We start from the raw sequence: 55,654 nt of genomic DNA, 5'->3' as shown, positions 1-55,654 counted from the left end.
ATAAAATCGTATTTTCATATATTTTTAGACTCCTTGAAAAATGATTAGTTTTTTAAGGGATATTAAACATTATTTGCCCAATTAAATATAGTTTCAGTCCTTCCTCCATTAAGGCATATTCATTAAAGGCTCTATTTGATGTTTAACGGATTTAGATACTTTAATTGGGAAATTAAACGCTGTTTTTCCCTCACATTTAACATTGGATTTGCATGGATGAAAATGGGATCAGATGCCTTATTTATAAATAAAATAATTTGTAAAGGAATAAAGTATTTATCTTGCTCTCTTTTTGATTTAAAAGAGTATTATAGATTATTTATCTAAAAAATTGATTTTTAGAATCTAGGGCAAAGTATTGGAAGATTCTATATATGTTTTGATTCTATTTAAATTCATGAAACCTGATAATAGTATAAATGAATATGATACTAAATATGAAGAGATTTTGAAGGAATTAGGAAAAACAATGCTTCATAATATATTAGTTTCTAATGATCTTGTTGATTTATATTTAAAAAATCCTAGTCAGGCAATTGTTAAAATTGAAGAGTTAATTGATATTGATAAGTATTCTGATTCTTTTTATAATGAATATGTATGGATTGTTGATGATTTTATTGATATAAAAGAACGTGTTACAAAAAAATTGAATCTTTTGGATGAGGATCAGTTTGATAAAGATGAGCTATTAATGATTTTGTTTTATGCAGTTTCATCTTTTGAAAGTATGGTTAATTTGTTTTTGTTTTGTGAACTAGATTTAAAAGGTTTTTCTAAAACAGAGATTAAAGATATTTTAAGGATAGATATGGATGATAAATTGGGTTGGTTACTAAAGTTGATCTGTGGGTTTAAATATACTGAAAATAAAAATTGGACATTACTAAGCAGATTTGTTAAAACTAGAAATTTTTTTATTCACTTTAAACCTGTTACGTGGGCACAAGAGGATATGCGCATTAGTTTGCTAGATAAGGAGTCAATCAGTGAATTTATCGATGTTGCTTATGAGTGTTACTTATTTTTAATAGATCATCATTCAGAAAAATACAAAGAAAATATTAAAAAATTCGAACAACTTAAAGAGTTTGAATTGAATTTTAAAAAAGTGTAATATTTTGGTCGTGCACTATTAGTTAGCTGATGTTATTTCCAAAACACTTTTAGTGGCGCATCATACCTTTTTTACAGTTAAGTAAGGTTAATAGCATGCTTGATGTACGAAACATGAAGCATTTCTAGCACTGGAAAACTAATCATGAAAACATCAACCGCATAATGATGTACGACCAATATTTTAGATATTTTATTTTTTTCCGAAAACATATTTTTGTATAACCTATACATTTTGTTCACATATCTGTGAATAGTAACGAAGAAATTTAGAACAGCAGTATAGATAGTCACGCCTGTAATTGTTGCAACAAAAAACTTCATTGTCCTCATTAGGCAGTTGCATTATTTAGCCTCGTGACTAGAGAAGAAGGAAAGCACAACAATGATACATATGTTTTAACTTACGTGTATAACCAATTTTATCTTGAATCATGTCAAACATTAGGATTTAATTTCATTTGTTTTAAAATATCGACTGTGTATTTACCATATGCAATTAAATCATTGTATGTATAGATTTTTATTGCAGAATTCATCTTTTCCTTTTTTCTAAGAGCTTCTCGTTGACTTGAACTTAAATCATATCCAATGATAAGTATACAACTTGGATTTTCAAATTTCAACCCTTTGTTTCGATCTAAATAATCTTTATTTTCTTTTACATAAAGCAGATATCTCTCTACTTGATTCCAAGAGTCATTAAATTCAGAAGTATAACCTCCATCTTGACGGAATAAATTTAGAAACGGTTGTTTTATTTCGATAATATCTCTATAGTCATCATGAGTACGAATACCATTAAAATCAGGTATATTCTCATTGTCAAATATTGGATGGGGTTGTATTGTTTTATATTGTAAACCAAGTATCCACGGATATTTCTCAATCCATTCTTGATACTTTGATTCACTTTTTTCATGATCCTTTAACATTTTTTCAAGTTCATAGATTGGCATCTCTAAACTGGATAGATTTTTAATACGTTTCTTTTCTAATTCTCTAGAGAGAGTATTTGCCTCATCGATAGAGATAAATTTGAGATCATCTTTTTCAAAAATTTCTCCAACTCTACTATCACGATTAGAAAGTGCATATCTTACCTCGCCATTGATATATAATCCAATATAGCCTGCAAAAAGTTCTTCTCCTTCCAAAAACATAACACCGTCATCATACCATTGTGTGTGATTTGGGGACACAAATATTTTTTTTCCGTTTTCACCATAACCTCTAAAGCTATAATTTTGTGTAATTGCATGCCTAATATATGCTAAAAGTTGAGATCTATTTTTATTTGTAAGCAGAAAATCCTGTATGTTTGAATGCTTATGTACATTATCAGGATTAAGTATTGACAACAAAAGAGAATCTACTCTTTCAAATACTCCATCATCAAATTCTTTGTCGGGAAGTTCTTTAAATACTTCCTCTAGCTCACATATTAAACGAATGCCTATATCCTTTTTTGATTCAACCATAGTGCTTTCCTCAAAAGACTAATAATTAAAATTATTTAATATAATCTATCATGCATAGGTTTTGTTGTAAAAGCTATGTATTCCCTAGGAGTTTTAAAGGGAATTTAGGTGAAATTTGGTTAATCCAAGGACAAAATGCAGAGTTTTTCCTGGATTCCTTTCTCATTGCGCTTTTGTGTTTCCATTAACAGTAAAAACGCCTATCGTTCTAAGCCGCTTTGAGACATTTTTAAAATAAGATGTAAAAGGACATATTCTAAAAGTCAAACAGTGAGCCTGAGAATACGACCATGTTTTGACCTGTGAGTTCAGCAAGTTGAAAGTGTATCAGGCTAACTAAGAAAAATAATAGTAACTATTCAGGACTCAGTACCAAAATCTAGTGATGAATGTAAAGTTTAAAACCACTAGATTTTGGAATAGAGTTTATTATATCCCAAAACTACAATTACGCCCTTTAATTTCTAATTTTGAATAGTCAATCGAGCTTCCGATCATTAACTTAGTTCTGAGACTCTTATCGATATGCAAATAAGATCACTTCTGGGATAATCTCGAAAAAAGAAACATAAAAATATTCATGGAGGGTAGTACTTTAAATAGAATATTCGTAGATTACAAAAATACTCTCTCAACCTAATTTGCTTCCTCAAAAATGTGGTTATACTACATACTACTCATTAAATAAGTTGCGTTTACTCTTTAATTGTACTCAACAATTCCTCCTGACTAACAGTTTTATCAGGTCTTACGGCTTTCCCATCATCAGTCAATGTGAACTTACCTTGCATACACCCTGTAACTCTGAGATGTTTTGGCTCAATGTCCTTAGTACGGTTGGTAACATCCTCCGTCAAAAAAAGTAAAACCTTTTCGTCAGTTTTGAAACTCGGTTCATGATTAGCTTCTAAAGTATCGTTTCCAACTGTTCCGCCATCCACTCTCACTGTAACCTCTTTGGATGACAATGGGTTTTTGAGGTATTCATCTACACTTATGGTGATATCTGTATAGATAAGATTCTCCAGGCTAAATGAATCAATATCATCGGGTCTTTTTCCGTCGATAGAATTCCATTTGCTTGGATTTATTTCCTTCACTGTACCTATTACAATCGTATAAGAGTGATTGTTTAATTCTTCAGGACTTAGTGGTGCAAGTGATGCACTGATTTCGCTGTATAAAGGCATGTCATTATTTGCAAGTTTGATATTATCTTGTGAGGGATTTGCAAGTTTAATACCATCTTGCGAGCCTGACAACGCTAGAGCACTTAACATTATCAAAGAAACTGCTCCAACGAAAACGATCATATATTTTATGCTTTTATTCATTGTCATCATCTTTTAAGGATAAACATATTGGGTGCTTGCTATATCGTCTGAGTGGAAATTTTTTACTTATGTCGTTGTTTTATCATGCTTCATATTTCACTCCTGTGAATTTTATCCGAAGGCAGAATAACCAAGCTTAAATATACACAAAGCTGACGTAATCATACCTTATAGGCGTGTTTTATGGAGCTTGGGTAATGTTGGAAAGTTCCATACTGTCTATATTATTTTATACGAAAATGCTATAAAACTTTATGCAAGACTCTCAAACTATGCGACTCTCACATTAATTTTAATCCTACAATTATTTCGTGACCTGCAATTGTTCAAAAATTTGCATAGAGAGCATACATGAGTTATCGCCTCACATTCAACCATGCCTAAAAACATTGTAAAATTCTAAAATAATTTAAGCCAATGTTTTAACTGGACAATAAAAAATTACAGAAATATTTGTTGTTATTTAGAAAAAGTTATTAAAAGCAGTGAAACTATAGAACAGGGAAAATACATCAAAAATTAATTAAAAGGTTTCCAGCACTACTTTCAAGAGTATAATTAGAACGACGATCAAAAACAAAGTCCACAAAAGCGGCAGTATACGCAGCAAAAAATACAGTATTATCGCTATGAGAATTAACTGAACTAAAGATATCCTTCTTCCAGCACGCAGGAAGCGACGATTTAATCTTCTAGACATTACACTAGCCCCTTCGAAACTGATATTCCTTTTTTTAGATCTTGTTTTACATCTTTTGTCCAGAAAACATTATAAAAATAAAATTGAAACTTAAACCTAACTGTTTCAGGTAAACAGGTCTGCTGGGAATCGAACCCAGGTTCGGAGCTCCGGAGGCTCCAGTGATATCCTCTACACTACAGACCTTTTAGTGAAAAAACTATGACCGATTTGCTGACAGATAAAACTGTAATCAGCTAACTGGCTGGTTATAGTGCTAAATAGCTTATAAACTTAATCCTTAACGAAACTGGAATATCCTTTAACCGGAATATCCTCAAATTACATAGGAACGGATTAAAAGAAAACTTAACCTGGAATTTCCAGGACAGGTTTACTCTTGCCACTTCTGGCCGTACTTTTCATCAAATACTATCTCGGAAAGAGCCCTGCGTGTTGAGGTTCTTTCCTTTGGAACCGGTTCCCCGATTGCGAGAGCGGCCATTAGCTCAAGATCTGGAGGGCATCCCAGAATGGAATTGACCTCTTCTTTTTTATTCAGGATTTCTCCAAGCCATACTCCGCCAAGGCCCAGTTCGCAGCAAGTAAGGAGCATATTCTGGATTGCAGCTCCTATTGCCTCAATATCTTTTGTCCTGTTGTAAGAAGTTTCATTATCTAGATAAGTAGCAATAAGTAGAGGCGCTCCTGCCACAATACCGGAATAATGCGTACATTTCGAGAGTTTCTGGATGGTCTCCCTATCCCGGATAACAATGAAACGCCAGGGCTGGTTGTTCAACCCGGAAGGAGCCCAGTGCCCTGCGTTCAGGATAGTGTTGATATCTTCCTTGCTGACAGGTTTGTCCGTAAACTCCCGGACGCTTCGTCTGTTAAGGATAGTGTCAATGACTTTGGTTTCCCCTGTAACTGGCATTAATTCTCCTCCGGATTGATTTTCTATTTCTAGCTTAATGAACTTTCTCTATGCAGGCTGTCAATTATAGAATATTACAGAATAGATCAGTCACGATCAGTCGTCATCGATCTTCTTGTTGAGCCAGGGGATGTTTGCACGGATCTGCTTTCCGACAACCTCAAGCTGGTGTTCCTTTTCCTGGCGTTCCATGGCTTTGAGTACAGGATGGTTAACCATACCTTCGAGCACGAATTCCTTGGCAAATTCGCCGTTCTGGATTCTTGCTAGAGCTTCGTACATGGCTTCACGGGACTCCTCGTTAATGATCCTGGGGCCAACGGTCATACCTCCGTATTCTGCGGTGTTAGAAACCGAATGCCACATTCTCTCAAGCCCGCCTTCATAGATAAGGTCAACAATGAGTTTAACTTCGTGGCAGGTCTCGAAATAGGCCATCTCAGGCTGGTATCCTGCCTCAACAAGCACCTCAAAGGCGGTCTTGATAAGGGACGAGATTCCTCCGCACAGGTCAACCTGTTCTCCGAAAAGGTCGGTTTCAGTTTCTTCACGGAAGGTGGTTTCATAGACACCTGCCCTGGTTGCACCGATTCCTTTGGCGTAAGAAAGAGCAATGTCCCTGGCATTTCCTGTTGCGTCCTGGTAGACTGCAATCAAAGCTGGCACTCCGATGCCTTCGGTATAGGTTCTTCTTACAATGTGACCAGGGCCCTTGGGAGCAGCCATGAAAACATCAACATTCTTTGGGGGGACAATCTGGCTATAGTGAATATTAAAACCATGTGCGAAAGCAAGTGCGTTGCCGGCTTCCAGATTTGGCTCAATTTCAGAGTAATAGACCGAGGCCTGTTTTTCGTCCGGAAGAAGGACCATGATAACATCTGCAGCTTTTGCAGCTTCTGCCACGGTCATAACTTTCAGGCCGTCACCTTCGGCTTTTGCCCAGCTTGAACTGCCGTTTCTAAGCCCAACAACAACATTAAGCCCGGACTCATGGAGGTTGCGGGCGTGAGCGTGACCCTGGCTTCCGTAGCCCATTATTGCGATAGTTTTGTCCTTAAGTGCGTCAAAAGTAGTCTCGTTATCATAAATTATAGTTGCCATGTTTGATTCTCCTGATGAATTCTTCAGTTTTTGAGCAAAGCCCCTTATCTTTTTCGGGAAGCACATTATTATGAAATCCGTTCACTTCCCTGAGAATTAAGTTGCTTTATATCGATTCTCAGAAAGTTGCTTTCTTCGGATAGGGGCAGCTTTTGAAGTTTCAGCAGATGCTTGAAACTCAGGCCTACTTTTTAATGAAGCTTCGAGGGTTTTAAAACGCTTTCGGCTACCCCAATCTGTAAAAATAATTAAGCAGCTACTTTTCTTTACCTGTCCCTTATTATTTAAACCTTCTTTGGTCCTCTCACCAGGGCAATCTTACCTGTCCGGACCATTTCCTTAATTCCGAACTGCCTGAGGAGTTTTTCAATTGCCTGAATTTTGGCTTCATCCCCGGTTACTTCGATAGTCATGGATTTGGGAGCTACATCCACTATCCTTGCCCTGAAAATATCTGCAATTTGGATGATCTCGGTTCTTGCGTTCACATCAGCTGTAACTTTTATGAGTGCGAGCTCTCTCTCTACAGCTTCATCTCCTCCAATGTCCGAAACTTTGATTACATCAACTAGCTTGTTAAGCTGCTTTGTAACCTGTTCGAGCACATGGTCATCTCCATCAACTACTATAGTCATTCTGGAGGTTTTGGGATCTTCAGTGACTCCTACAGCCAGGCTGTCGATATTATATCCGCGCCTTGAGAAGAGCGAAGCCACCCTTGAGAGAACTCCAGACTTATTTTCCACAAGGACTGCAAGCGTATGTTTCATTATTGCTCCTCCAGGTCGAGAACTCTATCAGCTGTTGCCTTACGCAGATCGGGCATAGCGCAGGAAGTGTCTGCATGCTCTTCCATATCAAGGATTTCATTGATTGCAGCACCTGCCGGCACCATAGGATAAACATTTGCCTCACATTCAACAATTACTTCAACGACAGCAGGTCTACCTGAATTGACAGCCTCCTCGATTGCAGGCCTTACTTCGGACGGCCTTTCCGCACGCAGTCCAAGAGCTCCGTAGGCTTCGGCAAGTTTCACGAAATCTACACTGCCCTTAATAAATGTATGGGAATATCTTCTGTCATAGAACAGTTCCTGCCACTGTCTGACCATACCTAGATAACCGTTATTCAGGATCACGGAAACAACTGGAATATCATTCTGGACTGCAGTTGCAAGTTCCTGAGAGTTCATCTGGAAAGAGCCATCGCCTGCAATGTTAACAACCGTTTTATCCGGCCTGCCGACTTTTGCTCCTATGGCTGCAGGGAAACCGTAGCCCATCGTGCCAAGCCCGCCTGATGTGATGAATGTGCGGGGTTTTTTATACTTGAAGAATTGAGCTGCCCACATCTGGTGCTGCCCTACTTCAGTAACTATAATTGCATCCTTGCAGGCTTCAGAGATTTGTTCGACGACAAACTGAGGCATTATAACATCAGGTGACATCTGTTTATAGGTAAGTGGATATTCCTTCTTCCACTGTTTTATCTTTTCAATCCATGCTCCTGAATTGCAGCGCTTGATATATTTATTCAGGGATTTGAGCACCTGTTTTGCGTCCCCGACGATTGGAATCTGAACCTTTACGTTCTTGGAAATCTCTGCAGGGTCGACATCGATATGAATAACCCTGGCGTTGGGAGCAAAGGATTCGAGTTTTCCGGTCACACGATCATCGAACCTTGCACCTACGGCAATAATAAGATCGGATTCCTGAATGGCATAATTTGCATATTTGCTCCCATGCATACCAAGCATCCCAACATATAGAGGATGTTCTGTCGGAATTGCACCTATTCCCAGAAGGGTAGTCGTAACCGGAGCATTAATTGTCTCGGCCAGTTCTACAAGCTCGGCGCTGGCATTAGAACTTATCACGCCGCCGCCTGCGTAAATAATAGGCATGCAGGACTTTGAGATTTCTTCAGCGGCTCGTTTGATTTGCTGGATATTGCCTTTGTAAGTTGGCTTATACCCTCTAAGCTCTACTTTGTCAGGATAGTAAAAGTCGATCTCCGCGTTCTGTACATCCTTTGGAAGGTCAATTAATACCGGGCCAGGCCTTCCGGTAGAGGCGATATGGAAGGCTTCTTTTACGATTCTCGGGAGTTCGTTTACATCCTGTACGAGGTAGTTGTGCTTGGTAATGGGCTGGGTAATTCCCTTAATATCGGCTTCCTGGAAAGCATCGTTACCTATCAGGAACGTCGGAACCTGCCCCGTTAAGGCTACAATAGGTACTGAGTCCATGTATGCGGTAGCAATACCTGTTACCAGGTTGGTTGCTCCGGGACCTGAGGTGGAAACGCAGACCCCGGTCTTTCCAGTAGCACGGGCGTACCCGTCCGCAGCATGAGCTGCTGCCTGTTCGTGGCGCACAAGTATATGGCGCAGATTCGAATCATAAAGTTCGTTATAGAAGGGAATGATCTGCCCTCCTGGATATCCGAAGATGGTGTCAACCCCTTCTTCTTCCAGGCACTTTATCAGAGCCCTTGCGCCATTAACTTTTTCTGTTGACCCGGTTGTCATTATTTAACTCCTTTTTATTTATTGAAATGGGATTTAACTGGATACTCATCTGAATATAAGTACATCTCCAGTATGGGTGTGTTTATCAGAAATATTTTATCTCTCACACTCACAATTTTTCGTTGTTAATTTGCAGATATTTCATAATCGATCATGTTATTTATGGATAAGGTTTTCTCCCGACCCCAGAAACATAAACAGTATGTGATTCCGAAAATCTTTCCAGCAGGAAAAAGGAGAGAGGGCAGAGAAGCCCTCCTGAGAAATTTTTATATTTATTCTCTCTGGAATCATTCGTCTCGGATAAGACGGTTCATGCCGTTCATTACAGCTTCTACGGAAGCCATAATAATGTCCGTCCTTGCTCCGCTTGCGGTGACTACCTTTCCATCTTTGGAAAGTTTTACCCTTACTTCAACAAGGGCATCGGTTCCGCCGGTGATCGAGTCTACATGATATTCTTCAAGGATAATATCTTCCGCACAGGAACTTACAGCTCTACGGATTGCATTGATTACAGCATCTACAGGCCCGTTTCCGATTCCTGCCTGTACTATATCTTTGTCTTTTACATTGAGTTTTATCGATGCCGTTGGAGTCACCCGGTTTCCGGATACGATAGTAAACTCTTCCAGTTTTACCAAGGGCTCTTTATATATATCAAGTACATTTTCCGCAATAGTCTGTAGGTCAGCATCAGTTACATGCTTTCCCTGGTCACCCATCTGCTTGACCCGGTTGAATATTTCCTCGGTCTGGACATCATCAGCCTCAAGCCCCATTTCCTTTAATGCAAGAGTAATAGAGCTACGTCCTGCATGTTTTCCAAGCACGATCTGGCGTTGCCTTCCGATGTATTCGGGACTCATAGGCTCGTAGGTTGCCTTATCGGCCAGAAGACCATGAACGTGAATACCTGCTTCATGAGTGAACGCATTTCCACCTACAAGGGCCTTATTGGGTGATACAGGAATGCCTGTAAGCCGGCTTACAAGCCTTGAAGTCCGGTAGATCATTTCATGTTTGATGCCAGTATCGTATTTATAGAGCCATTCCAGGCTCATTACTACTTCTTCAAGGGATGCGTTTCCAGCCCTTTCTCCTAACCCATTTATAGTTACATGGGCCTGCTTTGCCCCTGCTGCAAGGGCAGCAACCGTGTTTGCAGTTGCAAGACCGAAATCGTTGTGGCAGTGAATACTAATAGGGGCTTTTAGGGAAGAAGACAGGTCACGGAAAATCTCGGTTGTCTTTTCAGGTACCAGAAGGCCTACTGTATCGCAGAAACATAACCTGTCAGCGCCTGCAGCTATTCCGTCGGCGTAGATAGCCTTTAGGAACTCAGGGTCTGCACGTGAAGCATCTTCTCCGCTAAGTTCTACAATCAGACCGTGATCCTTGGCATACTCTGTTACTTCGGCTGCGATCTGCCGTACTGTATCTCGATCTTTTTTGATTTTTGTCCTTATATGAAGATCCGAAACAGGTGCTACTAGGTGGATAGAATCAACGTCACATTTCAGAGCATGGTCAACGTCGGACTTTACAATCCTGCAGTAGCTGCAGATTTCGGCATCAAGCCCTGCATTTGCAATAGTTTTGATAGATTCCCTTTCACCTTCGGAAGTGATTGCAGAGCCTGCCTCAATTACCGATACTCCCATCTCATCAAGAGCTCTTGCAATTAAGAGCTTTTTGTCCTTTGTCAGGGCAACGCCAGGTGTTTGTTCACCGTCTCTCAAAGTAGTGTCCAGAAAGTGGATGTTTTCGAATAATATAATCCCTCAGTTATTATTTTATTCTGATATGTTTCCTTTGGCAATACAGGATATAACATCTGTTTTTTATACTTATTGCTTAATATACTTATTATTTTATAATATTATGTCCTATTTTGCAAAGCTCCATTTATTATACAAATTACATATATCTTTTCTTGGTAACCCAAGTATTTCAGGAAGACCTCCGTGTTTACTCGTGGCTCTCTGAAACTTTGCTTCAATAAGTAGACCATAGTATTTTTACTTTCCAGTTAACAATATATTTGATTTTTAAAAGCTTGCGACTTGAAAAGAGATATCATAGGGCACGTAAGAGTCAATGATGCTCCATACGAAATAACTGTAGATCTAAAAAAAGTTCCTAAGACCTATGACTTATCGGTCCTCTGTTATATTCCCTTCAGAGATTACTTGGCGGTTATCAGGCAGGGTTTAACCGGAAAACCGCTTCTCTTCTGGAAACAATGTGCCAATAGAAATATTGAAAAGTATACAGTTCCCAGCCAGCAAAATAAATTATAAAATATTAGGACAGAAGTTGTTTCGTTTGATTTTTGTACTTCAAGTTGTTTGTTTTGATTTTTTGTGCTTGTATAAGATAAATAAGCAGCTTTAATTTTATAGCTGCATATTACCCCCAAGTTACTGATATTTTGTAAAAATTTGTACTAAAAAAGTTGTACTATCTACCTTTAAAGTTCCAACCTTCTTGTATCTTACCTTGTGTCTTTTCAGCACTAACTTCAGCTTCTTAAAGGATTTCTACTAAGTCTTATTTTAAAGCTGTTTCTAAATCAACAAGCTGAATCTAAGATACTCTTGGCATAGATGACCGGATGTAGCGGCATATCATATCAGATACAGCCGCATAACGCACGAGTATTTATTTTCCAAATACTTTTTTGACCTGACCTTTCTTTTCTTGTATCTTGCCTTCTGTCTTTTCAGCACTACCTTCGGCTTCCAGATCACGATCTCCTGTTATTTCTCCTACAGTTTCTTTGACCTCTCCTTTTGCTTTGTGGTACTTACCTTTAACTTCGTCGTCTGTACTTGATTTCATTTTGTTCCCCCAATTCAATATTTCTTATTCAATTCAATGTTTTTATTAATCTATTGAATGTCTCAGCTCAGGTATCTTTCAGTAGATACAAGCAGAAAAATCCTGAGAATTCTCGACGCTACTTGCCGTGATCCCCAGTTTAATATTCTATATATTATAATAATAAGTTTCCTCTTATATACTTTGCATAATAACATTTTTGAAAAAGAGTATCTGGCCTTATAGGATTTATGGTAAAGTTAAATTGATATGCATTGATTATCTCTTCTACATCTAAAATACTATTTGTTTAATTTTAATACCAAAGCTTTCACTGACTGCTTTGCAACTTTCTATTATTAAAAATGAAAAATTTCCTTAAAAGTAGTGAATAGCGCGTATAAATTAATCTCAAAACTCAAAACTGTGTCCCTTAGTCTCAATTACAGACAATCAATGGAGCACATAATCCTTAGGATGCTTTTGAAATCCTTATTGTTATCAGAACAGTATCGTCTGGATGAATTCTTGATTAAAACAGTTGATTCTCAGTTTTATAGTCAAAATATATAGCCCGAGGTTGGGAATAAGCAACCTCGTTCTCAAAATATTGATTGTAGGGTAACATTATTAATCGACCAGTATGCTTAAGGGTTATGTTCCCTTCTGAAATTATTAGTAAATTGACAACTCAAGCTTTAAACCTTAGCTAATTGACAACTCAAGCTTTAAACCTTAGCTTTTACTCTTAGGGCTCATCCTCTCGGCAGTCTTCCGAACTTCTTCTGCCAGTTTATCTGTACTTTCCCTGATATTCTTTATAAGGTCATTTAGAGCCTTTTCACCAGTTTCGCCTTTTTGTCCAGCAGTCTCTTTGGCCTTTTCTACAGTCTCCTTTCCTTCACCCTTTAGTTGCTCTACAGACTCTTTAGTTTTCTCACCAGCCTGCTCTCTAAGTTTTTCGACCTCTTCTATAAGTTTCTCTGTAGCCTCCGTCAGCCCCTCTACAACTTCTTTGAGATTCTCTGTAAGCTCCGTTATTACAGTTCCGAGGTCTTGTATGGCTCCCTGTAGTGTCTGCCCTAGATCTTCTGTGGTCCCTTCTACAGTCTTCCCTACACCTTCTGTGACGCCTCCCACAGTTTTTCCGATACCACCTGTAAGGCCACCTACAGTCTTCCCAAGACCTTCTGTTGCCTTTCCAACACCCTGAGTGGCCTGACCCTCAGCCTCCTCAATCTTACCTTCAGCTTTTTGAGTTTTACTTTCCTCTTGACTCTGAGCGCTCATGATATACCTCCTTCCCAAAAATTTCTTTTTAATCTTGTAGAATGATCGCAGCTATTACCCCTCTCAATGAATATCCAAATTTTTCCACATTTTGGCATTGATAGCCGTAATTATTCCACTTGATATTTTATTATCTTAGTGCCATTATATTAGTAATATTATAATATAAACTAATTCTTCCTAAAATTCTGCTTTAATAGGATTTTTGAGAAGGAGGGTTTAGTTATTCAAAGAATTAAAGCTCCAGAGATATCAAGGATCTTTGATATATTCACGGCATCTATTATTCTTTTACTGATTTCCTCAAGGTTTACATATTAACTCGAAATTTTACCACCCTAGTTTTCGGATTTGCTTAGTAGTAAACTCTTAGGCGTAGTTGTCCTAATTTTTTGAGCTCTCTGAAACCGGATTTTAGATAAAATAAGTAGAAGAGCTTTTTTATCTACCTCAATGAGGAAATAAGCTTAAACAAAGGAATAGAAGTAAACAAAGGAAGTAAAAGAAGTTTAATGTGGAAATTGATCTAACATCATTTAATTTATTACAAAAAATTAAATGTAGTTTCAATAACATTCGATATGGTCCGGAAGAACTCGGTATATACGTTTTATTCTAAAATCATCTACTCCACAAATTATGCCTTAGTTTATAAAAGCTCCATTATCGCTTTCTCTTATAATTTAGATCTTCTTTTAAGGTCATTAGTAAGTATTCCATTGAGGAAACAAATTCATCTAGCATTGAATAAATCATCTCGCTTCCTTGGTTCGTTGGAATATATACCTTTGATCTCATATCACCTTTGGTAGTGCTTGCTTCGAGAATGTTTTTTTCTTTAAGAGTGTATAATACCTGATAAACGGAGCTTTGATTAATAAATACTTGATATTGCCTGAAAATCTCTTTTACAATATCTTGCCCACACATTGGTTGTGTCTTTAAAATAGAAAGCACTATTACTTCAAGGTGTTTTTTGACTAGATTTTCAATATCTGATTCTTTTTGGATTTCAAAATCTGAGTCTCTAACAAGAGATCCTTGTCTTGAATGCAACTATATGTCCCCTCGGAATTTGGTAAACTATTAAACTATTATTTAATGGCCAGCATTCAATCTTTTTTTAGGAATTCAGGTGATTTAAATAAATTATCGAGTACTCTGAAAGATTAGCATATTTCTCAAAGCTTGGAAATAATTTGAGAACTTTTGGTTATAGTCTTGCAGTTACCAGCTCTCTTACTGTGTATTACTGTGTATTTTATTCATATTTTGTTTTATGTTAGTTCTTGAGAATAATATAATTTTCAAATTATATATCTTTATACGAAGTAATATTTGTTTTAATTATATTTCCATTTTTGCAGAAATCAATATCTTATATAGATAAATAAAAATTCAAAATCAATATCAATAGTCTGCTTTTGGGTAACAGGGCGATTGCATTTATCTGATCGTATAGTACAATTTTAGGATAATATTATAAAACATATTTTGTAACAAAAAAACGAATATCCTAAGTTACTTCAACTTCTGCGAACCTAAAAGATAAGGAAAAAACTAAGTTATACAGGTCGGAAGTTTATTTTTTTGAAAATATTTTCGTAACTACATACTCTCAGAGCAAAAAATTCCAGGTTATAAACTTCGATATGTATAGCTTAAACTGAAGTTAAACAAATAGTGAAAGAGGGGGTGGAAGTTTGGTAAATAATAGTCCTGATAGTTCCGGTCTCGTAGAAGTACTGGATCTGATACTCGATAAAGGCGTAGTCATAGACTTATGGGCTAGGGTTTCACTTGTCGGGATTGAGATACTTACAATTGAAGCCAGAGTGGTTATAGCATCTGTAGATACGTTCCTACACTATGCAGAAGAGATCACAAGGATTGAAAAAGCTGCGGAAGCAATCGAGGAAGCACAAAAAGTTAGTGCATAAGAAGCAAGATCTGACTTTCTTTCTTCCCCGATGTAGTGTCACAGATATAGGTTCCAAAGAGGATTTAATATATTATTTAGGAGTTTGGTCTCAGAATTAGCATAAAACTCAAACTATGTTTGAGTTTTATGTATTTTTTGACATTACTAGCTGAGAATTCATGCTTGTTTGGAAGGGGTTGTATGGAGGAAAAGAATACAATCGAAGAAGTAGGGGATAAAGCGCTTCATCATATAGAACATCTCATTAAGAAAAAAGCTGAGGGGGTTGTGGGTATATCCAAGGAAGGAGAAAACTGGATTGTCCAGTTAGAAGTCCTGGAGAGAAGATCAGTCCCTGATACACAGGACATATTGGGGATGTATCAAATGAAGCTTGATATGGACCTTAATGTTGCGGAATACAGAAGAGTGGGATTGCGACGTAGAGGAGTCATGATAACACAAGATGAGTGTTATATTAACTAGTATGAGCGAACTCAACGATACATCAAAATTGTCTCTTAATAATTAACAAAAACTATCTGTAAGCAGCTTTAAAGGCCTCAATATTAACTACTTCAAAATAGAACGATTTGTCAAAAATACCTTGACTTATCGTGCTTGCCCTGTACTAAGTAAGGCTATGTGCAGAAGCGAAATGCTTAGTATTATCCATAGGATTCAAAGTCTTGTTAAGTCCCGGAACTATATCTACTACTTTGGAGACTAAAAGATGTAGCTCTCCTGGAAATATCAATGATTTATTAACAAAAGATTTGCAAAGCTGTATTTAAAGAAAACAAGTGTCCATAATATCTTTATTAACACCTCATAGTAGCTTACACACCTGATAGCACAATTCTATATGAGTTTCTGAAATCTCACCTTGGGGGGAATAAAAGGTGAATACAGACAATGAGAATGGGAGATATGTATACTGCATAATAAAGGCTCAAGAGGAGCAAGAAAGTTTCGGAAACATAGGCTTTCAGGGAAAAGAAGTATACACTGTCAAATATAAGGAGTTCTCTCCTGTTGTAAGTGATGTGCCTTTTAAGAAATATGATATCGATAACGAAGAGGATATAAGAATCCATACTTCGGTAGTTAATGAGGTAATGAAGAAGTATAGCGTTATTCCTGTAGCATATGGCATGGTTTTTAAAAATAAAAAACTGGTTGATGTCTCCATGCGTTTTGGTTATAAGGCCATGAAAAAAGCCATGAAAATTGTGGATAATAAGGTCGAACTCGGAGTAAAGATAATTTTGCCACAGGATTTTGATGGGAACTTACAAAAGGTAGAACAGTGCAAATCCGAGTTTTCAAAAAGTCTTAAGCAAATTGCTTTTGACTCCAAAAATCTCAATCTTTTCAGCAAGCGTCTTATAATGAATGGCTCGTTTCTCGTGGAAAAAGATAAGATTCAAGTTTTTTCCGATGAAGTTGAAAGGCTCAGAACCAAATATGATTCTTTTAAGGTTCGTTATAGTGGTCCCTGGTCACCTTACAATTTCGTAGATATACATATAATGTCTCAACAGAGAGGAGGTTTTAGATAATGCTCCTCATTGACGATCTCATTCTTCGGTCAATTGGGATTACAATTCCAGGGCTTGACTTGATTTACACACTAGAAATCATAAGAGATTTTGCATTTAAGGAACTTTACAATCCTGAAAAAGTCAAAAACGGGCTAAAAGAAAACCAAATGTTATACGAATTTGGCGAAATCTCAAGAGCTGAATTTGAAGAAACAAGATCAAAGCTCATGGAGCAACTCAAATTCGCAGAGCGTTTCGAGGAGATGAACCTCAGTGTCAGAAGTGACATCTTTGCCTAAAAAAAGAAAAAGCACGAAAACTCAGAATTTAGAATCTATGGATCTGGAATCAAGAAAATCATGCGGAAATATAATGAATTTTTTCAAAACACTTGAAGAAATGGAAACAAAAAAAATATCTGAGAAATCGGGAAGAAATAATTGCAAGGGACCGGTTGGCTCGAAAATAGATTACTCTTATCATATCAAAATAAATGATCCTGCAAGACAAGAAGAAAATCTCAAAAAACCTGAATTTCAGAAATTAAGGTCTAAAAAGAAACTCAGAGACTGATAATATAGAATATGTAGGTCCTTTACCCAGGTTTCAAAAAATTAAGTTCTACAAGATGTGCAAAATAAAATTAGAGAAAAAAGAAAGCTCTAAAAACTTGATTTGGGAATAATTTGTTACATCTTTCAAAAAGACTCATAGAGAGACTCCCAATCCGCATTACAAAGGAAAAAGTTCTAAGATCAACTGAAAAAATGTCGATATATCATATCTCTGGACTTATAAGATCAAGGAGTGGAATGCGAATTAGTAAAGAGGTGAAATATGACAAACTCAAATTCGGTTGTTAAGGAGTCGGGAGGGCTTGCTGATGTAATAGACAGAATTCTCGATAAAGGGCTTGTGCTGAATGCCGATATTTCTGTATCCGTTGCTGGTACAGAACTTCTTGGTGTAAAAATTACAGCTACTATTGCATCCTTTGAGACTGCGGCGAAATACGGGCTTGAATTTCCTTCTGGAACTAATTTAAATGCTCCAGCCTGGGAGAAAGTATCTGAAACATACGCAAACTGCCCAGAATGCGGAAACCGAAGAGAAGAAAGACTTCTGATACATGAAGGATGTCCTGTTTGTGGATGGGAAAGCCCGCTTAAGAAGAAAAGCGTTCCTGCGTTGAGTCAAAATGATTCGGATAAATCTGACAATATATTGTATAGGAATTTGTAATGTTTATATGGTTTTGTAATAAGGGAGAGTGGAATGGAAAAAAATAACGCAGAAAAAGAATCTGAAGCCAGATCCTTAAAAGAAAAAGAGGAGTTGGAATCCAAAATCAAGGCTATGGAAGAAAGGATAAAGGAACTTGAGAAAAGCCTTGGTGAAAAAAAGGAACCTGTCGGATATGGTGGAGAAAGTATTGTTGGAGAACTTGTAAGTTCTCTTATCCCGGGCTTTGGAAAAATAGTAAAAACTCTTGAAAAGACCTCTCCAGAGTTTAGACAGAGAATTGCAGACACCGATTCGGAAATTAAACATAGGCTCGAAACTGGCTGGAGTGGTAAAAAGCCTACTGTAAGCTATGGCCTGTCAATAAGGCCTCTTGACACCAGACCCGGAAAAGTCTCGACAAGAGGAACGCCTAATACGAAAATAAAAGAAGTAAAAATTGAGTCTTCAGAAATTGAACCTGTTTTTGACGTCTTCGAAGAAGAGGGAAATGTTTCCGTAATTGCTGAAATTCCGGGGGCCAATGAAGAAGATGTCCAAATAGAACTTGAAGGTAGCAAACTGCAGATTTCTGCGGGATTGTACAGTAAAACCGTAGTTTTACCTACAGAAGCAGAAGCAATCATGGAAAAAAGTTTTAAGAACGAGGTACTGCAGCTAAAAATAAAAAACAAAAAAAGCTGATTCAGATTAATGAAAGGAGAAAGTGTCGTTGCCGATTGAAATTGATGAAAAAAATCTGAAAAAAGGCTTATTGGGCCTTGTTGTAGCTCTTGTTGAGATAATAACGGAGTTACTTGAAAAGCAGGCTCTTCTTAGGATCGAAAATGAGAGCCTTAGCGACGAAGAGATCGAGAGGCTTGGAGAGGCACTTGCAGATCTGAGTGAGGCACTTGAAACCATAAAGGTGGACAACAATATAGAAGATACTGTCGAATCCGTGCGTTGCGGACTTGATGAAGTCGTAGATGATGTAGTGGATAAGTTAATGAACCCTGCAAGATGGGCTAAAGAGGTAGAGAAACATGACCGAAACCGACCAGGCGAGATATCTTTACTTGATAGCTAACACGGAAGAAGAAAGAAGTTTGGGAGATATTGGTCTCGGCGATAGTCCTGTGTATACGATTGTTTTTCAAGATATTGCAGCTGTTGTACATGCTTCGAAACCCGAACCTGAGCCTGCAAAGAGTGAAGAGCAGGCTAAACAATGGATTTTGAATCATAATTATGTGATCGATAGAGCCACTGAGAATTTTAACACAGTACTGCCTTTTTCTTTCGGATGTCTTGCCAGAGGGGATGATGAAACCATAAAAAGATGGCTTCAAAAAAACTACGTATTATATAAAAGAGAACTTGAGAGATTAAAAAATTCTGCAGAATATTCGATACAGATCTTTTACGACCCTAAAATTCTGGAAAAACAGATTATAGAGACGATACCTGAACTTAAAGAGATAGATCAGAAAATAGAAACCATGCCAAAGGGAAAGGCCTACATTTTCAAAAAGAAATTCGAACTGGGTTTGAAGCAAGCAGTAAGCGATCATCTGGCAAGCATGGAGAGGGAATTTGGAATATTAATAAAAGAAAATGCAATACAAATAACAATTGAGGAAAAAATCCCCTATGTGCCTGAAAAATATGCAGGTAAAAAAGTTATGGTTGCGTTTTCTTGCCTTGTTGCCCAGGATAACGTTGACAGACTTGGGCAAAGCCTTGAGAAGATAAACAAAAGAGAAGAATTTGCAGTAAGATTTACAGGGCCGTGGGCACCTTTCAATTTTGTTGATCTCAAGGGGAATATTGAGGATGAAACCTGAACGTGAAAAAGACAGTCTTGGGGAACTGCTGAACCGAATGGTCACAAAAGGTGTACTTGTTAATGCCGATGTTATAATTTCACTTGCAGGAATTCCCCTGCTCGGAGTAAAACTGGAAGCTGCAATTGCATCCATTGAGACCATGCTTGAATATGGACTTTTTGAAGAGCTTGATAAAAAAACTAGAGCCTGGCAACTCGAACATCGGAAAACAAGCCCTCTACTTCAAGAAGACGAAGAGATTGAATTAGAATTCTACGGCTCTTTTTTTCAGGAACTTCATCCGATTTGGAAATACTGTTTCATGTATGTAACCAACCACAGGATTTTTGGATGGAATAAGGCTTTTAACAAAATTCTTTTTGAAATTCCGCTTGCCAAAATTCAAATGACTGCTATTTGCAAAGGAATCTATCAGGATGAAGAACGAGATGAACTTTGCCTGAGCCTGGAAAACGAAGAAAAACTGTATCTTCATTCAAGTGATCTTATTGGGCTACAGGATCAGATCTGCAAGCTCATCCCTGAACCTGTCAGAGGAAGCTAATTAGCTCTAAATTAAAGAATAGGTCATTACGGCTGTTGTATTATATAGCATATAGCCGAAACTGCCTATTCTCTGACAGTGCCTTGCAGAGGTACAACTTTATTGACGCAACTCTGCTAGCGCTAAGCAAAAATTCAGAAGAGAACTGGTTTCGCGTCAATCCTTAAGGATTGAACCATTCTGAATTTTCTATTGGTTTTATGCGAGCTTTTGTTCTTGACACGACATCTTATCTTTAAAAATATTTTCCAATATTCTCTATTGCTTTTACAATGAGGGAAACGCACGATTCAATATCTGCTGTGTCTAGGACTTCAACAGGGGAATGAATATATCGGGTGGCTATGCTGACTGTGCCTGTAGGGATACCTTCTCTTGTGAGGTGTATTGAGGTTGCATCGGTTGTGCCTCCTGATCCAACGCCAAGCTGGTAGGGAATATCATTTTGAGCGGCAGTTTCTTTAAGCCACTTAAGAATCTGCGGATGAGCTATAAGGCCTCTTCCGGAAGCATCGGCTACGGTGATTACAGGTCCTTTCCCGAGTTCCAGGGCAGAATCAGTTTTATTAATGCCTGGATGGTCTCCAGGAATAGTTGTGTCAAGGGCAAGCGCAACATTTGGACAAATTCCAAAAGCACAGGTTCTTGCTCCCTTCAGTCCTACCTCTTCCTGCACAGTACCTACGGCATAGATATTTGCTTCAATTTTATGTTTTGAAAGCCGTTTCATAACCTCAATAAGGATAACTATGCCTGCACGGTTGTCAAAGGCCTTGGAAGTTACCTTTCCGTTTGCCAGGGGCACAAACTCCCGGTCTATAGAGGCTGTCGTACCTATTTCAATTCCCAGGTTCTCGGCATCTTCTCTGTCTTTTGCTCCGATATCAATGAACATATCGTCGAGCTTCACGGGTTTTTTCCTATCTTCTTCCTTCATTACATGAGGAGGCTTGGATCCGATAACTCCGGGAATTGAACCCTTTTTGCCATGGAGTACAACTCTCTGATTAAGAAGTGTCTGGTCAAACCATCCTCCGATCCCGACAAACCTGAGGAAGCCATTGTCATCAATATACCTGACCATAAGCCCAATTTCGTCCATATGGGCAGCTAGCATTATGGAAGGACCTTCTCCTTTTTTGAGTGCTATAAGGTTTCCCATGCAGTCTCTGCGCATGGTATCAACATAGGGTTCAAGCTCCTTTTCTAGGAGTTCTCGGATATTATCTTCAAAGCCTGAGATTCCATGAGCATTGGTGAATTTTTCAAGCAGAGATTTTATCTCTCTGAGGTTTCCGCTTTTTTCCATTTTCGAGTATCTCCTACATATCAGTTTAGAGTTAAAATTTATCTCATTAAGATTAATTATAATTTAATAAGGTTAATTATAATTATCCATTTATTATTTCACATTATTAAATGCTTTTTTACAATCTCTTTTTGATAAATGACTTTTTATGATTATTCCTGCAGGCTATTTCTTAAATTCTTATCAGGGTTAATTAAGTCATTTTCACTTCTAGTTAATTATTGTACTGTTATCTATTAAGATTACTATTATTTAAGTTTCTGGCAGGAGGGTTCCAGATTAATTTTTAAGATGACATGGGGAGATTTTTCGGAAGCTATAAGAACAGAAACATTAAAATCCCTTCAGGTTTATTGAGGACTCAGGTGAAAATCAATATGACTGCAGAATTACCCCCTCAAGTTCAGAACCAGATAGCACAGCTTCAGCAGATACAGCAGCAGATACAGGCTCTGGCTATGCAAAAATCACAGGTTGAAGCTATGCAAAAAGAGTCCAAAATGGCTCTTGATGAGCTAGAAAGACTCACTGATGATGTAGTAGTCTATCGCAATGTAGGGGAGCTGGTAATTAAAACGAGCAAGGGAGAATCCATTACAAAACTGAAAGATAGGGAAGAAACTCTCTCACTCAGGCTTCAGTCAATTTCCAGGCAGGAAGAAAGACTCACATCTCGCTTTAAACAGCTTCAGGAGCAGATTCAGCAGGCTTTGGGCACCAGAGCACAATAATTTTATTTTTCATTCCCGCATAGGAATATAAAATAAAATATGTCTTTGCCAAAATACATATAAAAGTCATGCCGAAATCCTGAGTTTCTTGAATCCAGGGAGATCGATGCCTATAAGAACGATAGGCAGAGTGGACAATGGAAGTTGATGAAGCGGAGTTTTTCAATCGGCTCCTCGACTATCGAAACATTTTATATTTGTGCCACCGGAATGCAGATCCGGATGCGATTAGCAGTGCTTTTGCCCTTTCCGAGGCTATTGGAGGCACTGTTGGACTTGTGGACGGCTGCAACCGTGTAGCATCTGTGCTTATAGAAAGACTTTCGATTGAGGTTGTGGATAAACCCAATCCGACTGATTACGGTTTTGTCGTTGTGGTTGATACCTCAACTAAGGCGCAATTAAATGATCTGGAACTTACAAAGTATTGCGTAATTGATCACCATATAACTACTGCTCTGACAGAAAATGCCGAGTTTTACCTTCACAGGAACAGTACTTCTACCGTAGAAATCGTTTACAATATTTTAAAAGCAATGGGTGCACCTATTAACCGACGGGTAGGTATCGGTATGCTCACAGGAATCGTAACTGATACCGGGCATTTCAAACATGCATCGGCAGATACATTTCGAACAGTAGCGAAAATTATAGAGGACAGCGGAGTTGAATACGGGGAAGTGCTGGATCTTATGGCTGCTACCCCACAGGATATCTCCATGCGCATAGCTATCCTGAAAGCCGCAAGCCGTGTCGAGCTTGATAGAGTACAGGATATGTTGATAGCATCTTCCCATGTAAGTTCTTTTGGAGGCTCTGCATCTTCCATGCTTATTAATATTGGTGCAGATATTGCTTTTGTTGGTACGGCCAAAGGTGAAAACGTCAGAATAAGTGCAAGAGCAAAACGTGATGCTGTAAGTGCCGGAGTTAATCTTGGCCAGCTAATGGAAGATATCAGTAACGAATACCACGGTACAGGCGGTGGACATTCCGGAGCTGCCGGAATCGATGTAGTTGGCGACATGAAAGAAGTGCTGGATAAATGCAGGGAGAAAACAAAGAAAATTCTTGAAGCTTCTCTTGGAGAAACGTCAAAAGAAATCTCTTTTGAGGATGAAATCAAAAAGCTTGAAAATGAATGATGTTATAAAATAGAAAGATTTCATTCTTCTGAATATATTTCAAAAATCCTGTACTTCGTACTATACTTGAAATTTCTTTTTCCTTTATGATTACTGGAATTCGGCAATTGAATAAGATAATAATTGAATAAGATAATTATACAATTTACCGGCTATGATTAAACCTGTAGAAGTTCTTCAAAATCCACATTGGTTTACTTAAAAGACTTTGTCCTATATGCAGCCAGCTCTCAGGTTTACTCATTAAATCTTTTTTTAGCCTAACAGCTAATATTTATATGAGAATCTAGCTTAACCTTCATATTACTCCAGCTAACTTTCATATTATATTTGCCGGAAATATATATCCGTTGGAAATAATATACTCCGGAGTAAGAAGGCAATCTTTTAAATAAATGGAGAGAGACCCGAGACCGAAACATGACCTTAAAGGGGCATGATATGAGTTACTCAAAAGACAAACTACAGAATACAGGGCCTGACATTAAGAGCCCAGAACATAAGATATACAGAGTGTGAAAATATGCCAGAATACTGGGATCCTGAGATAGAAACCATGCCTGTAGAGGATTTAAAAAAGCTGCAGGAAGAAAAGTTGAAACAACTTGTTCATTATGTGTATGAGCGCTCCCCCTTTTACAGAAAAAGGTTTGATGAACACGGGGTTAAGCCAGAGGATATTAAAACTCTTGATGATATCAGGAAGTTACCTTTTACAGTTAAGCAGGATCTCAGAGATACCTATCCAACAGGTATGTTTTGCGTCCCGAACTCCAAACTCGTCCGCTTTCATGCCTCCTCGGGCACAACAGGTAAACCGACCGTAGTAGGGTATACCCAAAAGGACATCGATGAATGGGCTGAGTCCCTCGCAAGAGCATTTAACTCTGTGGGAATGGGGAAAGATGATATTCTTCAGGTAAGTTACGGGTATGGGCTTTTTACAGGTGGGCTGGGTGCGCATTACGGAAGCGAAAAACTGGGTGCGACCGTTCTCCCTACAAGTTCAGGAAATACCGAACGCCAGCTTGAACTGATGAGAGATCTCGGTGTCACTGCTATAGCCTGCACGCCTTCTTACTTCCTTTACATGATCGAGACGGCAAAAAAAGAAGGCATCAGTATCAGGAACGATACAAAATTAAAAAGAGGATTCTTCGGAGCTGAGCCCTGGTCCGAGGAACTTAAGAAACGTATCGAAGACGAATCCGGGATTAAAGCTTTTGATATTTACGGAACTTCGGAAATGAGTGGTCCTCTTTTTACCGAATGCTCGGCGCAGTCCGGAATTCATATCTGGGCAGATAAATTCCTGGTTGAGATTCTGAATCCTGAGACCGGAGAACCTGTTCCTGACGGCGAGAACGGTGAACTCGTAATTACAACTCTCACTAAAGAAGCGCTTCCTTTAATCCGTTACAGGGTAAGGGACATAACCCGAAAGCTTTCAGAGCCCTGCGCATGCGGAAGAACTCATCCTCGGATTACACGCATCAGCGGCCGTTCAGATGATATGATTATCGTGCGCGGCATCAATGTATTCCCAGGCCAGGTAGAATCGGTCCTTATGAAGATTCCTGAAGTTGGGAACCATTTCATGATCATTGTAGATAGAATCGGACCCCTTGATTCCATGAAAGTCCAGATCGAGATGCATGAGTCTGCTTTTAGCGATAAGATGTCAGATATGATGGCACTTAAAAGAAAGATTTCAAGTGCACTTAAAAGCGTACTGAATCTCGCAGTTGAGGTAGAACTGGTGGAACACGGTTCTCTTCCTCGCTCAGAAGGAAAATCAAAGAAAGTTATCGATAAGCGAAATATTTGAAATTTTTAAATACCGAAAACGAAACCTGTAAAATATTACTGTCCTGCAGGTTTTACTTTTTTGGGATAATCTCTCGAAATTTCACTTATATAATACATAGCTAGATGTAAAGTTCTCAGATTTAAAACAAAGTAGCCAATAATAAAATGTCCAGTACAGAAATGTTTTGTGCTCATAAAAGAACAATGTCCGTGAATTACACTCGAACAGAGCAGTTAATTGATGAACTGGCTCTAACTAATTATAAGCTTAATAACTGTGTAAGCTTAAAATATACATAGAGACTTATTATACTCTGGTAAGATAATTATAAAAAGAAATAAGAGAGAATAAGAATAAGCAGTATAAGGATATAGAAAAGCAATATAAGGACATGGGTGCTGGAATGGAAGATAAAATTATAAAGCAGATTTCCCTTTTTGCGGAAAATAAGCCTGGCAGACTTGCAAACGTCGCAAATAAATTGAAAAGCGCCGGCATAAATATCAGAGCTTTTACCATTGCCGAGTCCGGGGACTTCGGAATAATCCGCATGGTTGTGGACAGGTCCGATTATGCTCACAGTATACTCCACGATGCAGGGTTCACCGTTTCCGAGACCAACGTACTGGGAATTGAAATGGATGATGTCCCTGGCAGTATGTCCCGTATTGCAGAAGTATTTGGAAAAGCCAAGATCAATATCGATTATGCATATGCCTTTGTCACCAGGGATCAGAAAGCCCTTTTAATAGTCAGGGTAAATGATATTGAGAAGGCAATTAAAACGCTTGAAGAAGAGAGTATCAAGCTCATAAGCATGAAGGAAATGGAAAAGATCTGATTTTAACGAAAAACGGATTTTCCCGCAAAGAAAGCATTTTTAGAGGAAAAACGAAACTATCCAGAATCCGATATATTTGTGTTCGTAAGATTCTGGAGCGGCTTCTTTTTACGGCTTCTTGGCAAAACCTTCATAAGAGGTTTATATCCTGCAAACTTCCTTGAAATTCTAACCGGATAAATATATATACATAATTAATATAAAAAAAAATATATACGAAGCGAAAAAAGTTGCCAGGGGAGCAGGTCACCGGTTTGACTACAATGAAGGAAAATAAAAGTAACTTCCAAGAGAACGCACAGAATTCCTCAAAAAATAAGCTTGGTGGAGTCCATACAACAATTATCGGGGGAAGGACTGGCAAAAAACTTGTAAAGCTTGTAAGCCAGCACCCTGAAGTAAAAAAGGTAATCCCAACCGTAATTTCCGTAAAAGGTGTTGCAGGAGGAAGCCTGACTGGAAAGATATTACGTGCGGATGCGAGAGGGAATTTGAGGCTATTGCTCTCTGAAGGTAGGAGTTTTCAGGAAATAAGACTGGTAACAACAGTTGGGACCGCTGAAGAGGGAGATAGAATTATGGATGAACTGAATGAAATCTTAAAAACTGCCCTCTGAGGCATTAAAGGAGAGACTAGTAATTGGGGTTTATAGGTATTGATCATGGCACAACTGCGATGCGTTTTGCTCTCATTGAAGGGAGAAATACTCTGACCTTTGAGCTTGAGAGGGCTGAGGCAGCGGCCATGTCCGAAAACGAAGTTCTTACTGCGCTTGAGGAACATTTTGGAATTCGGCGTGAGACAATTGACCTGATCGCACTTACGTACTCGATGGGAGATGGTTTTTCCACAATTAAGGATGTAAGGAGCCTGGAAAAAAGAGGACTCAAGAGTATTGAAGGGGCAGGAAAAAAGACCGGAGGAGGCACAAGGGTTTTTGATGCCATTTGGAATTCGGGAGTTCCGGCAATAGCAATTCCCGGTCTTCATATGGAGAGCAATGTAGATTCCAGAATGAAGGTCTTTTCTCATCTTACAAGCCCTGAGAAGCTGGGAATTGCTTACCACATCCTGTGTCTTGGCTATAAGAACTTCGTGGTTTCTGATATAAGTTCAAATACTGTTACTCTTGCTGTTGCCGATGGGAAGGTAATTGGGGCAATCGATGCTTGCATATTCGCCCCAGGTGTTCACCACGGCCCTCTTGACCTGCAAGCTATCAGGGATGTGGACAATAGATATTGCACCGCAAACCAGGCTTTTATAAAAGCAGGAGCTTTGAAAATGACTCCCTATAAAGATAGGGAAGAACTACTCCGTGCAGCCGAAAAAGAAGAAAGCCCTGCTCTCTTGGCCCTTGATACTATTGCGCTATTTGCAGCCATGGAAATTGCTTCAATGCAGTTGCTTCTTAAGGACTATGAGACTACAGGAGATATTTTTCTTGCAGGATCCATAGGCGAATTCGAATATGCACAGAAAAAAATCTGTGCACACCTGGGGCAGGAATGCCAGTATCTTGGAAAGTGGCATGCTGCAATAGGCTGTGCCGAGATCGCACGGGATGTTTTTGCCGGAGAAAAAGAAATCCTAGGCGTAGAGGTTAACTATCCTTAAAAAGTGAGAACGGAGTATTGTGAACTAGCACTCAGCTAAAGACTTAGTGACTTCTTGTTTCACAGACTATAGTCTAAGTCTCGAACAAGCTTTAATTCGGGCATTTCTTGCCCTACTACTTCTCTTTTTTTCGCTCGCTCCTATTTTTACATGAATATAAGCTGGATGCGAAGGGTTTATTCAAGACCAGTGTTATGTCTGATGGTTAACATCCGTGACAAAGGATGCTTGGTTTTCGCTAATCTATGCTTAATGTAGAATTAGTTTAAATGGATAAAGATGGTCATCCGATAATGAATAGATCAAAGTTGACGCTTATATCCTCTGAGTTAAAGATTCAGTGGTTTTATCCTCTTTTATATAAAAGGACAGGCATAAATCAGGTCTTTTCTATGGATTCTTCATATATACTATCCTGATATTCCGATCTATCGATATTTCCTTCACTTGGTCCCATTCCATCGGACTCATCATAACTGCTCATTTTGTCTTTCTTCATAAGAATAACATAGTCCGCAGAATTCTTGAGGGCTGTGGAAAAACCGGGTTCAACTCCGAAAATAATAGTCTCTTTTCCGTGCTCATTTGCTTTGTTCAACAGCGGCTTGAAGTCTGCATCTCTTGTAACGATCGCAAGAGTGTCAATATTAGGGTTATGTACTAGCTCCATGCCCTCTACCGCGAGGCGCACATCAACATCACTTGAACAGATTATAGGTTCAAGCCCATGATTTTCAATAGCTTCCACAAGCTTGTCAGAGGCGTACTGGTTAAGGAAAACTCGCCCGATTTTGATATTTCCATAGTCTTTCAGGACATCCCTTATCTCCTCAAGATTTACATCAAATTCTTTTCTGAGGATATTCGGACCATCCACTAAAAGTCCTATTTTCCGCCTGCCAACTTCTTTTTTCGAGCGGAGGTATTTTGAGATAGAGTCTATTCCGCTTTTTACAGGTTTCATTATTAATGTCCTCTGTGATCTTGCGGGTCACGGAACCTTCACTTTATGGGTTTGAGCCATAGGCAATATAGCACCAACTCTCGGAAGCTACACTTTCAGCAGCCTCCAATCTGCCGTACAGAATTTATGCTTCTGCCGTCAGCTTTTGAGGTTTAAAGTTCCGAATTTCTAAGATTTATATCTTGATACCGCAATTTTGCATACAATCCGATAAATACTTTATATGCTTTTCTGTAGTAAAACATTTGCATATTAATACAACCAAGGTTTACAAATTTATCCTTCTGTAAATGATTGGATTGAAAAACTGGAACTCTTTCTGTGAAAAAGATAGGAAGAAACTCTGGAAGGATAAAGTCTCGATCTATAAAGGTCTGTTATATAATTTAATAGTTATAAATTGTCGGAAAAGTTTCCTTTTTTTACTTCTCGAATGATATATGGAGATTCCTTGAGCTCAAAGGTATTTTCCATTTTTCGTCCTTTTTTACGCCTTATGTACTGGATTTCTCCAAGTTTCTCCAAAAAAGCCTCATATACTTTCATGAACTGTTCAAACTCCTGGTCAGTAAGTTCTATCATCCCTTCCCTGCCCGCGAGCCAATCATAAACCTGGAGAAGAATAATTTCTCTTACTCTTTTCAGTTTTTCATCTTCAGGTGGTTTTTCAAAGTACAGAGTTTTTTTAAACTCTGGAGACCAGGCTGCAAATAGTCTCCTGAAATTCAAAATCAGGATAGGGTTTTTCTCTCCTGGCTCGGGTCTTGGATAATAGTATGTGCCTTCTAGAAGGTTATCCCCTTCCAGACTTACCACCTGCCTATATACCTTGGTCTTAGAGCATTTTCCTGAATTTTCTTTATCCGGAGACCCATATAGAGACCGACAAAGAGACCGCTAAGATGAGCTGTATGAGCTATCATATCCGATGAATTAACCATAAGAAAATCAAGGAGAGCAAAAAGCACGAGGGCATATTTCAGCTTCATTGGGACAAAGTAAACGTAAACACGAATGTCCGGCTCAAGCATTGTAAGGGCTGCAAAGACCCCATAAATCGCTCCGCTTGCACCAACCATCGGAACAGGAGAGATATTGAAAACTGGCCGACTTAAAAAGGTATATCCTATTGCTGATAAAATCCCAGCTGTGAAAAAAATTGCCAGAAGCTGTCTGTTCCCGACCCGCTTTTCAAGTGCAGTTCCAAAAAAGTACAGGACGAGCATATTGAATAAAAGATGTAATAAACCAGTGTGCAGAAATATATATGTAACAAGCGTCCACGGCCTTGTCACGAGATAATTTGGGTCAAACTGAAAAGCGTCTATATAGATGTAACCTATTCCTGGAACCATTTCTAAGAAGAATGAAAGTGTGCAGAGGGCAATAATTGCCATCGACGGGCTAGTGAATATAGAATCTTTACCTGCCACCTGTTCCACCTCCAGGAATGTAAGATGCGTTAAGGTCAAACATATTTCTAACTACTCTCCGATTTATATAGGATTCACACAGCTGAACTGAAAATATCAATAGCATCAGACATTTTACTGCTTAAAATATATGTTTAAATCACAATGTCTAGTACTTGATTTTTTTACTTCATGTGCATAAGTCTTTTTTATTATTTCAATTCCTCTAGCTTGAGTATAGTTCCATCCTTGAAGGTTGAAATAGATGACTAAATATGTGAAACATATCGTATCTTGTAGTTTTTGAACAGATTTTTTACTAATAACCGGTTACGAAATTAAATCAAAGAACTTATAATTTAAGTTTTTTGAAATTAAGCCAATAAAGTTCCGGATAGCTTTGTTTAGGAACCTCTCAGTTATAAGGATTCTATTGCCAAAAGCATATATTGAATAATCAGGTTCTTTATTTGAAATCTTAAATAAAATAAACTGAAGTTTTAAACTCTGGAAGGATACAAACTCAATTCTTTCGGAATATTATTAATATTCAAGAATTTGTCTGTTTAAGAGTGTGTCAATACTATTTAAATTGATATTTTTATTATTTAAATTAGAATATATCTTAATTAATATTCAATCGGGTAAATAATATTTATGCCTTTCCTTAAAAAACACAAAAATAGTTTACGGCGTTTACTGTGTAAAATCCCCTCTCAATCCTAAGCCTATAAATAATTTTCTGTTTATTTTTTGTATCTATCTTATAAAATTTGACTTATATTTATAATTATTATATTCTCATGAAAAATAAGTTTTATCTATTGATTAGTATAACATTCAGTAACAAATATTTATCAAAATTTTTGTTTTACAAGCGAAAAAAAAGTAAATTAATAACAATTAATAGCACTGAATATGAAAATACAAGTACCGTTCTCTATTTTTCTGAAAAAACGACATTAATAGACACTAATTTGTCTATTACGTAACAAATTTAAATAAATTTTTATAGTCGGCTGATTTCGAATATTACCATTTTACCCTTCTCGAAATAGCGTGTTACAAATTAGAAAATGTTATATAGATTTGGTACGTTAAGACATTTAATTAGTGTTTATTATCCATCGGTAGCGACCTCTGCTTAAGATTAAGGTCTCAATCGTTGGCAAAAACGGTTTTTTTTGAGCAAAAGGGCGTAAAAACATTTCTGAAGCGTAATTAAGCCCCTAAAAACGACTTTTACATGGAAATATTTCCTATAAAAACGCTTTATTTGAAAAAACGCTGGTATACTACTTAATAGTTAAAAGAAATAGCTAAAAGCGTCTTACCAGAAAAGCACATATTTAAACGATTGTACTTTAAAGCAGACGGCAAAATATATAATGTATAATCATGATAAATATGCCGAGTATGATAATTGCAATCGTCTTGGTAAAGTCGACTTTAAACAAATTTAGGAGGTAACGCTCAAATGAGCAAACTAACTACCGGGAGTTTTTCTATAGAAGATCTGGAATCTGTTCAGATCACTATTAACAATATTGTAGGGGCAGCAAAGGAGGTTGCCAAAGAAGCAAAAGAAGTAAAAGAAGAACTTGGCCCGATGGGTCCGACCCCCTTCCCCTCAATCGCTACATTAAGGGACTGGAGTTTTACACTGTTTGACCGCTATGAGCCGGTCTACACCCCCATGTGTGATCAGTGTTGCTACTGTACCTTTGGACCGTGTAACCTGGAAGGAAACAAGAGAGGCGCCTGCGGTATTGACATGAAAGGTCAGGCTGCAAGAGAGTTCTTCCTGCGCTGCCTCACAGGCTGTGCATGTCACAGTGCCCATGGCCGCCACTTGCTCGATCACATTATTGATCTTTTTGGCGAAGATATGCCGATTAACATGGGAGCTTCAAATGTAATTGCCCCCAATATTCAGCTTGTCACAGGTCGGCAGCCGAAGACCCTTGGCGAACTCAAACCCATAATGGAATATGTCGAAGAAGAGGTAGGCCAGCTACTTGCAACCGTACATGCAGGACAGGAAGCAGCAGCAATTGACTATGATAACAAGGCAATGATGGCCGGATATCTTGACCATGTAGGTATGGAAGTTTCCGATATTGCACAGGTTACTGCACTCGGCTTCCCGAAATCCGACCCAGAGGCTCCTCTTGTTGAAGTAGGTATGGGAACGATTGATGCTTCAAAGCCAGTCATTATTGCCATCGGGCACAACGTTGCTGGTGTCACCTACATCATGGACTACATGGAAGACAATGGCCTGACTGACAAGATGGAAATCGGAGGTCTCTGCTGTACCGCATTCGACATGACCAGGTACAAGAGAGAAGACCGGAAAGCCCCCTATGCAAAGATTGTCGGTACCATTTCAAAGGAACTGAAGATTGTACGCTCCGGAATTCCTGATGTAATCGTTCTTGACGAACAGTGTGTAAGAGCTGATCTCGTTGAGGAAGGAAAGAAGCTTAAGATCCCGATCATCGCATCCAATGAAAAGATCATGTATGGCTTGCCAGACAGGACCAACGATGACGTAGATGCAATCGTAAAAGACCTGGTAAGTGGCACGATCCCAGGCTGCGTAATGCTAGACTACGAGAAACTGGGAGAACTTGTGCCTAAGGTTGCTCAGGCCATGGCTCCAATCCGCGAAGCTGAAGGACTCTCAGCCATCCCCACAGACGACGAAATGAAAGCCCTCGTTTCCAAGTGTGCAGAATGTGGAGAGTGCGCACTGGCATGTCCAGAAGAGCTGGCAATCCCTGCAGCAATTGCAGCAGCTAAGGGAGAAGACTACTCTGCTCTGGAAGAGCTGCATGACCTTTGTGTAGGCTGCCGCAGGTGCGAGCAGGTCTGTAACAAGGAAATCCCCGTCCTGAGCCTGATCGAAAAGGCTGCCCAGAAGGCAATTGCCGAAGAGAAAGGCTTTGTAAGAGCAGGAAGAGGTCAGGTAAGCGATCCAGAAATCAGGGCAGAAGGTCTGAATCTGGTTATGGGTACTACCCCGGGTGTTATTGCAATTATCGGATGTTCCAACTTCCCTGCAGGCACCAAAGACGTATACAACATCGCAGAAGAATTCCTTAACAGGAACTACATCGTTGCAGTTTCTGGATGTTCTGCAATGGACATCGGTATGTACAAGGATGCTGACGGTAAGACTCTCTACGAGAGGTTCCCGGGCAGATTCGAGAGAGGTAACATCTTCAACACCGGATCCTGTGTTTCGAACGCTCACATTTCAGCTACATGCCACAAGGTCGCTGGAATCTTTGCAGGCCGAAACCTTTCAGGTAACCTCGCCGAGATTGCAGACTACTCACTCAACCGTATTGGTGCAGTAGGACTTGCATGGGGTGCATACTCCCAGAAGGCAGCAGCTATCGGTACTGGATGTAACATATACGGTATTCCTGCAATAGTCGGTCCTCACAGCGGTAAATACAGGAGAGCCCTGATCGCAAAAACCTATGACGACAGCAAGTGGAAACTTTACGACAGCAGAAATGGTTCAGAACTGGCTATTCCGCCATCTCCAGAGTTCCTCCTTACCACTGCAGAAACATGGCAGGAAGCCTGTGTAATGCTGGCAAAGAACTGTATCCGTGTATCTGACAATAATATGGGCAGATCCATCAAGTTGACCCACTGGCTGGAAATCAGTGAAAAGTATCTTGGTGTGCTACCCGATGACTGGTGGAAGTTTGTCAGGAGTGAAGCTGATCTCCCACTCGCCAAGCGTGAAATGCTCCTGAAGATGCTTGAATCCGAGCACGGATGGGAAATCGACTGGAAGAAGAAGAAGATTATTTCCGGTCCGTCAATTAAGTTCGATGTCTCTTCACAGCCGACTAACCTTAAGAGACTTTGCAAGGAGGCCTGAAGATGGTTGACACTACTAAGAATACAAAGTTGTTTACCACCTACGGTGTAAAGACCTCAAAAGCTATAAGCACAGAAATAGCTGCCAAGCTTATTTCAAAGGCTAAGAGGCCACTTTTTGTAGTTGGAACCGGAGTTCTCGACCCCGAGGTTCTGGACCGTGCAGTGAAGATAGCAAAAGCAAAGAACATCCCTATTGCAGCAACCGGCAGCTCAATGATTGGTTTTGTAGACAAGGGTGTCAATGCCAAGTACATCAACCTGCACGCACTTGGCTTCTATCTGACAGATCCTAACTGGCCAGGGTTTGATGGCAATGGAAACTATGATACAATCATACTCCTGGGCCACAAGAAGTACTATATCAACCAGGTACTGTCAGCAACTAAGAACTTCAGTGATGTAAAAGCAATTTCGATAGACAAGAGCTACATCCAGAATGCAACAATGTCCTTTGGAAATCTTAGCAGGGCAGATCACATTGCAGCACTGGACGAGGTAATTGACCTTTTATAAATTTTATTTAGGAGGCGAAATATAATGGCAGAATTCCCATTTGAGATTTCCCCAATGTTTGAAGGAGAAAGAGTAAGAAAGGAAGGAATGTTCGTTGAACTCGGTGGCCCGAAATCCCTGGGTCTGGAACTTGTCCGTGCAAAACCCATGGATGAGATCGTAGACGATAAGGTTACAATTGTTGGTCCCGACATCAAGGAAATGGAAGAGGGCAAGACCTACCCCTGGGCAATGATCTTCAACATCGGCGGAGAACTTGTAGAGCCTGACCTCGAGTCTGTCGTCGAAAGGCGTGTTCACGACTTCATTAACTACTGCCAGGGCATTATGCACCTGAACCAGAGGTACGATGTCTGGATGAGAGTCTCCAAGGATACAGCTGCAAAGCTGGACTCCTTCGAGCCTTTCGGAAAAGCTGTCATGATGCTCTTCAAGACCGAGCTTCCCTTTATTGAGAAGATGCAGGTGACCTTCTACACTGACCAGGCTGAAGTCGAGAAACAGATGGTAGAAGCAAAGGAGATTTTCAAGGCAAGAGATGCCAGAACAAAGGACCTCCACGACGAGGATGTCGACGTCTTCTATGGATGCACTCTCTGCCAGTCCTTTGCTCCGACCAACGTCTGTGTAGTTTCCCCTGACAGAGTTTCCTTATGTGGTGCAATTAACTGGTTCGACGGCCGTGCAGCAGCAAAAGTAGATCCAGAAGGCCCACAGTTCTCGATTGACAAGGGTGAACTTCTCGATGCCAAGACCGGTGAGTACTCTGGTGTCAACGACATTGCCAAGAAGCTTTCCAGTGGTGAGTTCGACAAGATTAAACTCCACTCCTTCTTCGATTCCCCACACACCTCCTGTGGCTGCTTCGAAGTAGTCGGATTCTATATTCCTGAAGTTGATGGTATCGGATGGGTTAACAGAGAATACCAGGGAATGGCTCCCAATGGGCTTGGCTTCTCCACTATGGCTGGTCAAACAGGCGGTGGAAAGCAGATCGTAGGTTTCCTCGGTATCGGTGTCAACTACTTCTACTCCCCGAAGTTCATCCAGGCTGACGGTGGCTGGAACAGAGTTGTCTGGCTCCCATCCATGCTCAAGGAAAAGATCGCCGAAACTATTCCTGATGACATCAAAGACAAGATTGCAACTGAGAATGATGCAACTGACATTGAGTCCCTGAAAGCATTCCTGCAGGAGAAGAACCACCCGGTTGTTGCTACCTGGGCAGCTGCGGAAGAGGAAGAAGAGGAAGAAGAGGAAGAAGAGGAAGAAGCAGAGGAAGTAGCTGTTGCAGCAGCTCCAATGATGATGCCTGCAGCTGGCTTCCAGATGCCTGCAATGGCTTCAATGCCAATGATGTCTGCTGGTAAAGCTGGTGGAATAAAGATCACCTTCAAGAAGGCAAAGATCTCCATTGACAGAATGGTCATCAGCGAGAAGAAGTAATAAAAATGATTGAGTGACGACAGACAATCGTCTAAGACGAAAAACAATCCAATGGGGTATTCTGTGACAAAAGTAATTGCAATAACGGGAAAAGGTGGAACTGGTAAAACAGCGGTAGCGGCTCTTCTGATCCGCTCCCTTTCCAAAAAAGGTAAGTTTCTACTGGCAGTTGATGCAGATGCAGATACTAACCTGCCTGAGACCCTTGGCTGTGAGGATGTAAAAACAATCGGGGATGCAAAGGAGTATTTACAGGCTGAAATCACCAAGCCAAGGCCTGACAATCCCGATATGAATAAAGAGGCGGTACTTAAAAGCAAGGTTTATGAGATCATTGAAGAAATGCCGGGTTATGATCTCCTGGTCATGGGCCGACCCGAAGGCTCAGGCTGTTACTGTTATGTAAACAACCTCCTCCGGGGCATTATGGATAAACTGATCACGAATTACGAGGTAGTTATCATTGATGCAGAGGCAGGGCTTGAGCATTTCAGCAGGAAAATTATCCGAGACATCGATGATCTTATTGTTGTAACAGACGCCTCTCGAAGGGGATTCAGGACTGCTGAAAGAATTCACGAACTTGTGGATGAACTGGACTCAAATGTTGGTAGAATTCACGTTATTGCAAACAAGGTTACAGATACTAACAGTGAAAAGCTTGTCAAACTGGCCGAGGATTTGAAACTTAACATGATAGGTATGATCCCACTCGACCCGAAAATCGAGGAAATGGATATAAAAGGCGTACCTCTCTTCGAGATCCCGGATGACTCGGTTGCTGCAGTAGAAATCGAAAGTATTGTAAAAAAACTGGGGTTCTAATCCCAGTTTTTTTTGAACCTCTAATATTGTAGAAGACCGTGCCGGAAAAAATGGATTCCTGTGGCCGTTTTAATGGCTTGAAACAGTATTCAAAATCATGTGAAATAATGGAATAGGATTTACTTCGCCCCAATCCTTCTTTCCATATAAGGGAAGAATCTGGAAGTAAAATCTGTATTATATCTTTATTTATACAGTCACTCATCAAAGCGGAAAACTTACGGAAAAGGTGAGGTTTACATGGCAAAGAAAGTTAAGTTATCAGAAATGACAGACATGTTCAAGGATGTAGAAATACTATCTCTTGAAGGTGTAACCATAGAAGGGGACATTGAGCTTGATCTCAGTGGACTTGGAGGCGGCTTTGACCCCATGCTTGCTGCTATCCTTGGACAAGAAAATGCAGTACTTGCACAGCACTTCGCAAGACTCGCTGGCATATTTGGTGTTCCTGTAGGCTTTGGTGGTGCCCCCGCAGCTGGTGCCTCCGCAGCTGCTCCTGCAGTTTCCCCTGCTCTGGCAGCCCCGAAATTCAAGGATCTCATTCCTTCCAAGTTTGACTTCTCAAATATAGAAGAATGGACAACCCAGATCCAGGAAGTCCCAATAGGCAACACCTCTGCAGATGGTGGAAGCCGTGGTAAGAGAGTGGTGGTTGGTGGCGAAAAAGCCCTTCCATTCTTCCCTGACGCTCCAATGCCCAACAGGAACCAGGTTACCATTGACGTATTCGACATGAGAATCGGGCTTGCAAAAGCTGTTAAGGAGAACTATGATGAGGTCATGGACAGCCCCGGAGAATGGGCAAAGAAGAACGTTGAAAAGTTCAACGCCGACATGATCACAATCCACCTGATTTCAACCGACCCGCTGGTTAAAGATACACCGGCCAAGGAAGCAGCCAAGACTGTTGAAGAAGTCCTGCAAGCTGTTGATGTGCCAATCGCAATCGGCGGTTCTGGTAACCCACAGAAAGATCCACTGGTTCTTGCAAAAGCCGCAGAAGTTGCTGAAGGCGAGCGCTGTCTTCTTGCATCTGCCAGTCTGAACCTAGACTATGCTGCAATTGCAGAAGCCGCATTAAAATATGACCATGACGTACTATCCTGGACTCAGCTGGACATGAACGCCCAGAAGGAATTAAACAGGAAGCTTATGAAGCAGTGCAACGTTCCAAGAGACAGGATCATCATGGACCCAACCACTGCCGCACTCGGTTATGGTCTCGACTACGCTTACACCAACATGGAACGTATTCGACTTGCAGCCCTTATGGGTGATGAGGAACTGACCTTCCCAATGTCCTCAGGTACTACCAATGCATGGGGTGCCCGCGAATCCTGGATGGTTAGCTCCCCACTTAAGGAAGACTCGGATTGGGGTCCCAGAGAATACAGAGGACCAATCTGGGAAATCGTTACAGGTCTCTCTCTTGCCATTGCAGGGAACGACCTCTTCATGATGATGCACCCAACTTCGGTTGCTGTCCTGAAGCACATAACTCAGACCCTTTTCGGTACAATTGAAGCAGAGCCTATTGACCTTGCTAACTGGATCGGATCGGGGGTGTAAAACATGAAAATAAACAGCCCATTAGAAGCTTACAAATACCTTCCTCAGACCAACTGTGGAGAATGTGGTGAGCCTACCTGTATGGCATTTGCCTCCAAGCTGATCGACAGATCCGGGAAGACAACAGACTGCCCACCCCTTATTAAGGAGAAGAAGTTTGCAAAGAAACTCGCAGAGCTTGACAAGCTCCTTGCCCCGGAAATTCGTGAAGTTGCAATAGGTGTAGGCGACAGAGTAGCCAAGATTGGTGGCGACGATGTGCTTTACCGTCACAAGCTAACCTTCTTCAACAAGACAAAGATGTTCTTCGATGTTACCGATACAATGGAAGAAGCTGCCCTTGTTGAAAGAGTTAAGAAAATTACTGACTACAAAAAGTTCTACGTTGGACGCAACTTGCTACTTGACGGTGTGGCAATAAGAGCTGCATCCAATGACCCTGCAAAGTTTGCAGCAGCTGTCAAGAAAGTTATTGAAAGCACAGAACTGCCAGTGATTCTCTGTTCCTTTAACCCTGCAGTTCTGAAGGCAGGACTTGAGGTTGCAAAGGACAAGAACCCTCTGCTTTATGCTGCAAACAAAGACAATTGGAAGGAAGTAGGAGAACTGGCCCTTGAATATAAGGTGCCTGTGGTAGTCTCAGCTTTCAACGACCTTGATGCACTTAAGAGCCTCGCAAAAACCTTTGCAGAAGCAGGTATTAAGGACATTGTTCTCGACCCAGGAACCTACCCAACTGGCAAAGGCCTGAAAGACACCTTTACCAACTTCCTGAAGATCAGGAGAGCAGGTATTATGGGGGATACCGAGATCGCATATCCAATCATGGCTATGCCGCTTACTGCCTGGATGTCTGGAATTTCGGACCCTATCAGTGCCTCCTACTGGGAAACAGTTCTTGCCTCGGTCTTTACCATCAGGTACGGAGACATTATGCTTCTCCACAGCATGGATCCATATGCCACCATGCCCGAAGTACACCTGGCCGAGACAATCTACACCGACCCGAGGTCTCCTGTCGCTGTGGACTCGAAGATGTACAAGGTAGGAACTCCAGACGAGAACTCCCCAGTTCTCTTCACAACAAACTTTGCTCTTACCTACTACACAGTAGAGAGCGATCTTGCCTCAAACGGCATCAACTGCTGGCTGCTTGCAGTTAACACCGATGGTATCGGTGTGGAAGCATCTGTTGCCGGTGGTCAGCTGACCGCTGACAAAGTAAAGGACGCCTTTGAGAAGTCAGGCTTTGACCTCAAGAAAGATGTTACCCACAACACCGTAATTACTCCGGGTCTTGCTGCCCGTCTCCAGGGTGACCTTGAGGACAAACTCGGTACAAAGGTTCTTGTGGGCCCAATGGACTCCGGAAGGCTCCCTGGCTTTATGGAAAAGAACTGGCCTCCAAAACAATAAATCCGAATGCGAATTGAAAACATAGATCCGTGTCTTTTGGCACGGAACTTTTTCATTTTTAAAGTACGTTTTGACCATTCATACACACGCCTCTTTCTGTTCTAGTTTTGCTTCTTCAAGAAGCTGCGCTGGATTCATCTCGGTAAATTTTATATATTTATTCATCCCATTAGGTATAGCTTCTCAGTTTTTGGTTTCCTATTAATTCTTTCTAGCCATTTGGCTATTGTGGCGTCTTATCCAAATCGTCGTATCCTGCCGTGTTAACTTTCCTTTATTTCATAGTGTAATATATGTGAATATACTTTTAAATAGCATGAGTAGGCTTAACAGGTCAATTGCTTAAGTTTATTACAGGAACTTTTCTTCCTGAGAATTTCAAAAATTACTCTTCTAGGAAGACTATTATTCAAGAAGTTTGTTCGAAAAAACTTACTCAATAAGACTTATCCAAAAAACTATTACTATTCCAAGAAGACTATAAGTAAGGATTACAGATGAATTTTATCACATGCCCGAGATGCGGCAGAGAATGTTACAGGCTCTTTGATTCAGTTTGCAAGGACTGCTTTTTTGAGACTTTCAAACTGATTGAATTGCCCCATGTACTCCATGTAAGGATATGTTCAACTTGTGGATCACACTTTCATAGAGGCCGGTGGGAAGATGTTGGTAATCTTGAAGATGTGGTGCTAAAGGCCGTAGAAGATGTCCTTTTCATCCACAACGAAGCTGGAGATGTGGAAGTTTATCTAGAACCCAGGGAGATTACGCCCTATATATATAAGGTAAGAGCCGAAGTCGATGCAGTGGTCAGGGAAGAGTCGGTGCATGCTGAAGCTGAGACTGAGGTCAGGATTCAGCGGACAGCTTGCGATATGTGCAGCAGGGAATCTGGAGGCTACTTTGAAGCAATTATCCAGATCAGAGCAGCAGGCAGGTTTCCTACTGAAGAAGAGAACAGACGCTGCATGGTTATCGCTAGAGAAGTCATGGAGAGCATGAGAAAAAAAGGCGACAGACTTGCATTTATAAGCGAGGTGGTGGAGCAAAAGGAAGGGGTAGACCTTTACATGGGTTCCATGAATGCCAGCAGGCAGCTCTGCCGGCTAATTACCTCTGAACTTGGAGGCAGTTTTTCCGAATCTCCTACTCTGGTGGGAATGAAAGATGGAAAGAACCTTTACAGGATTACCTTCTCTGTGCGTCTTCCCGAATTCAGGCCAGGAGATGTGATCAGGTTCAGAGGAAAGATTATCCAGATCAAGAGTTCCGGAAAAAAGGTTAACGGAACTTCCCTTGAGGATGGCTCCAGATTTATCTCAACCCCCGAAGAATTAAAAAGTGCAGAGAAAATAGGCAATATGGGGGATGCTGTTTTAACAGTGCTGGTTTCAATCGAAGACAATGCAATTCTAGTACTCGACCCTGAAACTTATGAGACCGTTGCCATAAAGAAGCCCATGTCGTTCAATGCAGAGGCAGGAAGCGAAATTCCTGTCCTAAAGACCCACTATGGAATCTTTGCACTGGCACATTCTGAGATTCCGCAGGCGAAATGAAAGGTCAAGAAAGAGGAAACATGCAGAATATCCTTGTAATCGGATTTAATACCCGGAATATTGTCTGCTCTGCAAGCCGGGCTGGCTATACGGTCTGCTCTATAGATGCTTTCTGTGACCTTGACCTGCAGGAATGCGCATATGCATCGACATTTCTGGAGTGCAGAACCATACAGGAGCTTCACCAGCTCGAAGCTTCCCGGATAAAGGCTCAGATGGCTGAGTTTGGGCTTGATTTTGATGCCCTTGTTCTTGGCTCAGGACTGGAAACACTTGACCATAACGAGTTTTCCTGTCCCGTACTTGCAAGCAGTCCGGATGCCATGCAGAAGGCTTCAGACAAACTTTATCTCTCAAAAAGGCTTGAAGCCCTTGGAATCCCTCACCCATGTTGCTATTCTCCGGAAGAGCTGGATGCAATAGAATATCCGGTTATGGTTAAGCCAGCTTCAGGCGGGGGAGGAATTTTCAACCGGACTGCCCGGAGCAAACAGGAGCTTTTAGCCATCCTTGAAGAACTACACGGTCTGAATCCGGAAATTACAGAAAAGACAGTTGTTATTCAGGAGTTTCTGGAAGGAATCCCCTCAAGTGTCTCCTTGCTATCTACAAAAAACGAATCGCTATCAGTGGCTGTAAATGAACAGCTAATAGGGATTTCCTGGCTATCACGGCTGCCCTTTGCTTATTGCGGAAATATAACTCCTTTCAGAACCGATCAAGCCGAGGAGATGGAATCCCTTGCTGAAGAACTGGTGCTTGACTTCAAACTCCTGGGCTCAAACGGAGTGGATTTCATAGCTTCGAAAAAAGGGCCTGTAGTACTTGAGATAAACCCGAGATTCCAGGGAAGTCTCGACACTGTCGAGAAGGCGATGAACATTAACCTCTTTGAGGCCCATGCTGGCTGCTTTAAAGGAGAACTTCCTGAAAAACCCAAAGCTAAATGTTTTGCTGCACGAGGAATTATCTACTCGGATCGAGAACTTTTTATAGACAGAAAGCTCATGGACCTCATTGTGAGGGAAAAAGGCACTGATATTCCTTCCCAGGGAACTGTTGCAGAACCTGATGGGCCTCTTACCTCCCTGTTCGCATACACCTCTACCAGGGAAGAGGCAGTTCTGTCACTTAAAAGAGGGACAAATAGGATAATGACTTTTATTGAAAACCAGAAAAATGAAAAATACCTGAGATTTGCCGAAAATATGTAAAAAATCAAAGGGTTAGAAAAGTTCAACTTTTTCTGGCTAAAAATGTTTCCGGAAAATGGGAATGTAAATTTTAATACTGGTATGTCCAATTCATACTGGTATTTTCGAGGTGAATATATTGGTTGATATGAATGACAAGGTAATTAGAGGATATCTCATGAGCCTTGTAGGGGAAGAAGGGCTGCAAATGATAGAAAGTATGCCTGAAGGCGAGGTTACGGATGAAGAAATTGCAGAAAAGACCGGGGTTCTGTTGAACACCGTAAGGAGGACGCTCTTCATATTAAACGAAAATAAATTTGCAATCTGCCGCAGGGAGAGGGACTCAAACAGTGGGTGGTTAACATACCTCTGGCGCCTGGATTTCTCTGACATAGAACACCAGCTTATGAAGGAAAAAAGAAAATTGCTCCGCAACCTGAAAACTCGCCTTGAATTTGAAGAAAACAATGTTTTCTATATGTGCCCTCAGGGATGCGTTCGCCTTCTTTTTGACGAAGCTACGGAAACCGAGTTTCTTTGCCCGATATGCGGAGAAGACCTGGTCTTCTATGATAATTCTAATTTTATTGATGTCCTGAAAAAACGTGTAGATGCTCTCAGTCCAGTGTAAGTGATCTACCTTGATTACCCGAGCCGAAGCAATAAAGCTACTTGAGGAAACTGGATGTGCTCCAAATGTAATAGAGCACTGTAAGGAAGTCGCATCGCTAGCAGTTGAGATTGCAAATAAAGCAGAAGCAGTAGGACATAACGTAAACCCGGAGCTGGTAGAAGTCGGGGCTCTTCTTCATGATTTTGGAAGATGTAAAACTCATAAAATCGATCATGCGGTAGAAGGGTACAGGCTAGCTAGAACCAGGGGAATTGAGTCAGAAATTTCCGAAATAATAAAAAGACATATCGGAGCAGGGATCTCAAAAGAAGAGGCAAAGATGTTAGGGCTACCGGAGGATGATTATTTTCCGCGAAGCCTTGAGGAAAAAATAGTTGCTCACGCCGATAACCTTGTTAAGGGAACGAGCAGAATCACTGTAGCTGAGAGAATTGCGCTCATGCATAAGCAAGAAGTGCCAGAAAATGTGATTCAGAGAGTAAATAAACTTGCTGAAGAGGTCGAGGGACTTTTTCTTTAAATTTTGGATTTTTCATGATATCAGGGATATCAGGAGACCTGAATCTCCTGTATACAAAAAGAGAGAAAATTATTTTACCAAATCTTCCTTCGAATTTAAATTTAGACGCGTTCAATAAAAAAGAGAAGGAAAACTTATATATAGCGATATTAATAATGAGATAATGAAGTGCTAAATCCTGCTATTTAAGTTAAAAATACTTACCTCACTAAAACATTTTTTTTAGCGACATTTTCTCATTTTTAACTTATTATGAGGGTATGTTTATGGATAATGACAAATATCTAAAGGGCACAACTACCGTAGGAGTAGTTTGTACCGATGGTATCGTGCTCGCAAGCGAACAGAGAGCCACAATGGGGAATTTCATCGCAAGTAAAACTGCAAAGAAGGTTTACCAGATTGACGACCTTGTTGCAATGACCACTGCCGGTTCGGTAGGGGATGCCCAGCAGCTTGTGCGGCTCGTAAATGTAGAGTCACAACTCTACAAAATGCGCAGGAACGAATCCATGACAATAAAAGGTATTGCAACTTTAATGTCAAACTTCTTAAATGCCAACCGCTACTATCCCATGATGGTTCAGCTCCTTATAGGAGGGGTTGACAAAAATGGGCCTGCTATTTACTCACTGGATGCCCTTGGAGGCAGCATCGAAGAAACAAGGATCTCGGCTACAGGTTCCGGTTCTCCTATGGCATATGGTGTGCTTGAGGACCAGTACAGAGAAGAGATGACTGTAAAAGAAGGGCTTGACCTTGCCATCCGCGCGATCCACAATGCAACCAAAAGGGACTCAGCATCTGGAGAGAATATCGATGTAGTGGTAATTACCAAGGAGGCATTCAAGAGGCTGGATCCTGAAGAAGTAAAATCCAGAAGAGCTTTATTAGCTAAATAACTTAAATTGTTGGTTTTTTTATTTTGACATTAAACTAACATCTTTTTCAACCCATTGTTTTTTCCAATATCTATATATTTTTTCATTTTTTGACAAAAAGGAAGATTTTTGATGCCTATTGAAGACGTGCTATTAGACCTCAAACAAAAAATTGAGAAAAACCTACCCGCGGGAGTTACAATTACCGATGTGGAATTTGAAGGGCCTCAGCTTGTGCTATATACTGAAGAGCCTCGCAAATTCGCAGACGACGGGAACATTATTCGCAACCTGGCAAAAGAACTTAGGACGCGGATTGCCATGCGCCCTGATCCCAGGGTGCTCGCAACTCCTGAAGACTCTATTTCTATAATCGAAGAAGTTGTTCCAAATGAATCCGGAATCTCGAGCTATTATTTTGATCCCGATTCTGGAGAAGTAATTATTGAAGCTGAAAAGCCTGGGCTTGTGATAGGTAAGCATGGAGCTACTCTCCGTGAGATCACAAAGCAGATTGGCTGGATTCCGAAGGTTGTGCGGACTCCTCCTATCAAATCCCGCACAGTTAAAAATATTAGGGAGTTCATGAGAAACAACCTCAAGGAAAGAAAAGAAATCCTTAAATCCGTGGGGAGGAAAATTCACAAAGAATGTACATCAAAAGATCAGTGGGTAAGGGTTACATCGCTTGGGGGGTGTAAAGAAGTAGGGCGGAGTTGTTTCCTGCTATCGACTCCAGAGTCCAGAATCCTTATTGATTGTGGAGTCAATGTGGGTTCGGACGAAAACATGACTCCTTATCTTTATGTTCCTGAAGTTTTTCCCTTAAACCAGATAGATGCCGTGATAGTTACTCACGCCCACCTGGATCATCAGGGGCTTGTTCCTTTGCTTTTCAAATATGGGTATGAAGGGCCTGTTTACTGCACGCCACCTACAAGGGATCTCATGGTGCTGCTTCAGCTCGACTACATCGACGTGGCCGCAAAAGAAGGGAAGAAGATTCCCTACGAGTCAGGCATGATAGCAAAAACCCTCAAACACACGATTCCTCTGGACTATGAGGAAGTAACGGATATTGCTCCTGATATCAAACTGACTTTCCATAATGCAGGTCATATTCTGGGGTCGGCTATTTCTCATTTCCATATTGGAGACGGGCTCCATAACGTAGTCTTTACAGGAGACTACAAATATGAGAAAACGCGGCTTTTTGATCCTGCTGTCAATAAGTTTCCGAGAGTTGAAACTGTCGTCAGTGAAGCTACTTATGGGAATTCTAATGCTTTCCAGCCCTCACTTAAAGATGCCGAAAGGCATCTACAGATGGTAGTTAAGAATACGGTTGAAAGGGGAGGAATCTGTGTCATCCCGGCTTTTGCAGTCGGTCGAAGCCAGGAAGTTATGATAGTGCTTGAAGAGTCCATAAGAAAAGGGCTGATTCCTGAAGTTCCGGTCTATCTGGACGGAATGATCTGGGAAGCGACGGCGATTCATGCTACACATCCTGAATACCTGAACAACGACCTTAGGAAATTGATCTTCCAGAAAGGTCAGAATCCCTTCTTATCCGAATGTTTCAAGCCTGTTGATTCACATGACATGCGCCAGAAGATAATTCAGAATCCTCATCCCTGTGTCATTCTCGCGACCTCGGGAATGATGAACGGAGGGCCGGTTATGGACTATTTCAAAGCCTTTGCCGAAGACCAGCGCAATTCTCTGGTATTTGTAGGGTATCAGGCCGACGGAACAATCGGACGCAGAATCCAGAAAGGATGGAAAGAAATCCCCATGACAGGTAAGGGCGGAAGCACCGAAATCCTGAAGCTGAACATGGAAGTCCAGGTAGTTGATGGTTTCTCAGGTCACTCCGATAGGAGACAGCTTATGGATTACGTCAAGAGGATGCAGCCCCGTCCCGAAAGGGTATTTACCGAGCATGGGGATGAAAAAGCCTGTGTTGACCTGGCAAGTTCGATTTACAAGAAACTGAAGATTGAGACAAGGGCTCTTACAAACCTTGAAACCGTAAGGTTACTGTGACCCCTTCAGGGGTCTATATTCTTTTTTTGAAAATATAATAAATTTTTTCATAACCTGAACCCATTAGCAGGCTCAAGACTTAGAAGATGTTGCATTAGCTGTCTGTGATCTCCTACTACAAGGTCTGCTCTGTCAAGCTGTGAAGGATCCAGATATGTGGGAATACCGATGCAATAAATTTCGGCTTTTTTTGCAGCTTCTACGCCCAGAATTGCATTTTCTATTACTATACATTCTTCCCTTTGGACATTAAGGAGCTCAACAGCTTTAAGAAAAGGATCCGGATAAGGTTTTGGGTTCTTAATATCGTCTCCTGTAACCACAATATCGAATACTTCGGGAAAAAGCTTGTCAATAATCTCATGAACAATAAGATGGTCAGAGCCAGAGACTACTGAGAGCAGAAAACGAGTTTTAAGGACTTCAAGGCACTCTTTCATTCCATCGAAAGCTTTCAGCTCAAAAATCCGTTTGAATTCTTGCCTGTAGATCGAGGTAATAGTTTCAAAATCATATGCTTCTGGTTCTTTTCTGGCTTTCCGGATAAGCAAAGGAAGGCCGTTCCTAGGATTTGAACCTTCAATTGCATAAATATCTCGGTCCTGAATTTCCATTCCTATGTCAAGGAAAGCCTTTTTCCAGGCTGCCGCATGGAAGGGCATGGAATCCACGAGAACGCCATCCATATCGAAAATTAATGCCTTTAACACGATTCTGACTCCAAAATTAAAAACTTGTGATTGGAATTAAGATTCCAGAGGAATAAGGTATCTGAGATCCCTAAGAATTAAAGGTAAAGTGGCTTTGAAGCCTTAAAGTTTTCCCGGAAAATTCCAGATAGGGTTTTAGCTTTAAAATGCATTTTTCGTAAATTTACATGTTTTTATGAATTTAACATATTTCTCATTGATTTAGTACTCTTTTTATGTTTTTATCACTCTATCAATTTTTAATGCACTTTCCTAACCATACTTCCCAATACAAATATACTAAAGAAATTAATTCAAAGCTTTCTATACAAATAATATTTAGGAGATAAACTGGATCCTATTGACTGTATATTTCAAATATGGAAATATTTATATTAATCTAGAAAATATTAACTCAAAAAATCTAGCAAGAGCCTCGAAATTCCTGAATAATACCGAAACAGATTTTAAGAGGGTAATTCTAGTTAAAAGTAATAATATAATCAGTCTCATTAAATTGTAAAACTCTAATTAACAGTTTCATAGAAAACAAATGACAGGACTGCATGTTAGCTCCTGAAATCAAGTGTGGCTTCAAAAGAATACAGAAAATGAGATCGAAAAATTGCCCTAACTCGAATAATCAGGAGAGCTTTGCTGAGAAAAATGAAACTTTTAACAAAAAATTAAATTGGTGTATATAAACATTTTGGTAGTCCCTCACCCTTCATCTTTGAGAAGTAAATGTTAAAGGAAGTAAAAGAGTGAATATATGAGATTTATGGGTGACATATTTAAACTTGATAAACAATTTCAGAATATTGTTTAAATAAGTCCGAAATATTTAAGTTCGGCAGAGTGCCAACTTATTAAAGATGTCGGATGAAAATCTTTGATAAGTTCTTATCGATTATCTCATAACTCCACTCAAAATATTAAAAGATATGTGGCCCCCGATGTAAAGGGTGGGGAGTCAAATGTAGCAATTAGACACAGATCCAATCGAGGGGATAGAATTGCAATCAATAGTACAGGAAGCAATGAAATTCAGCGAAAAAGAGAAGGAATATCGGAAGAATTCCTCCTCTGATGACGACTTTGAAGAATTCGGGCAACCGCGAATCATGATTGTTGGATGTGGGGGTGCCGGGAACAACACTGTAAACCGTCTCTATAACATGGGAATTGAAGGTGCGGAAACGGTCTGTATCAATACCGATAAGCAGCACCTTGATAATGTAAGAGCTGACAAGAAAATACTCGTGGGAAAAACCCTCACGAGGGGACTAGGAGCAGGCGGTTACCCCGAGACCGGAAAGAAAGCTGCAGAACTTGCAAGGGGCACGCTTGAAGAAGTATTAAAGGATGTTGACCTTGTTTTCGTAACTGCAGGGTTAGGCGGAGGTACCGGAACGGGCGTTGCTCCTGTAGTTGCTGAAGTGGCAAAAGAGCAGGGAGCAATTGTTGTAGGAATGGTCTCCAGCCCCTTCAGAGTTGAGAGGGCTCGAATCTTTAAAGCCGAAGAAGGACTTGAAGACCTGCGTAGGGCAGCCGATACCGTAATTGTCCTGGACAATAACAGGCTGCTTAATTACGTGCCAAACCTTCCTATAGACCAGGCTTTTTCTGTAATGGACCAGCTAATTGCCGAGACCGTAAAGGGAATTACAGAGACTATCACAGTGCCCTCTCTGATAAACCTCGACTACGCCGATATCAGAACTATCATGAGCTGTGGCGGAGTTGCAGTTATGCTTGTAGGTGAGTCAAAGAGCCAGGACAAGAGCACCGAGGTAGTGCGGACTGCCTTAAACCATCCCCTGCTTGACGTTGACTATAAGGGTGCAACCGGAAGTCTTGTTCATGTAACCGGTGGGCCTGATCTCAGCCTCAAGGAAGCCGAGGAAATCGCCTCCATGCTTACCTATGAACTCTCTCCAAATGCAAATGTCATCTGGGGCGCAAGAGTCCGAGAGGACTATGAAGGTAAGGTCAGGGTAATGGCCATCATGACAGGTGTGCAGTCTGCCCAGATTCTTGGCCCTCAGGCATCATCCGGGATTCTGGAGCCCAGATCCGAAGCGGACTCCGTGCAGGAAAGAAGGTTCGGAAGAATGACGGCAGACCGATTAAGGAATTCTGCAGGGCCCCTTAGAAAGAAACATGACGACTCAATCATTGATTTTATTAATTAAATCTCATATGTAAAAGCCCGAATTCTCAAAGCTGAAAAGTTCGGGTTTTTTCATCCCTTATACTTTTTACTGATGCGTTTCAAACAGATACTCTTTTTTATTAGCGCTTCTATCTAAAAAACATGAAGATTTTGATTGCAACAGGGCGGCTTGCGGAAAATACTGTCAGGAAGGCAGTCGGGAATAAAGCCGATATCCTCGTAGCTGATATTGATATTGCCGCCTTTATCACTCCTAAAAAACTGATCAAAACATTTCAGGAATCTGGACTCCCTAAAGTTTATGAACTCATTTTACTTCCAGGGCTTGTAGCAGGAAATTTTTCAAAAGCTTCTGAAGAACTGGGGTGTAAAATTCGACTTGGACCAAAGCACGCTTATGATCTTGGCTTTGTGCTCCCGTTTGCCGGAAAAATCGAGTTTTCCGAAAAAGTCCCGGCATGTGAACTTCTTGCTGATGTTCGAAAAGAGATGGCCCTTGACTTAATAAGAAAAACCGAGGAAGAAGCCTCCTCCCCTCTCACACTACGAGGTGTAAAAATCGGAGGAAAGTCTCGCATGAAGGTTATGGGAGAAATTGTAGGGGCCTTGGAAATGGATGCTCCGACGCTCCAGACAAAAATCGAAGCTTTTATCGCCAGGGGAACAGATATTATCGACCTTGGTGCTACCCTTAATACCCTGCCAGAGCAGGCTAGAAGAGTCGTATCCCTTGCAAAAAATATTACCGAGACCCCTGTAAGCATAGATACCCTTGACCCTGAACTGATACGAGAAGGAGTAGAAGCAGGTGCAGACCTTGTTCTGAGTCTCAATAGCACTAATCTTGAGACTGCAGGCCCGATTGTTGCCAGAGCAGGAATAGCAGCCGTTATAATTCCGGATGAGGACAGAAGTCTGGAAAGTCTTCTCAGAAACGTCGAAGCTGCCCGCAGGCTTGGTATTGAAAAGATTATAGCTGACCCTGTGCTTGATCCTGTGGGTCACAATATAACCGAATCCATTGTACGTTTTCATGAGTTTCACAGGATATACCCTGAGATTCCCGTGTTCTTCGGAGTTGGCAATGTAACTGAGCTTATGGATGTGGATACTATAGGAGTTAATGCCACACTCTGTGGAATAGGAGCAGAGGTTGGAGCAAGCATTCTTTTTACCCCCGAGTTCAGTGACAAGGCACAGGGTTCGATTGCGGAACTGAAAAGGGCTTCTGAAATGATGATGCTTTGTGGTATAAGAGAAAGCTCACCAAAAGATCTGGGGCTTGATCTTCTCTGCATTAAAGAAAAACGTAGGCGACCTGATTTTCCGCTCCCGGAAAATGTGATTCAAGCCAGAACTTCAAAAATCTGGCGTGTAGACCCTGCGGGTCCTATCCGCATCCGTATAGTACCTGACAGAATAAGTGGAAACGGCGGACTGATTGTAGCCGAGCATGAGAAAGCTTCAATTGTGGGAAAAAATGCTAGGGAAGTTATGGATACGCTACTTGAACTGGAATTGGTCTCCCGTCTGGATCATGCTGCATATCTGGGTAGAGAACTGGAAAAAGCCGAACTTGCCCTGCAGTTTAACAGAAGCTATGCCCAGGACGATGCATTCTGAGCATAAAGAACATAGACAAAATAGAGATGTGAAAGAATGAGACTAGAAGATGAAGATAAACAGGCAATTTTTGAGATAGTGGCAGCCCGTTATTTTACAACACAGAGCTGGAAATGGATAAACTTGAGGAAGGACATTAACAAAATCCTCAAAGCTTTTGATGAGCTGAATGAACAGTATGCTTCCTACTCTTACGTAAGCAAGGACTGGTATGTGGAAAATATGGGATCCAAGTACATTCACATGTGCAGCACTTGGGAAGAACTTAAGAATCTCGTTTCATTCCTGAATACCCATGGAAGTGTTTTTAATTTCCTTGTAAACACTGGAAACCGGAAGTCTTTTTGCATTGTGAAAGACTCTAGAGATTTGGATGAAGCTCAGGCAAGTGCGATTAAAGAAGTTCAGAAACTGGGGTACAATACGTTCATATTTCTTGCCACAGTCCCGGATGAAATCGAGTTCCAGTTACTACAGGTAAGGGGGGTTAACTGATCTCTCCTGACCTTCTTGCCAGTTATCTGTTTTGGCGGTTACTATCGGGAATTGATATATTCTGTTGAGGCAGTTAAGCTATAGCCTGTTACCTGTTTTTTTGGAAAAGCATAGAAAGTAATCTTTATCTGTTTAATTCTTTGGTGATCCATAATAATTGGCTGATAATATTTGGCTGATACTTATCCCGAGTATTCGCATACTTGCACTTTCTGTGTCTTATTTTTTTACGCTGCCTAGTTTGTATATGTTGCAGGCTTATTAAACGAGAGTAGATAAACAAAGAGCACTCAAGGGTGAAATATCAAACAGCTAATGGAATAATACAATTGCTATTTAAAATCTTATTTTTATAAAACTGGATCTAATTTTTTTCATTTTTTCAATTCTGCCTAGGAACACGGAAACTTATTACCTTATTTATTAGGTATATAAATATTTAAAAAATATAATTTACAAATAGAATTGCCTTTTTTTATCGGAAATTGGTCGATATCTTTATATATCTAGGAACTTAACTGAAAAAAAGTAGAACTAGTCCGTTAAAATGTAGAATGCGTAAGGCTTATCTCTCAGCATATTATATTGCCGCAGTTCCACTTCTTTACATTGCCTAAGCAACATGCTATAAATTCATGTCATGTTTGGGTTCTTCGGATTGGAGAAGATTGGAGAATATACTATAGGACTTACGCACATGAGGTACAAAACCAAATACTTCAAATACTGTGATTTAAACTCAAATCTGACAGTTTATGTTTGAAGTATTTGATTTTTTCAGTCGAACTGCTAATTCCTTTGTTATAGGAGAAAGAGAGAAATTATTGTAAAGTAATTCAAAAATTATCATTAGACAAAGGGTAAAAAAGTTTATATACTAACAACTGATTACGCTTTCGTCAAAAATGAGGCTTTAACAGTTCCAAATTTAATTTACATTAAAATATATTGCACGAGAATTGTGAGCCAAATCAATGATATATTCAGGACTCATGAACGTTTAAAAGTTAGTTTTTGAACTGACTTTGCTGATCATGAAAACCTATCACTAATAACACCTATCGCTACTTAACTCACGTGATGTACATAAGAATTGTTACTCTTTGTGACAAGAAGTACGTCACGAATGGCCTTGTATTACCCTTTCCGTTTGGGTAATCTCGCTATGAGGCCATCAGTAGTAATGCAGATCTGAATAAAAGATTTAAGACTTATTTTTGAAAAACCTTGTATGAGGTGCATCAGTGTAATGCAGACATACGCACTCCTAACTCTAATATAAAAATTGAAAAAAAGCCTTTAAGTCTAGTTTAGGTTATCTGCAAGGATAGAAATATACTTGGATTTTGAGGTTTCTAGGGAAGGGCAATTATATAGGTTCGATGCTACTTAAAAGACCTTAACTCCCAGCAAACTGAACAAAATCATAAAAGTAATCACTTACAATTCCGCTAAAAATTAACCTTTAATCAATTTATCTGTCAAAAATGTGATGAGAGAAGTGATCGGCTAAATGGAGATTATAACCAAAAATAAGGTGGTCAAGGCAACACTAGGAAGTATTTTGAGCCTGGCCATAATGTCGCTAACACCGGCAATAGCAGCTGCCAGTGAGGCGAATCTTAAAATTCCGAATTTAAGCCAGGGGCAAAACAATTTGCTGCTCTGGGGTATCGTAGTCTGTGTATTAGGTATGCTGTTCGGCCTTTACCAGTTTATGAAGGTGAAAGGAATCAGGGCTCACAAGTCCATGCTTGACGTGGCCGACACAATTTACGAGACCTGTAAAACATATCTTATCCAGCAGGGTAAACTGCTGTGCATATTATTTGTTTTTATCGGCTTCTGTATAGCCTTTTACTTTGGCTTCCTTCAAAAAATGTCTCTGAGCGGAGTATTGCTCATCCTGGGCTGGACCGTATTAGGGATACTGGGTTCTTACTCTGTTGCCTGGTACGGAATTCGTATGAATACCCTGGCTAACAGCAGAACCGCATTCGTTTCCCTTGAAAAAAAACCCCTGAAACTGTTAAATATTGCTCTCGATGCAGGAATGAGTATAGGAGTGGTTCTTGTCTGCGTTGAGCTAATAATGATGTTAATTATACTGCTGTTTGTTCCAAGAGAATTGGCTGGAGCAAGCTTTATAGGCTTTGCAGTCGGAGAATCTCTGGGAGCCAGCGCCTTACGTATTGCAGGCGGGATATTCACCAAGATCGCCGATATCGGCTCCGACCTGATGAAAATCGTTTTTGGAATAAAAGAGGATGACCCGCGTAATCCCGGTGTTATTGCCGACTGCACTGGAGATAATGCAGGTGACAGCGTAGGACCAACCGCAGACGGATTCGAAACCTATGGTGTAACAGGAGTCGCACTTGTCACCTTCATAGTTCTAGCTGTACAGCCTAACCTGACCGGCATCCTGCTTACCTGGATCTTTGTCATGCGTATACTCATGATCATTACCTCCGTAGCCTCTTTCTACATCAACAGGGCACTCAGCCAGGCAAGATTCAGCGGCAAAGATGATTTTGATTTTGAACAGCCTCTGACTAGTCTGGTATGGATTACCTCGATTTTCTCCATAGTTGGAACCTTTGCCGTAAGCTATTACATGCTGGGACCGAGTTCCGGAGTTCCTGCCGAGTTGCAGAATCTCTGGCTGGTACTCTCGATAATCATAAGCTGTGGTACTCTGGGAGCGGCTTTAATTCCCGAATTTACCAAAATCTTTACCAGCCCGAATTCCAAGCACGTAGCCGAAGTTGTCAAAGCTTCCAGAGAAGGCGGTCCGTCTCTTAATATTCTTTCAGGACTGGTTGCAGGTAACTTCAGCTCCTTCTGGATCGGTATGGTCTTCATCTTGTTGATGTTCATTGCCTACTATGCCAGCGGATTTGGCCTGAGTGAGATAATGATCTATCCCTCTATATTCGCGTTCGGCCTGGTGGCCTTTGGGATGCTGGGCATGGGTCCTGTTACCATAGCAGTTGACAGTTATGGACCTGTAACGGATAACGCTCAATCCATTTACGAACTGTCACTTATAGAAACCATTCCCAAAATAAAGGAACATATTCAGAAAGAATTCAACTTCAAACCGGATTTCGATAAAGCCAAACATTATCTGGAAGCCAACGATGGAGCAGGAAATACCTTTAAGGCTACAGCCAAACCGGTCTTAATAGGTACAGCTGTTGTTGGCGCTACAACGATGATTTTCTCCTTGATTCTTGTTATTAAAGATGTTCTTGGAGTACAGCCTGAAGAAATCCTGACTCTGCTCAATCCCTATACTATCTTTGGATTATTAGCAGGCGGCTGTGTAATTTACTGGTTTACTGGGGCATCAACCCAGGCCGTAAGTACTGGAGCCTATCGAGCAGTTGAATATATCAAGAAGAATATACAGCTTGATGAAAACGCGAGTCAGAAAGCAGCTACTGAAAAGTCTAAAGAAGTGGTAAAAATCTGTACTCAGTATGCACAGCAGGGTATGTTCAATATTTTTATCGCCATATTCTCTTTTACTCTGGCGTTTTCTTGTCTCTCTGCTCCAATAGCCTCGAAAGACTCTGTGGCGCTTTTCATCGCTTATCTGATTTCCATTGCAGTATTTGGATTGTTCCAGGCCGTGTTCATGGCAAATGCCGGAGGATGCTGGGATAATGCCAAAAAAGTAGTGGAAGTAGATCTGCAGGAAAAAGGCACTAATTTACATGAAGCCACTGTGGTGGGCGATACGGTAGGCGATCCATTTAAAGATACTTCCTCAGTTGCTCTGAACCCAATTATCAAGTTCACCACCCTGTTTGGTCTACTAGCCATGGAAATCGCTATTTCCGAGTCATTCCGAAATATAGCTCCCTATGCAGGTGCCATATTCCTTTTGATTGGCTTGATCTTTGTCTGGCGTTCATTCTATGGAATGAGAATCCCGA

Annotated in this window: 48 protein-coding genes, 1 tRNA gene and 1 pseudogene (1 of these 50 running past the window's edge); 34 read left to right on the top strand and 16 right to left on the bottom strand. The window is 40.5% G+C overall.

The genetic code is table 11. The features are described from left to right. The first annotated feature begins 397 nt into the window (after positions 1 to 397). Positions 398 to 1,117 (top strand): hypothetical protein, encoded by a 720-nt coding sequence (locus BP861_RS00890; RefSeq protein WP_292371633.1) that lies wholly within the window; start codon positions 398 to 400, stop codon positions 1,115 to 1,117. Between the two features lie 436 nt (positions 1,118 to 1,553). On the opposite strand, the gene BP861_RS00885 is transcribed toward BP861_RS00890, so the two are convergent. The 8 genes from BP861_RS00885 to BP861_RS00850 all read right to left on the bottom strand — a co-directional run bounded on the left by BP861_RS00885 (position 1,554) and on the right by BP861_RS00850 (position 10,950). Beyond that, entirely contained in the window at positions 1,554 to 2,597 is a 1,044-nt protein-coding gene (locus BP861_RS00885) for a Shedu anti-phage system protein SduA domain-containing protein (RefSeq protein ID WP_292371631.1), read from the bottom strand. Between the two features lie 695 nt (positions 2,598 to 3,292). Then, a complete protein-coding gene (locus tag BP861_RS00880; protein WP_292371629.1) occupies positions 3,293 to 3,931 on the bottom strand; it encodes a hypothetical protein in 639 nt (212 codons plus the stop codon). Between the two features lie 814 nt (positions 3,932 to 4,745). After that, positions 4,746 to 4,817 (bottom strand) — tRNA-Arg (locus BP861_RS00875). Positions 4,818 to 5,004: 187 nt separating this feature from the next. Next, complete coding sequence (locus tag BP861_RS00870; protein WP_292371627.1) at positions 5,005 to 5,547, bottom strand: nitroreductase family protein; 543 nt, start codon at positions 5,545 to 5,547, stop codon at positions 5,005 to 5,007. 96 nt (positions 5,548 to 5,643) lie between these two features. Beyond that, complete coding sequence (ilvC, locus tag BP861_RS00865) at positions 5,644 to 6,651, bottom strand: ketol-acid reductoisomerase (protein WP_292371625.1); 1,008 nt, start codon at positions 6,649 to 6,651, stop codon at positions 5,644 to 5,646. A gap of 284 nt (positions 6,652 to 6,935) precedes the next feature. Next, positions 6,936 to 7,421 carry an acetolactate synthase small subunit gene (ilvN, locus tag BP861_RS00860; protein ID WP_292371622.1) on the bottom strand — a complete coding sequence of 162 codons (486 nt, stop codon included), beginning with the start codon at positions 7,419 to 7,421 and terminating at the stop codon, positions 6,936 to 6,938. Then, positions 7,421 to 9,187 carry an acetolactate synthase large subunit gene (locus BP861_RS00855; protein ID WP_292371620.1) on the bottom strand — a complete coding sequence of 589 codons (1,767 nt, stop codon included), beginning with the start codon at positions 9,185 to 9,187 and terminating at the stop codon, positions 7,421 to 7,423. Before BP861_RS00855 ends, ilvN begins: the two co-directional genes overlap by 1 nt. A gap of 290 nt (positions 9,188 to 9,477) precedes the next feature. After that, positions 9,478 to 10,950 carry a (R)-citramalate synthase gene (locus BP861_RS00850; RefSeq protein ID WP_422655880.1) on the bottom strand — a complete coding sequence of 491 codons (1,473 nt, stop codon included), beginning with the start codon at positions 10,948 to 10,950 and terminating at the stop codon, positions 9,478 to 9,480. Positions 10,951 to 11,253: 303 nt separating this feature from the next. Here BP861_RS00850 and BP861_RS00845 point away from each other — a divergent pair, with 303 nt between their 5' ends. Next, positions 11,254 to 11,490 (top strand): hypothetical protein, encoded by a 237-nt coding sequence (locus BP861_RS00845; RefSeq protein WP_292371618.1) that lies wholly within the window; start codon positions 11,254 to 11,256, stop codon positions 11,488 to 11,490. 361 nt (positions 11,491 to 11,851) lie between these two features. On the opposite strand, the gene BP861_RS00840 is transcribed toward BP861_RS00845, so the two are convergent. From BP861_RS00840 to BP861_RS00830, 3 genes are all read right to left on the bottom strand, one after another. Then, positions 11,852 to 12,031, bottom strand: coding sequence for a CsbD family protein (locus tag BP861_RS00840; protein ID WP_292371616.1), 180 nt, complete (start codon positions 12,029 to 12,031; stop codon positions 11,852 to 11,854). A gap of 714 nt (positions 12,032 to 12,745) precedes the next feature. Beyond that, entirely contained in the window at positions 12,746 to 13,300 is a 555-nt protein-coding gene (locus tag BP861_RS00835) for a hypothetical protein (RefSeq protein WP_292371614.1), read from the bottom strand. A 663-nt stretch (positions 13,301 to 13,963) separates the two neighbouring features. Beyond that, positions 13,964 to 14,356: a PadR family transcriptional regulator gene (locus BP861_RS00830; RefSeq protein ID WP_292371612.1), complete on the bottom strand. Its 393-nt coding sequence runs from the start codon at positions 14,354 to 14,356 to the stop codon at positions 13,964 to 13,966. Positions 14,357 to 15,003: 647 nt separating this feature from the next. Here BP861_RS00830 and gvpA point away from each other — a divergent pair. The 10 genes and pseudogenes from gvpA to BP861_RS00780 all read left to right on the top strand — a co-directional run bounded on the left by gvpA (position 15,004) and on the right by BP861_RS00780 (position 20,380). Further along, entirely contained in the window at positions 15,004 to 15,240 is a 237-nt protein-coding gene (gene gvpA, locus BP861_RS00825; RefSeq protein WP_292371610.1) for a gas vesicle protein GvpA, read from the top strand. Between the two features lie 182 nt (positions 15,241 to 15,422). Continuing rightward, a complete protein-coding gene (gene gvpO, locus BP861_RS00820) occupies positions 15,423 to 15,707 on the top strand; it encodes a gas vesicle protein GvpO (protein ID WP_292371609.1) in 285 nt (94 codons plus the stop codon). Positions 15,708 to 16,123: 416 nt separating this feature from the next. Beyond that, on the top strand, positions 16,124 to 16,783 hold the full coding sequence (locus BP861_RS00815; RefSeq protein ID WP_292371607.1) for a GvpL/GvpF family gas vesicle protein: 660 nt from the start codon (positions 16,124 to 16,126) through the stop codon (positions 16,781 to 16,783). Continuing rightward, positions 16,783 to 17,064 (top strand): gas vesicle protein GvpG, encoded by a 282-nt coding sequence (locus tag BP861_RS00810; protein WP_292371605.1) that lies wholly within the window; start codon positions 16,783 to 16,785, stop codon positions 17,062 to 17,064. Before BP861_RS00815 ends, BP861_RS00810 begins: the two co-directional genes overlap by 1 nt. Positions 17,065 to 17,101: 37 nt before the next feature. Next, the gene (locus BP861_RS00805) at positions 17,102 to 17,338 is read left to right on the top strand and encodes a hypothetical protein (RefSeq protein WP_292371603.1); all 237 of its coding nucleotides are present in this window, start codon (positions 17,102 to 17,104) and stop codon (positions 17,336 to 17,338) included. A gap of 264 nt (positions 17,339 to 17,602) precedes the next feature. Next, positions 17,603 to 17,779, top strand: a pseudogene (locus tag BP861_RS15950) (gas vesicle protein); the annotation flags it as partial. Between the two features lie 261 nt (positions 17,780 to 18,040). Then, on the top strand, positions 18,041 to 18,691 hold the full coding sequence (locus BP861_RS00795) for an Hsp20/alpha crystallin family protein (RefSeq protein WP_292371599.1): 651 nt from the start codon (positions 18,041 to 18,043) through the stop codon (positions 18,689 to 18,691). Between the two features lie 28 nt (positions 18,692 to 18,719). After that, positions 18,720 to 19,076, top strand: a complete 357-nt coding sequence (locus BP861_RS00790; RefSeq protein WP_292371597.1) for a gas vesicle protein K — start codon at positions 18,720 to 18,722, stop codon at positions 19,074 to 19,076. Next, positions 19,033 to 19,833, top strand: coding sequence for a GvpL/GvpF family gas vesicle protein (locus BP861_RS00785; protein ID WP_292371595.1), 801 nt, complete (start codon positions 19,033 to 19,035; stop codon positions 19,831 to 19,833). The genes BP861_RS00790 and BP861_RS00785 overlap by 44 nt, the downstream gene beginning before the upstream one ends. Next, positions 19,823 to 20,380: a gas vesicle protein gene (locus BP861_RS00780; protein ID WP_292371593.1), complete on the top strand. Its 558-nt coding sequence runs from the start codon at positions 19,823 to 19,825 to the stop codon at positions 20,378 to 20,380. Before BP861_RS00785 ends, BP861_RS00780 begins: the two co-directional genes overlap by 11 nt. Positions 20,381 to 20,615: 235 nt before the next feature. Here BP861_RS00780 and BP861_RS00775 read toward each other — a convergent pair whose 3' ends face one another. Further along, entirely contained in the window at positions 20,616 to 21,689 is a 1,074-nt protein-coding gene (locus BP861_RS00775; protein WP_292371591.1) for a M42 family metallopeptidase, read from the bottom strand. 377 nt (positions 21,690 to 22,066) lie between these two features. Here BP861_RS00775 and BP861_RS00770 point away from each other — a divergent pair, with 377 nt between their 5' ends. From BP861_RS00770 to BP861_RS00745, 6 genes are all read left to right on the top strand, one after another. Next, positions 22,067 to 22,420, top strand: coding sequence for a prefoldin subunit beta (locus BP861_RS00770; RefSeq protein ID WP_292371720.1), 354 nt, complete (start codon positions 22,067 to 22,069; stop codon positions 22,418 to 22,420). 137 nt (positions 22,421 to 22,557) lie between these two features. Beyond that, the gene (locus BP861_RS00765; protein ID WP_292371590.1) at positions 22,558 to 23,565 is read left to right on the top strand and encodes a DHH family phosphoesterase; all 1,008 of its coding nucleotides are present in this window, start codon (positions 22,558 to 22,560) and stop codon (positions 23,563 to 23,565) included. 523 nt (positions 23,566 to 24,088) lie between these two features. Beyond that, the gene (locus BP861_RS00760; RefSeq protein ID WP_292371588.1) at positions 24,089 to 25,393 is read left to right on the top strand and encodes a phenylacetate--CoA ligase family protein; all 1,305 of its coding nucleotides are present in this window, start codon (positions 24,089 to 24,091) and stop codon (positions 25,391 to 25,393) included. Positions 25,394 to 25,778: 385 nt separating this feature from the next. Further along, entirely contained in the window at positions 25,779 to 26,216 is a 438-nt protein-coding gene (locus tag BP861_RS00755; protein WP_292371587.1) for an ACT domain-containing protein, read from the top strand. Positions 26,217 to 26,479: 263 nt separating this feature from the next. After that, on the top strand, positions 26,480 to 26,833 hold the full coding sequence (locus BP861_RS00750; protein ID WP_292371718.1) for a DUF2103 domain-containing protein: 354 nt from the start codon (positions 26,480 to 26,482) through the stop codon (positions 26,831 to 26,833). Between the two features lie 23 nt (positions 26,834 to 26,856). Beyond that, a complete protein-coding gene (locus BP861_RS00745; protein ID WP_292371585.1) occupies positions 26,857 to 27,834 on the top strand; it encodes a methanogenesis marker 12 protein in 978 nt (325 codons plus the stop codon). A 379-nt stretch (positions 27,835 to 28,213) separates the two neighbouring features. On the opposite strand, the gene BP861_RS00740 is transcribed toward BP861_RS00745, so the two are convergent. From BP861_RS00740 to BP861_RS00730, 3 genes are all read right to left on the bottom strand, one after another. Next, positions 28,214 to 28,798: a TIGR00288 family NYN domain-containing protein gene (locus BP861_RS00740; protein ID WP_292371583.1), complete on the bottom strand. Its 585-nt coding sequence runs from the start codon at positions 28,796 to 28,798 to the stop codon at positions 28,214 to 28,216. A 393-nt stretch (positions 28,799 to 29,191) separates the two neighbouring features. After that, positions 29,192 to 29,614 (bottom strand): hypothetical protein, encoded by a 423-nt coding sequence (locus tag BP861_RS00735; RefSeq protein ID WP_292371582.1) that lies wholly within the window; start codon positions 29,612 to 29,614, stop codon positions 29,192 to 29,194. Beyond that, on the bottom strand, positions 29,608 to 30,231 hold the full coding sequence (locus BP861_RS00730; RefSeq protein WP_292371581.1) for a rhomboid family intramembrane serine protease: 624 nt from the start codon (positions 30,229 to 30,231) through the stop codon (positions 29,608 to 29,610). The genes BP861_RS00735 and BP861_RS00730 overlap by 7 nt, the downstream gene beginning before the upstream one ends. 1,456 nt (positions 30,232 to 31,687) lie before the next feature. Between BP861_RS00730 and cdhA the strand changes: the two genes are divergently transcribed. The 12 genes from cdhA to BP861_RS00670 all read left to right on the top strand — a co-directional run bounded on the left by cdhA (position 31,688) and on the right by BP861_RS00670 (position 46,727). Then, positions 31,688 to 34,114, top strand: a complete 2,427-nt coding sequence (gene cdhA / locus BP861_RS00725; protein WP_292371580.1) for a CO dehydrogenase/acetyl-CoA synthase complex subunit alpha — start codon at positions 31,688 to 31,690, stop codon at positions 34,112 to 34,114. 2 nt (positions 34,115 to 34,116) lie between these two features. Continuing rightward, positions 34,117 to 34,629: a CO dehydrogenase/acetyl-CoA synthase complex subunit epsilon gene (gene cdhB / locus BP861_RS00720; protein WP_292371578.1), complete on the top strand. Its 513-nt coding sequence runs from the start codon at positions 34,117 to 34,119 to the stop codon at positions 34,627 to 34,629. Positions 34,630 to 34,653: 24 nt separating this feature from the next. Continuing rightward, on the top strand, positions 34,654 to 36,075 hold the full coding sequence (cdhC, locus tag BP861_RS00715; RefSeq protein WP_292371576.1) for a CO dehydrogenase/CO-methylating acetyl-CoA synthase complex subunit beta: 1,422 nt from the start codon (positions 34,654 to 34,656) through the stop codon (positions 36,073 to 36,075). Between the two features lie 63 nt (positions 36,076 to 36,138). Beyond that, the gene (locus BP861_RS00710) at positions 36,139 to 36,900 is read left to right on the top strand and encodes an AAA family ATPase (RefSeq protein WP_292371574.1); all 762 of its coding nucleotides are present in this window, start codon (positions 36,139 to 36,141) and stop codon (positions 36,898 to 36,900) included. Positions 36,901 to 37,140: 240 nt separating this feature from the next. After that, entirely contained in the window at positions 37,141 to 38,472 is a 1,332-nt protein-coding gene (gene cdhD, locus BP861_RS00705; RefSeq protein WP_292371572.1) for a CO dehydrogenase/acetyl-CoA synthase subunit delta, read from the top strand. Between the two features lie 3 nt (positions 38,473 to 38,475). Next, the gene (gene acsC / locus BP861_RS00700) at positions 38,476 to 39,888 is read left to right on the top strand and encodes an acetyl-CoA decarbonylase/synthase complex subunit gamma (RefSeq protein WP_292371570.1); all 1,413 of its coding nucleotides are present in this window, start codon (positions 38,476 to 38,478) and stop codon (positions 39,886 to 39,888) included. A gap of 497 nt (positions 39,889 to 40,385) precedes the next feature. Further along, positions 40,386 to 41,450, top strand: coding sequence for a 60S ribosomal export protein NMD3 (locus BP861_RS00695; protein ID WP_292371568.1), 1,065 nt, complete (start codon positions 40,386 to 40,388; stop codon positions 41,448 to 41,450). Next, complete coding sequence (locus tag BP861_RS00690) at positions 41,447 to 42,664, top strand: ATP-grasp domain-containing protein (RefSeq protein ID WP_292371567.1); 1,218 nt, start codon at positions 41,447 to 41,449, stop codon at positions 42,662 to 42,664. Before BP861_RS00695 ends, BP861_RS00690 begins: the two co-directional genes overlap by 4 nt. Positions 42,665 to 42,782: 118 nt before the next feature. Continuing rightward, positions 42,783 to 43,277, top strand: coding sequence for a transcription factor (locus tag BP861_RS00685; protein ID WP_292371565.1), 495 nt, complete (start codon positions 42,783 to 42,785; stop codon positions 43,275 to 43,277). A 10-nt stretch (positions 43,278 to 43,287) separates the two neighbouring features. Further along, a complete protein-coding gene (locus tag BP861_RS00680; RefSeq protein WP_292371563.1) occupies positions 43,288 to 43,800 on the top strand; it encodes an HDIG domain-containing metalloprotein in 513 nt (170 codons plus the stop codon). Between the two features lie 266 nt (positions 43,801 to 44,066). Beyond that, positions 44,067 to 44,702 (top strand): archaeal proteasome endopeptidase complex subunit beta, encoded by a 636-nt coding sequence (psmB, locus tag BP861_RS00675; protein ID WP_292371562.1) that lies wholly within the window; start codon positions 44,067 to 44,069, stop codon positions 44,700 to 44,702. A gap of 111 nt (positions 44,703 to 44,813) precedes the next feature. Further along, entirely contained in the window at positions 44,814 to 46,727 is a 1,914-nt protein-coding gene (locus BP861_RS00670) for a beta-CASP ribonuclease aCPSF1 (RefSeq protein ID WP_292371561.1), read from the top strand. Positions 46,728 to 46,774: 47 nt separating this feature from the next. Here BP861_RS00670 and BP861_RS00665 read toward each other — a convergent pair whose 3' ends face one another. Continuing rightward, complete coding sequence (locus BP861_RS00665; protein ID WP_292371559.1) at positions 46,775 to 47,437, bottom strand: HAD family hydrolase; 663 nt, start codon at positions 47,435 to 47,437, stop codon at positions 46,775 to 46,777. Between the two features lie 995 nt (positions 47,438 to 48,432). Here BP861_RS00665 and ftsZ point away from each other — a divergent pair. From ftsZ to BP861_RS00645, 4 genes are all read left to right on the top strand, one after another. Beyond that, the gene (gene ftsZ / locus BP861_RS00660) at positions 48,433 to 49,611 is read left to right on the top strand and encodes a cell division protein FtsZ (RefSeq protein WP_292371557.1); all 1,179 of its coding nucleotides are present in this window, start codon (positions 48,433 to 48,435) and stop codon (positions 49,609 to 49,611) included. Between the two features lie 122 nt (positions 49,612 to 49,733). Next, positions 49,734 to 51,215 carry a dihydropteroate synthase-like protein gene (locus BP861_RS00655; RefSeq protein ID WP_292371555.1) on the top strand — a complete coding sequence of 494 codons (1,482 nt, stop codon included), beginning with the start codon at positions 49,734 to 49,736 and terminating at the stop codon, positions 51,213 to 51,215. A gap of 36 nt (positions 51,216 to 51,251) precedes the next feature. Continuing rightward, positions 51,252 to 51,710 carry a hypothetical protein gene (locus BP861_RS00650; RefSeq protein ID WP_292371553.1) on the top strand — a complete coding sequence of 153 codons (459 nt, stop codon included), beginning with the start codon at positions 51,252 to 51,254 and terminating at the stop codon, positions 51,708 to 51,710. A 1,513-nt stretch (positions 51,711 to 53,223) separates the two neighbouring features. Beyond that, positions 53,224 to 55,654, top strand: partial view of a sodium-translocating pyrophosphatase gene (locus BP861_RS00645; RefSeq protein ID WP_292371551.1) — the 5' portion only. 11 nt of this gene lie beyond the right edge of the window; the window shows 2,431 of its 2,442 coding nt (coding positions 1-2,431); it begins with the start codon at positions 53,224 to 53,226; the stop codon falls past the right edge of the window.

Origin of the sequence: Methanosarcina sp. UBA411 (assembly GCF_002495725.1) — an archaeon.
GTDB lineage: Archaea > Halobacteriota > Methanosarcinia > Methanosarcinales > Methanosarcinaceae > Methanosarcina.
Note: the sequence above shows the minus strand (reverse complement) of the source record. Positions and strands in the feature narration are given on the sequence as shown.

Bases quoted from the DNA above. Each gene is read 5' to 3' on its own strand.
- cdhB (WP_292371578.1), top strand. From the start codon at position 34,117: ATGGTTGACACTACTAAGAATACAAAGTTGTTTACCACCTACGGTGTA.
- BP861_RS00770 (WP_292371720.1), top strand. From the start codon at position 22,067: ATGACTGCAGAATTACCCCCTCAAGTTCAGAACCAGATAGCACAGCTT.
- BP861_RS00775 (WP_292371591.1), bottom strand. From the start codon at position 21,689: ATGGAAAAAAGCGGAAACCTCAGAGAGATAAAATCTCTGCTTGAAAAA.
- BP861_RS00835 (WP_292371614.1), bottom strand. From the start codon at position 13,300: ATGAGCGCTCAGAGTCAAGAGGAAAGTAAAACTCAAAAAGCTGAAGGT.
- ilvN (WP_292371622.1), bottom strand. From the start codon at position 7,421: ATGAAACATACGCTTGCAGTCCTTGTGGAAAATAAGTCTGGAGTTCTC.
- BP861_RS00870 (WP_292371627.1), bottom strand. From the start codon at position 5,547: ATGCCAGTTACAGGGGAAACCAAAGTCATTGACACTATCCTTAACAGA.
- BP861_RS00690 (WP_292371567.1), top strand. From the start codon at position 41,447: ATGAAAGGTCAAGAAAGAGGAAACATGCAGAATATCCTTGTAATCGGA.
- BP861_RS00760 (WP_292371588.1), top strand. From the start codon at position 24,089: ATGCCAGAATACTGGGATCCTGAGATAGAAACCATGCCTGTAGAGGAT.
- BP861_RS00650 (WP_292371553.1), top strand. From the start codon at position 51,252: ATGAGACTAGAAGATGAAGATAAACAGGCAATTTTTGAGATAGTGGCA.
- BP861_RS00795 (WP_292371599.1), top strand. From the start codon at position 18,041: ATGGAAAAAAATAACGCAGAAAAAGAATCTGAAGCCAGATCCTTAAAA.
- BP861_RS00670 (WP_292371561.1), top strand. From the start codon at position 44,814: ATGCCTATTGAAGACGTGCTATTAGACCTCAAACAAAAAATTGAGAAA.
- BP861_RS00855 (WP_292371620.1), bottom strand. From the start codon at position 9,187: ATGACAACCGGGTCAACAGAAAAAGTTAATGGCGCAAGGGCTCTGATA.
- BP861_RS00755 (WP_292371587.1), top strand. From the start codon at position 25,779: ATGGAAGATAAAATTATAAAGCAGATTTCCCTTTTTGCGGAAAATAAG.
- BP861_RS00890 (WP_292371633.1), top strand. From the start codon at position 398: ATGAAACCTGATAATAGTATAAATGAATATGATACTAAATATGAAGAG.
- BP861_RS00810 (WP_292371605.1), top strand. From the start codon at position 16,783: ATGCTCCTCATTGACGATCTCATTCTTCGGTCAATTGGGATTACAATT.
- BP861_RS00840 (WP_292371616.1), bottom strand. From the start codon at position 12,031: ATGAAATCAAGTACAGACGACGAAGTTAAAGGTAAGTACCACAAAGCA.
- BP861_RS00765 (WP_292371590.1), top strand. From the start codon at position 22,558: ATGGAAGTTGATGAAGCGGAGTTTTTCAATCGGCTCCTCGACTATCGA.
- ilvC (WP_292371625.1), bottom strand. From the start codon at position 6,651: ATGGCAACTATAATTTATGATAACGAGACTACTTTTGACGCACTTAAG.
- BP861_RS00750 (WP_292371718.1), top strand. From the start codon at position 26,480: ATGAAGGAAAATAAAAGTAACTTCCAAGAGAACGCACAGAATTCCTCA.
- BP861_RS00885 (WP_292371631.1), bottom strand. From the start codon at position 2,597: ATGGTTGAATCAAAAAAGGATATAGGCATTCGTTTAATATGTGAGCTA.
- BP861_RS00880 (WP_292371629.1), bottom strand. From the start codon at position 3,931: ATGAATAAAAGCATAAAATATATGATCGTTTTCGTTGGAGCAGTTTCT.
- cdhD (WP_292371572.1), top strand. From the start codon at position 37,141: ATGGCAAAGAAAGTTAAGTTATCAGAAATGACAGACATGTTCAAGGAT.
- BP861_RS00740 (WP_292371583.1), bottom strand. From the start codon at position 28,798: ATGAAACCTGTAAAAAGCGGAATAGACTCTATCTCAAAATACCTCCGC.
- cdhC (WP_292371576.1), top strand. From the start codon at position 34,654: ATGGCAGAATTCCCATTTGAGATTTCCCCAATGTTTGAAGGAGAAAGA.
- BP861_RS00655 (WP_292371555.1), top strand. From the start codon at position 49,734: ATGAAGATTTTGATTGCAACAGGGCGGCTTGCGGAAAATACTGTCAGG.
- gvpO (WP_292371609.1), top strand. From the start codon at position 15,423: ATGGAGGAAAAGAATACAATCGAAGAAGTAGGGGATAAAGCGCTTCAT.
- psmB (WP_292371562.1), top strand. From the start codon at position 44,067: ATGGATAATGACAAATATCTAAAGGGCACAACTACCGTAGGAGTAGTT.
- cdhA (WP_292371580.1), top strand. From the start codon at position 31,688: ATGAGCAAACTAACTACCGGGAGTTTTTCTATAGAAGATCTGGAATCT.
- acsC (WP_292371570.1), top strand. From the start codon at position 38,476: ATGAAAATAAACAGCCCATTAGAAGCTTACAAATACCTTCCTCAGACC.
- BP861_RS00780 (WP_292371593.1), top strand. From the start codon at position 19,823: ATGAAACCTGAACGTGAAAAAGACAGTCTTGGGGAACTGCTGAACCGA.
- BP861_RS00695 (WP_292371568.1), top strand. From the start codon at position 40,386: ATGAATTTTATCACATGCCCGAGATGCGGCAGAGAATGTTACAGGCTC.
- BP861_RS00805 (WP_292371603.1), top strand. From the start codon at position 17,102: ATGGATCTGGAATCAAGAAAATCATGCGGAAATATAATGAATTTTTTC.
- BP861_RS00785 (WP_292371595.1), top strand. From the start codon at position 19,033: ATGACCGAAACCGACCAGGCGAGATATCTTTACTTGATAGCTAACACG.